The 57671-nt window shown below is 39.2% G+C and carries 53 protein-coding genes, 21 tRNA genes, 1 pseudogene and 1 riboswitch (1 of these 76 running past the window's edge); of the genes and pseudogenes, 14 read left to right on the top strand and 61 right to left on the bottom strand.

The window, feature by feature from the left end; genetic code table 11:
- The 6 genes from ACE38V_RS20545 to ACE38V_RS20520 form a co-directional block, all read right to left on the bottom strand.
- Nucleotides 1-681, bottom strand: partial view of a CDP-glycerol glycerophosphotransferase family protein gene (locus ACE38V_RS20545; RefSeq protein ID WP_375844251.1) — the 5' portion only. Its footprint begins 2655 nt before the window's first position; the window shows 681 of its 3336 coding nt (coding positions 1-681); it begins with the start codon at nt 679-681; its stop codon lies beyond the left edge, outside the window.
- Between the two features lie 568 nt (nt 682-1249).
- Entirely contained in the window at nt 1250-4585 is a 3336-nt protein-coding gene (locus ACE38V_RS20540; RefSeq protein WP_375844249.1) for a CDP-glycerol glycerophosphotransferase family protein, read from the bottom strand.
- 464 nt (nt 4586-5049) lie between these two features.
- The gene (locus ACE38V_RS20535) at nt 5050-6429 is read right to left on the bottom strand and encodes a methyl-accepting chemotaxis protein (RefSeq protein WP_375844247.1); all 1380 of its coding nucleotides are present in this window, start codon (nt 6427-6429) and stop codon (nt 5050-5052) included.
- Nucleotides 6430-6733: 304 nt separating this feature from the next.
- Nucleotides 6734-6991 carry a hypothetical protein gene (locus tag ACE38V_RS20530; RefSeq protein WP_375844245.1) on the bottom strand — a complete coding sequence of 86 codons (258 nt, stop codon included), beginning with the start codon at nt 6989-6991 and terminating at the stop codon, nt 6734-6736.
- Between the two features lie 417 nt (nt 6992-7408).
- Nucleotides 7409-7579: a hypothetical protein gene (locus ACE38V_RS20525; protein WP_375844243.1), complete on the bottom strand. Its 171-nt coding sequence runs from the start codon at nt 7577-7579 to the stop codon at nt 7409-7411.
- Nucleotides 7580-7622: 43 nt separating this feature from the next.
- A complete protein-coding gene (locus tag ACE38V_RS20520; RefSeq protein WP_375844241.1) occupies nt 7623-8510 on the bottom strand; it encodes a hypothetical protein in 888 nt (295 codons plus the stop codon).
- A gap of 405 nt (nt 8511-8915) precedes the next feature.
- Between ACE38V_RS20520 and ACE38V_RS20515 the strand changes: the two genes are divergently transcribed.
- Complete coding sequence (locus ACE38V_RS20515) at nt 8916-9605, top strand: GDSL-type esterase/lipase family protein (RefSeq protein WP_375844239.1); 690 nt, start codon at nt 8916-8918, stop codon at nt 9603-9605.
- A gap of 60 nt (nt 9606-9665) precedes the next feature.
- Here the strand turns inward: ACE38V_RS20515 and ACE38V_RS20510 are convergent, their stop codons facing one another.
- Nucleotides 9666-10040, bottom strand: coding sequence for an SET domain-containing protein (locus ACE38V_RS20510; protein ID WP_375844237.1), 375 nt, complete (start codon nt 10038-10040; stop codon nt 9666-9668).
- A gap of 213 nt (nt 10041-10253) precedes the next feature.
- Here ACE38V_RS20510 and ACE38V_RS20505 point away from each other — a divergent pair, with 213 nt between their 5' ends.
- Nucleotides 10254-10448, top strand: a complete 195-nt coding sequence (locus ACE38V_RS20505; protein WP_375844236.1) for a hypothetical protein — start codon at nt 10254-10256, stop codon at nt 10446-10448.
- Nucleotides 10448-10642: a YwbE family protein gene (locus ACE38V_RS20500; RefSeq protein ID WP_375844234.1), complete on the top strand. Its 195-nt coding sequence runs from the start codon at nt 10448-10450 to the stop codon at nt 10640-10642. The genes ACE38V_RS20505 and ACE38V_RS20500 overlap by 1 nt, the downstream gene beginning before the upstream one ends.
- Before the next feature lie 72 nt (nt 10643-10714).
- On the opposite strand, the gene ACE38V_RS20495 is transcribed toward ACE38V_RS20500, so the two are convergent.
- The 8 genes from ACE38V_RS20495 to ACE38V_RS20460 all read right to left on the bottom strand — a co-directional run bounded on the left by ACE38V_RS20495 (nt 10715) and on the right by ACE38V_RS20460 (nt 17771).
- Nucleotides 10715-11482, bottom strand: a complete 768-nt coding sequence (locus ACE38V_RS20495; protein WP_375844232.1) for a DeoR/GlpR family DNA-binding transcription regulator — start codon at nt 11480-11482, stop codon at nt 10715-10717.
- 36 nt (nt 11483-11518) lie between these two features.
- A complete protein-coding gene (fabG, locus tag ACE38V_RS20490; protein ID WP_375844230.1) occupies nt 11519-12292 on the bottom strand; it encodes a 3-oxoacyl-ACP reductase FabG in 774 nt (257 codons plus the stop codon).
- A 46-nt stretch (nt 12293-12338) separates the two neighbouring features.
- Entirely contained in the window at nt 12339-13043 is a 705-nt protein-coding gene (locus ACE38V_RS20485) for an APC family permease (RefSeq protein WP_375844271.1), read from the bottom strand.
- 29 nt (nt 13044-13072) lie between these two features.
- Complete coding sequence (locus tag ACE38V_RS20480; RefSeq protein ID WP_375844269.1) at nt 13073-13750, bottom strand: APC family permease; 678 nt, start codon at nt 13748-13750, stop codon at nt 13073-13075.
- 76 nt (nt 13751-13826) lie between these two features.
- A complete protein-coding gene (locus tag ACE38V_RS20475; protein WP_375844228.1) occupies nt 13827-14837 on the bottom strand; it encodes a phosphotransferase enzyme family protein in 1011 nt (336 codons plus the stop codon).
- A gap of 34 nt (nt 14838-14871) precedes the next feature.
- On the bottom strand, nt 14872-16134 hold the full coding sequence (locus ACE38V_RS20470; RefSeq protein WP_375844226.1) for a class-III pyridoxal-phosphate-dependent aminotransferase: 1263 nt from the start codon (nt 16132-16134) through the stop codon (nt 14872-14874).
- A 234-nt stretch (nt 16135-16368) separates the two neighbouring features.
- The gene (locus ACE38V_RS20465) at nt 16369-16812 is read right to left on the bottom strand and encodes a cell wall hydrolase (protein WP_375844224.1); all 444 of its coding nucleotides are present in this window, start codon (nt 16810-16812) and stop codon (nt 16369-16371) included.
- A 107-nt stretch (nt 16813-16919) separates the two neighbouring features.
- Nucleotides 16920-17771 carry an SDR family oxidoreductase gene (locus ACE38V_RS20460; protein WP_375844222.1) on the bottom strand — a complete coding sequence of 284 codons (852 nt, stop codon included), beginning with the start codon at nt 17769-17771 and terminating at the stop codon, nt 16920-16922.
- A 179-nt stretch (nt 17772-17950) separates the two neighbouring features.
- Here ACE38V_RS20460 and ACE38V_RS20455 point away from each other — a divergent pair, with 179 nt between their 5' ends.
- Nucleotides 17951-18385, top strand: coding sequence for an Rrf2 family transcriptional regulator (locus ACE38V_RS20455; protein WP_375844221.1), 435 nt, complete (start codon nt 17951-17953; stop codon nt 18383-18385).
- 54 nt (nt 18386-18439) lie between these two features.
- On the opposite strand, the gene ACE38V_RS20450 is transcribed toward ACE38V_RS20455, so the two are convergent.
- Nucleotides 18440-19348 carry an Ig-like domain-containing protein gene (locus ACE38V_RS20450; RefSeq protein ID WP_375844219.1) on the bottom strand — a complete coding sequence of 303 codons (909 nt, stop codon included), beginning with the start codon at nt 19346-19348 and terminating at the stop codon, nt 18440-18442.
- A gap of 102 nt (nt 19349-19450) precedes the next feature.
- Nucleotides 19451-21811 carry an ABC transporter ATP-binding protein/permease gene (locus ACE38V_RS20445; protein ID WP_375844218.1) on the bottom strand — a complete coding sequence of 787 codons (2361 nt, stop codon included), beginning with the start codon at nt 21809-21811 and terminating at the stop codon, nt 19451-19453.
- Between the two features lie 146 nt (nt 21812-21957).
- Here ACE38V_RS20445 and ACE38V_RS20440 point away from each other — a divergent pair, with 146 nt between their 5' ends.
- Together ACE38V_RS20440 and ACE38V_RS20435 are read left to right on the top strand one after the other, a co-directional pair.
- Complete coding sequence (locus ACE38V_RS20440; protein ID WP_375844217.1) at nt 21958-22632, top strand: response regulator transcription factor; 675 nt, start codon at nt 21958-21960, stop codon at nt 22630-22632.
- Nucleotides 22629-23693, top strand: a complete 1065-nt coding sequence (locus ACE38V_RS20435) for a HAMP domain-containing sensor histidine kinase (RefSeq protein ID WP_375844215.1) — start codon at nt 22629-22631, stop codon at nt 23691-23693. The genes ACE38V_RS20440 and ACE38V_RS20435 overlap by 4 nt, the downstream gene beginning before the upstream one ends.
- 60 nt (nt 23694-23753) lie before the next feature.
- On the opposite strand, the gene ACE38V_RS20430 is transcribed toward ACE38V_RS20435, so the two are convergent.
- From ACE38V_RS20430 to ACE38V_RS20410, 5 genes are all read right to left on the bottom strand, one after another.
- A complete protein-coding gene (locus tag ACE38V_RS20430) occupies nt 23754-24293 on the bottom strand; it encodes a thioredoxin domain-containing protein (RefSeq protein ID WP_375844213.1) in 540 nt (179 codons plus the stop codon).
- Nucleotides 24294-24309: 16 nt separating this feature from the next.
- Nucleotides 24310-24849, bottom strand: a complete 540-nt coding sequence (locus tag ACE38V_RS20425; protein WP_375844211.1) for an ABC transporter substrate-binding protein — start codon at nt 24847-24849, stop codon at nt 24310-24312.
- 5 nt (nt 24850-24854) lie between these two features.
- Nucleotides 24855-25559: a DNA alkylation repair protein gene (locus ACE38V_RS20420; RefSeq protein WP_375844267.1), complete on the bottom strand. Its 705-nt coding sequence runs from the start codon at nt 25557-25559 to the stop codon at nt 24855-24857.
- Between the two features lie 76 nt (nt 25560-25635).
- Complete coding sequence (locus tag ACE38V_RS20415) at nt 25636-26127, bottom strand: histidine phosphatase family protein (protein WP_375844210.1); 492 nt, start codon at nt 26125-26127, stop codon at nt 25636-25638.
- Between the two features lie 261 nt (nt 26128-26388).
- A complete protein-coding gene (locus ACE38V_RS20410) occupies nt 26389-26976 on the bottom strand; it encodes a histidine phosphatase family protein (protein WP_375844208.1) in 588 nt (195 codons plus the stop codon).
- A 190-nt stretch (nt 26977-27166) separates the two neighbouring features.
- Here ACE38V_RS20410 and ACE38V_RS20405 point away from each other — a divergent pair.
- Nucleotides 27167-27957: pseudogene (locus ACE38V_RS20405) on the top strand (transposase); the annotation flags it as partial.
- A 263-nt stretch (nt 27958-28220) separates the two neighbouring features.
- Here the strand turns inward: ACE38V_RS20405 and ACE38V_RS20400 are convergent.
- A complete protein-coding gene (locus ACE38V_RS20400; protein WP_375844265.1) occupies nt 28221-28667 on the bottom strand; it encodes a VanZ family protein in 447 nt (148 codons plus the stop codon).
- A gap of 475 nt (nt 28668-29142) precedes the next feature.
- Here ACE38V_RS20400 and ACE38V_RS20395 point away from each other — a divergent pair, with 475 nt between their 5' ends.
- Nucleotides 29143-30069: an LCP family glycopolymer transferase gene (locus ACE38V_RS20395; RefSeq protein ID WP_375844207.1), complete on the top strand. Its 927-nt coding sequence runs from the start codon at nt 29143-29145 to the stop codon at nt 30067-30069.
- Between the two features lie 216 nt (nt 30070-30285).
- On the opposite strand, the gene ACE38V_RS20390 is transcribed toward ACE38V_RS20395, so the two are convergent.
- Together ACE38V_RS20390 and ACE38V_RS20385 are read right to left on the bottom strand one after the other, a co-directional pair.
- Complete coding sequence (locus ACE38V_RS20390; RefSeq protein WP_375844205.1) at nt 30286-30696, bottom strand: hypothetical protein; 411 nt, start codon at nt 30694-30696, stop codon at nt 30286-30288.
- A gap of 40 nt (nt 30697-30736) precedes the next feature.
- Entirely contained in the window at nt 30737-31351 is a 615-nt protein-coding gene (locus ACE38V_RS20385; RefSeq protein WP_375844202.1) for an NUDIX hydrolase, read from the bottom strand.
- Nucleotides 31352-31512: 161 nt separating this feature from the next.
- Here ACE38V_RS20385 and ACE38V_RS20380 point away from each other — a divergent pair, with 161 nt between their 5' ends.
- Nucleotides 31513-31875: a hypothetical protein gene (locus ACE38V_RS20380; protein WP_375844200.1), complete on the top strand. Its 363-nt coding sequence runs from the start codon at nt 31513-31515 to the stop codon at nt 31873-31875.
- Between the two features lie 97 nt (nt 31876-31972).
- On the opposite strand, the gene ACE38V_RS20375 is transcribed toward ACE38V_RS20380, so the two are convergent.
- Nucleotides 31973-33400, bottom strand: coding sequence for a sensor histidine kinase (locus ACE38V_RS20375; protein ID WP_375844198.1), 1428 nt, complete (start codon nt 33398-33400; stop codon nt 31973-31975).
- Between the two features lie 181 nt (nt 33401-33581).
- On the bottom strand, nt 33582-35870 hold the full coding sequence (locus tag ACE38V_RS20370) for a 5'-nucleotidase C-terminal domain-containing protein (RefSeq protein WP_375844197.1): 2289 nt from the start codon (nt 35868-35870) through the stop codon (nt 33582-33584).
- A 418-nt stretch (nt 35871-36288) separates the two neighbouring features.
- Here ACE38V_RS20370 and ACE38V_RS20365 point away from each other — a divergent pair, with 418 nt between their 5' ends.
- Nucleotides 36289-36630 carry a YmaF family protein gene (locus tag ACE38V_RS20365; protein WP_375844195.1) on the top strand — a complete coding sequence of 114 codons (342 nt, stop codon included), beginning with the start codon at nt 36289-36291 and terminating at the stop codon, nt 36628-36630.
- A gap of 178 nt (nt 36631-36808) precedes the next feature.
- Here the strand turns inward: ACE38V_RS20365 and ACE38V_RS20360 are convergent, their stop codons facing one another.
- The gene (locus ACE38V_RS20360; protein WP_375844193.1) at nt 36809-37453 is read right to left on the bottom strand and encodes a FusB/FusC family EF-G-binding protein; all 645 of its coding nucleotides are present in this window, start codon (nt 37451-37453) and stop codon (nt 36809-36811) included.
- Between the two features lie 459 nt (nt 37454-37912).
- Here ACE38V_RS20360 and ACE38V_RS20355 point away from each other — a divergent pair, with 459 nt between their 5' ends.
- The gene (locus ACE38V_RS20355; protein WP_375844191.1) at nt 37913-38104 is read left to right on the top strand and encodes a hypothetical protein; all 192 of its coding nucleotides are present in this window, start codon (nt 37913-37915) and stop codon (nt 38102-38104) included.
- Between the two features lie 256 nt (nt 38105-38360).
- On the opposite strand, the gene ACE38V_RS20350 is transcribed toward ACE38V_RS20355, so the two are convergent.
- The 5 genes from ACE38V_RS20350 to ACE38V_RS20330 form a co-directional block, all read right to left on the bottom strand.
- A complete protein-coding gene (locus tag ACE38V_RS20350) occupies nt 38361-38624 on the bottom strand; it encodes a CD3324 family protein (protein ID WP_375844190.1) in 264 nt (87 codons plus the stop codon).
- Nucleotides 38625-39314: 690 nt separating this feature from the next.
- On the bottom strand, nt 39315-40172 hold the full coding sequence (gene liaG / locus ACE38V_RS20345) for a LiaG family protein (protein WP_375844188.1): 858 nt from the start codon (nt 40170-40172) through the stop codon (nt 39315-39317).
- 199 nt (nt 40173-40371) lie between these two features.
- Nucleotides 40372-41280: an HD domain-containing phosphohydrolase gene (locus tag ACE38V_RS20340; RefSeq protein ID WP_375844186.1), complete on the bottom strand. Its 909-nt coding sequence runs from the start codon at nt 41278-41280 to the stop codon at nt 40372-40374.
- A gap of 40 nt (nt 41281-41320) precedes the next feature.
- Nucleotides 41321-41890, bottom strand: coding sequence for a hypothetical protein (locus tag ACE38V_RS20335; protein WP_375844184.1), 570 nt, complete (start codon nt 41888-41890; stop codon nt 41321-41323).
- A 123-nt stretch (nt 41891-42013) separates the two neighbouring features.
- Nucleotides 42014-43207: a sensor domain-containing diguanylate cyclase gene (locus ACE38V_RS20330; RefSeq protein ID WP_375844182.1), complete on the bottom strand. Its 1194-nt coding sequence runs from the start codon at nt 43205-43207 to the stop codon at nt 42014-42016.
- A gap of 201 nt (nt 43208-43408) precedes the next feature.
- Nucleotides 43409-43491, top strand: a riboswitch (cyclic di-GMP riboswitch).
- A gap of 20 nt (nt 43492-43511) precedes the next feature.
- On the opposite strand from ACE38V_RS20330, the gene ACE38V_RS20325 reads away from it, so the two are divergent.
- Complete coding sequence (locus ACE38V_RS20325; protein ID WP_375844180.1) at nt 43512-44240, top strand: hypothetical protein; 729 nt, start codon at nt 43512-43514, stop codon at nt 44238-44240.
- 181 nt (nt 44241-44421) lie between these two features.
- Here ACE38V_RS20325 and ACE38V_RS20320 read toward each other — a convergent pair whose 3' ends face one another.
- Nucleotides 44422-44598 (bottom strand): hypothetical protein, encoded by a 177-nt coding sequence (locus ACE38V_RS20320; protein WP_375844178.1) that lies wholly within the window; start codon nt 44596-44598, stop codon nt 44422-44424.
- A gap of 116 nt (nt 44599-44714) precedes the next feature.
- Between ACE38V_RS20320 and ACE38V_RS20315 the strand changes: the two genes are divergently transcribed.
- Nucleotides 44715-45653, top strand: a complete 939-nt coding sequence (locus ACE38V_RS20315) for an SDR family oxidoreductase (RefSeq protein WP_375844176.1) — start codon at nt 44715-44717, stop codon at nt 45651-45653.
- Between the two features lie 341 nt (nt 45654-45994).
- Here ACE38V_RS20315 and ACE38V_RS20310 read toward each other — a convergent pair whose 3' ends face one another.
- From ACE38V_RS20310 to ACE38V_RS20285, 6 genes are all read right to left on the bottom strand, one after another.
- The gene (locus tag ACE38V_RS20310) at nt 45995-47308 is read right to left on the bottom strand and encodes an MFS transporter (protein ID WP_375844175.1); all 1314 of its coding nucleotides are present in this window, start codon (nt 47306-47308) and stop codon (nt 45995-45997) included.
- Between the two features lie 133 nt (nt 47309-47441).
- The gene (gene rhaM / locus ACE38V_RS20305; RefSeq protein WP_375844173.1) at nt 47442-47756 is read right to left on the bottom strand and encodes an L-rhamnose mutarotase; all 315 of its coding nucleotides are present in this window, start codon (nt 47754-47756) and stop codon (nt 47442-47444) included.
- A 21-nt stretch (nt 47757-47777) separates the two neighbouring features.
- A complete protein-coding gene (rhaD, locus tag ACE38V_RS20300) occupies nt 47778-48620 on the bottom strand; it encodes a rhamnulose-1-phosphate aldolase (protein ID WP_375844172.1) in 843 nt (280 codons plus the stop codon).
- A 12-nt stretch (nt 48621-48632) separates the two neighbouring features.
- Nucleotides 48633-49895 carry an L-rhamnose isomerase gene (gene rhaA, locus ACE38V_RS20295; RefSeq protein ID WP_375844170.1) on the bottom strand — a complete coding sequence of 421 codons (1263 nt, stop codon included), beginning with the start codon at nt 49893-49895 and terminating at the stop codon, nt 48633-48635.
- Entirely contained in the window at nt 49892-51337 is a 1446-nt protein-coding gene (gene rhaB / locus ACE38V_RS20290) for a rhamnulokinase (RefSeq protein WP_375844167.1), read from the bottom strand. The genes rhaA and rhaB overlap by 4 nt, the downstream gene beginning before the upstream one ends.
- 216 nt (nt 51338-51553) lie before the next feature.
- Nucleotides 51554-52705, bottom strand: coding sequence for an iron-containing alcohol dehydrogenase (locus tag ACE38V_RS20285; RefSeq protein ID WP_375844165.1), 1152 nt, complete (start codon nt 52703-52705; stop codon nt 51554-51556).
- A gap of 292 nt (nt 52706-52997) precedes the next feature.
- Between ACE38V_RS20285 and ACE38V_RS20280 the strand changes: the two genes are divergently transcribed.
- Complete coding sequence (locus tag ACE38V_RS20280) at nt 52998-53753, top strand: DeoR/GlpR family DNA-binding transcription regulator (RefSeq protein WP_375844163.1); 756 nt, start codon at nt 52998-53000, stop codon at nt 53751-53753.
- Nucleotides 53754-54325: 572 nt separating this feature from the next.
- Here ACE38V_RS20280 and ACE38V_RS20275 read toward each other — a convergent pair.
- The 21 genes from ACE38V_RS20275 to ACE38V_RS20175 all read right to left on the bottom strand — a co-directional run bounded on the left by ACE38V_RS20275 (nt 54326) and on the right by ACE38V_RS20175 (nt 57630).
- Nucleotides 54326-54399, bottom strand: a tRNA-Arg gene (locus ACE38V_RS20275).
- Nucleotides 54400-54457: 58 nt separating this feature from the next.
- A tRNA-Asn gene (locus ACE38V_RS20270) sits at nt 54458-54532 on the bottom strand.
- 157 nt (nt 54533-54689) lie between these two features.
- A tRNA-Ile gene (locus tag ACE38V_RS20265) sits at nt 54690-54766 on the bottom strand.
- 5 nt (nt 54767-54771) lie between these two features.
- A tRNA-Gly gene (locus ACE38V_RS20260) sits at nt 54772-54845 on the bottom strand.
- Between the two features lie 13 nt (nt 54846-54858).
- Nucleotides 54859-54932, bottom strand: a tRNA-Cys gene (locus tag ACE38V_RS20255).
- Between the two features lie 12 nt (nt 54933-54944).
- Nucleotides 54945-55019: transfer RNA gene (locus tag ACE38V_RS20250), tRNA-Gln, on the bottom strand.
- Nucleotides 55020-55503: 484 nt separating this feature from the next.
- Nucleotides 55504-55579 (bottom strand) — tRNA-His (locus tag ACE38V_RS20245).
- Nucleotides 55580-55593: 14 nt separating this feature from the next.
- Nucleotides 55594-55667 (bottom strand) — tRNA-Trp (locus tag ACE38V_RS20240).
- A gap of 13 nt (nt 55668-55680) precedes the next feature.
- A tRNA-Tyr gene (locus ACE38V_RS20235) sits at nt 55681-55764 on the bottom strand.
- A 13-nt stretch (nt 55765-55777) separates the two neighbouring features.
- Nucleotides 55778-55850: transfer RNA gene (locus ACE38V_RS20230), tRNA-Phe, on the bottom strand.
- 316 nt (nt 55851-56166) lie between these two features.
- Nucleotides 56167-56243, bottom strand: a tRNA-Asp gene (locus ACE38V_RS20225).
- Between the two features lie 7 nt (nt 56244-56250).
- Nucleotides 56251-56324: transfer RNA gene (locus ACE38V_RS20220), tRNA-Met, on the bottom strand.
- Between the two features lie 178 nt (nt 56325-56502).
- A tRNA-Ser gene (locus ACE38V_RS20215) sits at nt 56503-56595 on the bottom strand.
- Between the two features lie 17 nt (nt 56596-56612).
- Nucleotides 56613-56689, bottom strand: a tRNA-Met gene (locus tag ACE38V_RS20210).
- Between the two features lie 25 nt (nt 56690-56714).
- Nucleotides 56715-56788, bottom strand: a tRNA-Pro gene (locus tag ACE38V_RS20205).
- Between the two features lie 7 nt (nt 56789-56795).
- Nucleotides 56796-56869, bottom strand: a tRNA-Arg gene (locus ACE38V_RS20200).
- A gap of 16 nt (nt 56870-56885) precedes the next feature.
- Nucleotides 56886-56974: transfer RNA gene (locus tag ACE38V_RS20195), tRNA-Leu, on the bottom strand.
- Between the two features lie 6 nt (nt 56975-56980).
- Nucleotides 56981-57055: transfer RNA gene (locus tag ACE38V_RS20190), tRNA-Gly, on the bottom strand.
- Between the two features lie 5 nt (nt 57056-57060).
- Nucleotides 57061-57136, bottom strand: a tRNA-Lys gene (locus ACE38V_RS20185).
- Nucleotides 57137-57305: 169 nt separating this feature from the next.
- A tRNA-Thr gene (locus tag ACE38V_RS20180) sits at nt 57306-57381 on the bottom strand.
- Between the two features lie 173 nt (nt 57382-57554).
- A tRNA-Val gene (locus tag ACE38V_RS20175) sits at nt 57555-57630 on the bottom strand.
- Nucleotides 57631-57671: the final 41 nt, after the last annotated feature.

The raw sequence follows: 57671 nt of genomic DNA, 5'->3' as shown, positions 1-57671 counted from the left end.
ATGGAAAGTGATTGGAGCTCGATATTTCTCCCCTGATTCCCGACCTGTTAATACAATCTCAGCGGAACGGATTCTTGAGCTTTTTGCGAGGATTTCTCCATTCACATAAAATTGATCCTGACTGGACTTAATTCGGTGAATTTTTGCTTTTGGCTTAATATTGATGGGCAAATCCACTACTAAGGAGATAAATCCCTTCGTATTGATATACGCATAGGCCTTATGCTGAGCAAAGATCCATGGCTCATACGCTTCAAATTGAGTATTCTTAAATTTTCCCAAGCGAATAAAATATTCAATCGCAGACCGGCCATCTGCTCGAGTAACTTCTTTGGCAGTAGCGTTCGTTTTTAGCTTTTCATACCGTTCCGGTGCTGTCGTTTCTTGTAAAACCTGAACCTTTAAATAAAAAACATAACGATTTTGCGATATTTTTTCATCAAAGGTCTGCAAATCGACCTCAAATTTGAACCGCGAGGAAGGGTGAATTTCAGAAAGCTTAAATCCGGGCTCCTTCAAGCTCGTAGAAAGCCACAATTCCTTTGCTTTATAGGTACGGTCGAGCTCTCCACTTATGTCGAGGAGATTATTATTTTTCTTCATAAATAATGTTTTTTTATATGTATTGGCTTTGGTTGGTCTAAATAGCTTTATTGTTTTCCTAACCAGCTTATCAATCATCTATTTTCCCACCTTTTTGTGTATATTTCTCCTTTAGCAATTAAATTAGGGTGAATCTGGAAATTCCCTAGGAGATTCGTAGTTTTTCCAAAAAAAAAATTCTTCGATAGCTTTTTGGTTAAACTATGAATCTATTTTTTTCTAATAAACAATTTCAGGGTGATGCCCATGCGTCTCAGTTTTTAACAGTGCCTTAATCCTTCGTGGCTCTAAAAGTTCCAACATAAGTTATTTTAATATTAATTGAAACAATGTCAAATTAGAGGAAATTAGAGTTGCTGATTTCGTTAGGTCTAAATACTCATTAATTAGCGCCTTGTTAAAGAAGAGATAGGAAGAGTGGAACTATTTGCTTATGGTGTTTTGTTAATAGATTCCGGGGTTGGAAGGTTGACTTTATTATGAACGAAATTTCCACCTTAATTTTCCTTATAAATGTTTTTCATCTCTCTTCTGAAAAAAGACCACATGATCCATTACCGAGGCCATAACAACCCGCTCCAATCAAAAAAAAGCCAACTCCAAAGCCGCATTTGCAGCTTTATGAGTCAGCTTTTTAACCATTCACTTAACTAAAGACCTTATCGATTACACGATCCGTCGCATGGCCATCTTCTAATTTACAGAATTTCTGATAGAATTGATGGTATTTTTCATGATAATCCTTCTGCACTTGGTCAATCGTTTGAACAGTATGAATGATATCTTCAGTTGTTTTCAGCATCGGACCTGGTGCTTCATTTTCCAAATCGAAATAGAAGCCTCTTAGTTCATCCCGGTAGAATTCCAAATCATACGTAAAGAACAAGATTGGTTTCTTTGAATTGGCAAAGTCGAACATGACAGAAGAATAATCAGTAATCAGAATATCTGAGATTAAATAGAGTTCCTGAATATCAGGATATTTGGAAACATCCATGACAAAGTCCTGATATTCCTCTGGAATCTTAATCTTATTTTTGATCACGACGTGCATTCTGAGAAGGAGAACGTATTCCTCTCCCAGTTCTTCTTTCATGCGTTCCAAATCCATGTTGATATCAAACGAAAATTTATTCGCTCCACCCTTTGTTTGATTATCTCTAAACGTTGGGGCATAGAGAATTACTTTTTTCGTTGTTAGTATTCTTAACGCCTTCCTTGTCTTATAGGCTACGCGAATATTATCCTTTCGATAGAATAAATCGTTGCGCGGATAACCCATTTCCAAAATATTTCCTTCATAATGGAAGGCACTTTTAAAGGCCTCAGTTGCATATGGGCTTGGAGATACTAAATAATCCCAGCTTTTCGTTGCTCCGTAGACGCGCTCCACATAATCATCCGACCGCCCTTGAACGTTCTCAATATCAAACAGCATTTTCTTAAGAGGCGTTCCATGCCAAGTTTGTAAATAGGTCGTCTGCGGCCTCTTTTTAATATACGTTGGGAAGTTTTGATTATTGACCCAATACTTTGCCTTAGCTAAATAATAATAATACTTGATGCCAAGACGCTTTATGATAATCGTATTTGGATCTTGAAATCTTTGTGCTTTATCGTAAACCCAGACCTTTTTAAAGGGAAGCTTGCGCCTAATAATTTCTTCATATATATAACGTGGACTATCGGAATATTGCTTTCCTACACCACTTTCAAAAAGAATCAGATTCTCATCGACCGGTAAAATTTTACGGGCCACATTATAGAAGGCCTTCATCGTTGGGAAATAGAACCGGCTTCTTCGGAAACGGCGGAATACCTTTTGCGGCAGTTCTTTCTTCATTAATGATTTTACGGACTGCTTTTTAAAGGTTGGCATCTTGACGATTGCTTCGTATATTCTTTGACAAGCATTTAAATCACGATACTTGATAAATTTCGAAGCCCGTTTTTCATATTTCGGTTTCATTTGGAAATCAGCCGCTGCATATTCTCCAACAAAATCCAAAATTTCCTCGACCTGAGTGACAATTTCCCCTGGAAGGTCGTTATCTAAATCCAGATGTGATGGATATTTTCCAATAAAGCGCCCACGGTCAAATTGATAATAGATGACCGGTTTATTTAAAAAGCTCATGTCGAACCCGACGCTTGAATAATCCGTGATCATCAAGGCACTTTCTTTTAATAGATATTGAACATCGATATCGCCCTGATTCACAATTTTGACAGGGGCATCTTTAAAGAAAGCTGTAAAACGCTGCATATTCGGATGCAAGCATAGTACCATTTCAAAATGATATTTCTCGGCATACTCATGTAATTGCGGGTGGAAAACTAATTCACGGTAGCGAGCAAAATATTCACTTTCCTGAAATTGCGTATCATTGACAATCCAGTCCCGCCAGGTTGGAATAATTAAGATTTGTCTTTTCGTCTCCACATTTTTTGTTAAAAGACTATCAAATCTTGATAACCCCGTAACAGCCACAACCCTTGGATCATAGCCAAAGTCTTGCACAATATAGCTTTTCTCATAGTCAGAGCTGACGATAAACAAATCGGTCTCAAAGCTTGAGGAGATAACCCCATAGTTATAGACCATATTCTTTGTTCCCATAACCCCGTGCTGCAAGAAGACTTTTTTCGCTTTAACCGCCTTTTTAAATTTCTCTGTCCGAATCGGATACAAATAGTCAGGATGATGGGAGCCAATGATTCTTGTCGCCATCAACGTATGCCAGATATGCTCCTTTGAACCCATGAACAAGATATTTCCAAGCTCCTTAATATTCTCTAACTCTGGAGAATCCTGATCAATACAATAGAATACATTTCGCTCTGGATGAGCCGTTCTCATATATTTAAAGAAATGATAACCAGTGTCTTGCGCCTTATAGGAACGCTCTCCCACGAGCCATATATCTTTTCTTTTATTCATAATGCGAAGAATCCATGTCCATTTCATCATTTTCGCCAGATATTCATACATGTCCTTCTCATATTTATCAACCTGCATGGAGAGATTACTATATTTAATTGTGAAATAAGGCGATGCTGTATAAATACTCGTTCCTTCCAATATATGAGCCACTTTAGAATATCTTTTCACAAAGAATCGCGGTGCTCCAAGGCGAACGACAATCGGCTCTTCTTGATTGTTCAGCTGATACTCTAGGTAATAATCGTAAATATCCTCTTGAAGAGGCTTACCATCCGCGACTGTCTTTAAATTGATATTTCCTTCAAAATTATAGTAAAAATAGCCATAAGATTTTTCTGATTTTTCATGATGAAACCGGGTCATGACCGGAACCTTGTATTTGAAACCAGATTCCCGTCCATTTATTAAAATTTGTGCATCCAATATTTTTGCGCTTTTAGAGAGAATTTTTCCGCTTACATAGAACTGATCGCCTTTTGAACGGATTTTGCGAATTTTCGCAATCGGATTCCCGTTAATTGGCTGATCCACCAGAAGGGAGATAAAACCCTTTCCATCAACATAAACATGTCCCGTCTTATGCTGAAAAACAAATGAATCAAAGCAATCAAATTTCGTTCGCACAAATTTGCCGAGTCGGATAAAATATTCCAGATCTGCGCTGCCATTTTTACGAGGAATTTCTGTAACATTAGGCTTGCTTCTCAATTGTTCATATCGGTTTGGACTGATTTCATCTTTGGAAACTTGAACTAATAGGTAAAATCCATAACGATTCTGAATGATTTCTTCCTCATATTTTTGTAAATCCACAGTAAATTTAAATGCAGACGAGGGTTTGTTTTCCGCAAGCTTAATCATCGGATCATTCAGGCTTGGTGCCATCCAAAGCTCTTTCACCTTATAATCGCTTTCCAACATCCCGATAATGGATAGAATATTTTCGTGTTTGTGAACGGATAAGCGTTTTTTGAACTTATTCGGCTTTTTCTTAATCCCTATTAAGCTCAATGCTTTTTTTGCAATTCTTCGAAACATATACGATGTTCCCACCTTTTTGGCTTATGATTAACTTTTATAAATAAAAATACATTTTTGTTAGAATATTAAAATAATTTTATTTCCTCGACTCGTTCAATCTATTATTCTTCGAAAACTTTGCACCAATCACTTCCATTAAAATTGGACATACAAAAAGAGAAATCCATTAAGATTTCAATGATAAAAAAGGTTTCTATTCATTTTTTTACTAGCTTGCTTCAACCCAAATAAGGACAGAATAAACTCCACCATTTTACCGTTTTCATGTATGCTAACATATGTATTTTAATCTTTTGTAGAATAAAGTCAATGTTATTTCAATGGATAAAGTGTTGAAATTTTGGTAGAGGCAGATGAGTCTATTTTGGTAGGGCTTGCAAATTAAGTGTAGAGGGATATGCGCGACTCTCGCATTTTAAGTGCCTGCAACTCTAAAATGAGCTTCAGGCACTGATCGGACTTTACCCGGAGACGACATCTACACCGAGCACCCCGACAATTTCTTGGTCCCAGCGGATTGGATATGAAATCGTGATACAGAGGCTCTTGGTTAAGGCAGAGATATAAGGCTCAGACACGAATGGTTGTCCATGAATGGCTTGAATAAACCATGAACGCGCCTTTGCATTCACAAGCCCTGCAGGTGGATTGGAATAAATAAAGGTTCCATCAAGGCGATTCGTCCAGATGGCCTCAAGCTCGGAATTTTCTTCTAAAAACCGATTCAACTCTAGCTCATGGAGATTGGGATCCAGGTTCTCTAAAGTAGAAGCCTCTAAAAATTCCGAGATTTTCCTCTGCACGTCTTCAATGATTTGCTGATCAACCTGTAGATGATTGACAATTAATTGCTTTCGATTGACGATTTTTTGGAGCTCATTCGAAGTATTCGTGAGCGAGCGACTCGTGGAAAGAATTTGCCCAATGCTATCATGCTGTTCGTTCATATCCAAGGTCACACGATACGCTAAATCCTTATTATGGAGCGACATTTCTGATATTTCATCCAGAAGATTGGCAATTTCCACAACTTCTAGCGTTTGAATCCCAACAGCTTCCGTCGAATCAGAAACCATTTCATTGATATTACTGAGGTTTTCTTTAAAGGTTCCCATATGCTTAAGCACGACTCTAAGTTCGCTTGAGCCCTTAAGCACCTGCTCCGTTTCCCTTTTCATCATATCAGTGGATACTTCAATTTCACCTTGAATAATCCCGATATTCTCCCTCGTTTCTTCTACCGCCTGAGATGTTTGATTGGCGAGGATGCCCACCTCATTGGCCACAACAGTAAATCCTTTCCCGTGATCTCCTGCCCGTGCGGCCTCAATCGCAGCATTCAAAGCAAGAATTCGCGTCCTTTGTGAAATCGCTCCAATTGTATGAATGATTTCATTAATTTTATTCGAATGATTGACAAGTTGTTCCATTTGCTTTAAAAGCAAGACATGTCCTTCCGACAATTGACTTATACTATTTTTTAGCTTGTGAAGGGAATCCATCGAAACCATTAACTCTTGAAAGGAAGATTCGCTATTCGCATGAATCTCTTCAGAGAAGCTCGAGATTTCCTGGGCGGAGGATTCAATGCCTCGCATTTTCTCCGCTACTTTTAAGGTATTCTCCACCGTTTTTTCAATATGACGGATCAAATCAAGTGTACTTTCCTTACTGGACGTCGAGGTTTGCTCCAAAGATTCTGCCGCAAGCTTCATTTGCTCAACCATTCCATCCAACTGATCAGCTGCCACTTGAACCTGACCATCGATTGGCTGGTTATCGCTCAATGTTGTTTCTTCTACTGGCAACTCTCTTTCTTTTCTTCTATTTAATAAAAACATAGAGCACCTCCTTTTACGTTAGGTTTTATTACATAATAACATAAAATTTTCAAAAAAATTAAATTTTTTACTTAATTTTTTGAATGATATAACGTATAATGTTAGATATAGTAACATTTCATTCTTTTTGGGAAAAAGCGGAGGACAAAATGTTTTCATTCTGTCACCCTCATTTATTGAAAATGTCCAAATTTTCAAGCCCTTCCTTTCTTCCCATGAAAAAAGGAGAGCAATCACCCCCCAGGATTTGCTCCCCCCTTGTTGGTGGCAGACACCCAATCGCGGTGGCTGTCACCATATTTTTTTATTGTCTCAAAGCCTCTTTCAGTGCAGCAACCTCTTCCTCCGAAAAACGCGAATAGGCAATCTGAATCGCCATCTTCTCCTGTTCAGGAGTCATTCCCCTCTTTTTCGCTTTTTGATAGACGGCAATCTCTTCTGAAGTAAATCGGCTTAACCCAAATTGAATCGCTTCTTCACGTGAAAAAAAATGAAGGCGGGATGTCTCTGTTTTAGTGTTAATTTCTTTCGGATTGTCCCCCTTGCTTTTTGAAGGACGCATCTGCTACTGATATGGAAACCTGCTTTTCTTTTGATACCGTTTGTTGTGTCTGCTGTTCCTGATGATTTTCTTTCCTATTATTTAGAGGCTGCTCAAAGTGATTTTCAGGTTGCTGAGAATTGTTTGGGCCAAGCTTCTCCTTCGCTGGCAAATCAGCACTGCGATGGTCATTGTTTTTTTGTATGTGGAAATAGATTGTCTTGATTATGAAAAAACCTTCCATCCACCATTATTCCGACTAGAACAATCTGAACGAACACACTCGCAATTATGAATTTAATATTTTGCAGTAAAAAACAGGCAATCTGGTGGGATGCCTGTTTTTTATTGGATGATTTTATTATGTGGTTTAAATAGATTCTAATAGTATTTCTTAAATTAGTTAAGATACTTTGATTTGTTTTCTAGCCAAAAATATTAATGTAATGGCGGATATCCTAATGTTGTAAATCCTCCAGCAAGTTCAATCTCCTGAATTTGTGGACTATGAAGCGGAGGATATCCGGCTAAATCATCTAAATTTGTAGCAACAGCAGCAACACCTAAAATTCCCAGAACTAAAATTCCTTTTACTAATAGCTTTTTCATCTAATTACCTCCTATTTTATAAAATTTACTACTAGAATCTATACTAGCAACTTTCTAATAGCCTTTCTGCTTCATGCTCAATAATTTCCATTAATCTAGGTTTATTCTCTAATTTTAATAAAAAGAGACACTTTTCTATATGTTCTTTTCCCTTATCTATCTCACCCAACTTAATATAATTTTCTCCTATTTGATAGTGAAACTCATTTAGTCCATACAAAATACCTTCGTTAATACAAATATTTATACCCTTTTGACAATTTGTGATAGATTCATTATAGTGACCTAACTCAGTAAACACTTGTGATAATCCAAATAAAACTCTAATTTTCACTTTAGAATTTAAAATATGTGGTAGTTTATCTAAATTTGTTAATGCCTCTAAAAAAATTGGAAAAGCACTTTGGTAATCTTTACTTTCTAAATATAAAACAGCAATACTATTTAATATTTCCGTTTCTCTTTCATTTAAGTTATATTTTCTTGGATTTGTGATAACTATTGCATTATTTAATATTTCGATTGCCTTATTTAGATCGTTCTGTATATAAAATGTGCAAATACCTTCATGCCACATTAAATACTGTTTTAAATACCCTTTACAAAATAAAGGATTTTTCGTCTCTTTTTGTATAATATTGTTAATAATATGATAATTTCTTTCTACTTTATATTTTTCAATTAAATGAATAACTGCCGTTGAATAATTAATAGTAGATTTTGAAGCAACATCAAAAAAATAAGAAAGTTCAATATTAAGCTTGTTTCCTAAGTTGTGAAGCTGTTCAATCGTTGGATACGTTTTCTCTTTTTCAAAAGAAATCAATTCTTCAGTCGTACAAATGCCATCAGCTAATTCTTCGATCGTCATGCCTTTATATTCACGGAAGGATTTCAGAATGTCCCCTATCTCGTATTCCAAGGCGTTCACTCCCCATGATTAACTTTATTAAAATATACCATATTTGATAGATTTTAGAATATGAACTTTTAGAATTAACAGAAAATATGACTTAAGTACCACTTCTATTTTTCTGAATTATTTCCTTATTTTATCATTATATTCAAAATATATCAGAAATTCCATAAAATAATCAAGTACTTGTTTATAATCATAAGTATTTTTGTATAAACATGAGCAGATTTTACTATTTTTTGAGGTAGTAAACCATTAACTATTCAGCCCATTTTTAGAAGCAGAAACCTGCTCTTCAATTAAAATACTTTTATAAAAAAACACTAAAAAAGCTATTATACATGTTAAGTTGTACCCAACCTGTTACTTCACCATTTTTTCAGGTATAATTTACCCAGTAACAAAGTTGAGGTGCCCGATATGAAAAAAAATATTTGGTTTAGATTATCACTGATATTGAATGCCATCCTGATTATGGCGTTAATCGTTGTTTTTTATAAAGTAGATGCTGGAAATGCGGAGTTGCCTAAAAAGAAAATTCATCTGAAGTATGAACAAAGAGTTTCCATATTTAATGATGTACCTACCAAGCATGCAGATGTTGTCTTTTTGGGCGATAGTATTACGGAAAGAAGCTTGTGGAATGAATTTTTCCCCCATACTTTTGTCGTAAACCGGGGGATTGAAAGTGATACTACTAAAGGGGTTTTAAAGAGGCTGAACAATGTTGTAAAACTTCAGCCAAAGAAGCTTTTTCTCTTAATTGGCGTGAATGACCTGAATTCTGGGACAAAGGTTAATCATGTGTTTAAACGTTATCGTAACATAGTATCTACAATTCAAACTGATTCTCCTCATACGCAGATCTATCTTCAAAGTGTGCTTCCTGTTGTTGAAGGGGAAAGGCCTGTACAAAATAAGGACATTGATGCACTGAACAGAGAAATTCAATCACTTGCTGATTCGAAAAGCGTTTTCTATATCGACATTAATAGCAAACTGAAGCTAAATCATACTGGTCTCGACCCTAAATATACCAATGATGGAATCCATTTGTTGGGGAATGCTTATGTGGTGTGGGCTGATACGCTACGGGAGTATGTGGAATAAAGCATAGGGACGGTTCCTTGCTTCATTTTGGAAAAATGAAGCAGAGAAACGTCCCCATGCTTACTGATCAAACCATAGTCGGGCTTTGTCATCAACGTCGCCATTATAATTGATTAGAATTTCGTCTCCTGCTTTTATATCCGTGTATGCGTAGAAGTCAAATGTGTGATTTTCAAAATTAATCTCATAGGTAGCATTAGGTTCATAAGAATGGTTAAACAACATTCCATAGCCTAGAAGGATCGCAGAATGATTGATCCCATATTCAAATGCATAATCCCCCAATAAGGTTTGCTCAATGTATTGATGCTGGTCGTTTGGATAAGAAATTACCGGGGCTTCATGTATAAGCTCACCTTTTTTGATATCTTGTGTAGCAAATACCCCTCTATTAAATTCTCCATCACTTAGTGGAGATGCTTTTACCTCGATCATGTTGTTCACCTACTCACTTTTAAAATAGTCTTTCCCATTGTAACATGAGTTTGAACAATGAGCTCTATTTAAAGAGAGGAAAATTTAGGGAATGATTTGATTTAACTTAGAAAAACATAATCTTTTTCCATGTTTCCCTTCACCTTTCTTTCACAAATATGTGAATTAGATTATACTGGACTAACAATCACATTCAAAAAGGAGGTTTTTCCTTTGACTGAGAAAAATCAGATTGAGGCACCTAAAAAGAAAATCAGCCTGCAAGAAGCAATTAAGCAGCAGCTTGAAAACAAAAAGAACCAGACCTCCACTGGTAAAGGAAAAACGAATAACGACCTTTCTACAAAAAAGATGAAGAGCCAGCAAACGAAGAAGCCAAGCAATACTCGCAGAAAAATGGGTGTTTAATGAACGGGCAAAATCGGAAAGACGTATTACCGGGGATGGTTGTTGATATCGTCTTGAAAAAGGATCAAAAAAGCGGAAAGCTTACTAGGGGCATCGTAAAAGATATTCTCACCAATTCGGGCACTCACCCTCACGGTATTAAAGTCAGGCTGACAGATGGACAGATAGGAAGAGTACAGAAAATTCATCCTTAATAAAGTCATGGAAAAAGCATGGGGGCGGTTCCTTGTTTCCTTTAAAAGGAAGCAGAGAACCGCCCCCATGCTTCACCCGACCAACACTTTCACGTTTTTTTCTCGCAAATGTTCAAGCCAGATTTCTGGGCAATTCCAGTCGGTGACGATGGTGGAGACGTCTTCGATGGGACAGATGTTGGCGAAGGTGGCTTCGCCCATTTTGGTGTGATCAGCGAGGACGATTAATTCATCTGACCGATTGGCGAGCAGATGGGACATGTGGGCTTCTTGTAAGTCATAATCGGTGATGCCCTCGGTTAATGAGACCCCGCCAGCTGAGATGAAAGCTTTATTCGCTTTTATCTTCTTTAAAGTCAGTTCTGCTAAAGGACCAACAGATGATTTTTGCTGGGTATCTATTTCTCCGCCAATGAAAATAATGCGTCCACGAAAGATTTCCATTGCCAGCAGCAAGGCGGGAGCAGAGTGGGTAATGAGCGTCAAATCCCTCTTTTCAGATAAATGATGAATAATTTCAAGCGCCGTCGTGCCGTTACCAATCATGATAATATCCCCGTCTTCAATGGTAGAAGCAGCCATTCGGCCAATCGCCTGCTTTTCCGAAGAATTAATAAAAGATTTTTGATCAAAAGGGGGTTCTAATGGATTATTACTCGCCAGCACCGCTCCCCCATATACCTTTTTCAACTTCCCTTCCTTCTCTAATCGATCCAAATCCCGACGTATCGTTTCGGTTGAAACATTTAAGGTTTCAGCGAGATCTGGAACATAGAGCTTTTCTTCCTCTAATAATCGTTCAAGGATTTCTTTTTTCCTTTTTTCATAAGCCAGTGACATAATTTCAACACCTACTTGTTTTAAAAAATAGCGATCTTACACCATTGCATCTAAGCTCTCAGGAACAATTTGGCCACCGTCTACGATAATCGTTTGGGCCGTGATAAATCCAGCCTCCTTCGATGCCAAAAATAGGGCACTATAACCAATATCTTCAGGGGTTCCCAACCGTTTTAACGGAATGGAGTTCGTCATTTTCTTTAAATAGTCATCCCTCAAACCCTCTAGTCCTTCCGTTTGGATATTGCCAGGCAAAACAGCATTCACAGTGATATTGCTGCCCGCTAATTCTAGAGCCGCACTTTTCATAAATCCCAACTGTGCCGCTTTGCTTGCAGCATAGTGGGACCAGCCTTGATAGCCTGTAACAGGACCAGTAATCGAGGAGGTGAGAATGATCCTTCCGTACTCAGCTTCCTTTAAATATGGCAAACAGGCTTGGATGGAGAACAAACTCCCTTTTGCATTCGTGTTCATAACAAGATCCCAATCCTCTGCTGTCATTAATTCTATCGTTGAGCTTGGAAAAATCCCAGCATTGGCACAAAGAATATCAATTCCCCCAAAGGTATCCACCACACTCTTCGCCATTGCCTGCATGGACTCTAGATTCGTGACCTCCCCAACAAAAGCCTCGGCACTGCCCCCAGCCCCCTGTAATTCTTTAGCCGTATTTTCTGATGCCTCAAAATTTCGCGAAACAACCGCGACATTTGCTCCTGCCTTCGCAAACACTCGAGCAATTCCTTTGCCAATGCCTTTGCTGGCTCCGGTAACAACGACTGTTTTTCCCATTATTGAATTCCACATTCTTCTTTTCACCTCTATTTTTAAATAATCCTTTGAAAAAATTCAATTACAAATGCAATTGTGGAGGCAATTTCCGAAATCCTCTCGTTTTTATTACCAAGTATAAAAATCCTAACACAAGCCAGGCTGTCCCAATGATTTGTGCTAATTTATCCATGCTAACCCACACATAAATAATGACGAAGAAGGCTAACAAAGGAAGTAGAAAATATCTGATGTGCTGAGCCCCCTTTGGAGACCAATTCGCTTGACTCCCGAGCTTAATAGAGGATTCTCCTTTTTTCTTCACATAATAGAGCCAAATTACAGATAAATTCAGAGCAGCAAATCCAAAAAGTGCCCCATAGTTTACTAGATTTGAGAGTGTCGTCATGTTGGCACTGATTCCTAAAATAAATTCGATCGTCACGATAATCAAAATGCTCCAATGGGGAGTTTTCCATTTTTTATTAATTTTCGCAAAAATCGATTTTGGAAGAAGGTTATCTCTACCCATCCCATATAGCAATCTAGCACCCGCAGCCGTAGCCACTAGATTAAAGACAGCAAGTTCCGTTAAATATCCAGCCGTGAAGAAAATTCCAAAGCCTTCGCCACCTGTCATTTTTGAAACTTGAAAAAGAACCGTATTCATCCAATTCTCGTTCCCAATATAGTCTTTCCAATCTGGCACGACTAGCATTCCAACATATCCACAGACAAACATCGTAAGCGTGCCGATGCCAACGCACCAAAAGATTGCCTTTGGAATGTCGCGTTTTGGCCTTTTAGTTTCCTCCGCTAATGTGGTAATCGCATCAAACTAAAAATGGCTAATGAGGTAGCAGCTGCAAGACTAGACATACTATCAAAATGAAATGGCTGCGTAGAAAGGAGAGTTCCTGTTCCCATCCCTTTGGAGACCGCATTCCCCCAAACCAAGATGGACACCCAAACAACAAATTCTCCTAAGACTAGGAGCCAAAGCCCCATTTTGGAAACTAGCTCCACGCCAAATAGATTCAATAATCCAGTCCCTACTGAAAAGATAGCTAACAAAATCCAATACGGAACATCTGGAAAATATTGTTGGGCAAAATAGGCGGAACTCGATGCTGTTACCGTTGGAATTAAAATATAATCAAGGGTGAGAACCCAGCCGGCCACAAATCCTAAATAAGGATTCCAGCCCCTGCCAACGTAACTGTACACAGAACCTGCTAATGGAAAATTGCGAACCATGACCGAATAACTAAAAGCCGTAAGAAGCATGGCCACTCCTGCTAAAAGGTAAGGCAGAGCAACGGTTCCACCCGAAATTTGCAGCAAAATCCCAAAAATAATCGCTGGTGCAATCGGCACCATATAATTAAGTCCAAATGCCGTTAACTGCCAGACATTCATCGTCCGATCCAATTCTTGCTTATATCCATACTTCGCAATGTCAGTTGAATTGTCCATTACTATGTGATCTTGCATAGCCACGCTTACCGCCTCCGTTATTTGAATATTCAGAATTAACACCTTACATTTTTTAAAATAGCAAACAGATACCTTATCCAAATTGGTGCAAATATTTTTCTGCAAGTGAAACGGTTTTATAGGTAAAATCACTTCCCATCGTCTGCGCCGTTTCGTTATCCGAATGACTCCCCACCCAGGCAACCAAAATTAATCGGCGAAGCATAATAAAAGTCGGAATTTCTGTCTCCTCTTCTGGTGTAAGGGGACGAATTTTTTTATAGCCAGCAAGCCAGGATAGAATTAATTCGGGGACAATCTCCCTTTCTTCAATGAAGTTAAGCGCCGTTGCTAGGTCATATAAATACCAGCCATACCCACAATCATCAAAATCAATCACTTTAATTTTTTCTTTTTCCACAATAACATTAGCTAGACGTAAATCGGCATGAATTAATCCGAAGCGCTTAGGAGATTTTCCGAATTGTGTTAAACGCTTGAGAATGGTTTTAGATACCTTACTAAATAGTTGAAGATGATAGGGGGTAATGCCCAACCCATCCTGCCATCTTCCCCATTTTGGATTTTTTCCTAACATCGTTTCAAAATCCCAAACAGGGCGATGGAATTCATCTCCTCCTTGCCATCCTTGCGTATGCAGATGGAGCTTGGCAGTAATTACCCCTAATTGTTCAAAATAACGAATCATCTCCTCCTCATTCTGTTCATCTGGCGTTTCTCCAGTTAGAAAGCTAAACATCACACAATGATAGGTGCTATGATTGATTTTCACTTCCTGAAGATATTGTCCATTTTTTCCATAGATGGGATATGGAACAATTACATCCGAGGTTTCTTGAATCGCCTTCATCCAATTCAACTCTGATTCCAGCGCTTTTTTCGTTTGATACCCGGGCCTACTAACACGTAATATATAAGATTCATGATTCTCCGGATCATCCATGCGATAGGTCGTATTTTCGGAATAATTGATCATGGAAACGCTTGAGCCTGGAGAACACGGATAATAAGATAGTGATATTTTCGCCACTTCATCATACATTTTGATAGAGCAAAAACTATCAGCATTATTCAAAACGCTCATATACCTCTCCCCTTTAAAAATGGTATTTCCCCAATTATTTCATCACTTTTTCGGCGGCTTGCTTAATACTCACCTCTATTCTGGAAAGGAGTTCATCACAATATTCTTTATCACAAAGAAGACCTGGTTTAAATTGCAGCACTCTTGGATCCAACATGGAATAAATGGCCCAAACGCCATTTTCATATAAAGAGCTTGTCACATATCGGGCTCCTTCAGGATGGTTAAATACCAAACCCATAACGACCCCTAATTGGCGAATATCGATAAAGAAATCGGGATATTGGCTTTTAATTGCCTCAAGTCCGGCGCGAAGATAGCCGGCAATGGCATTGACGTTTTCTTGAACTTCCTTCCGCTCGGTGATTTCCAATACCTTCATCGCGACAAGACAGCCTAACTCCGCTCCTCCAAAGGTTGAAATATGCGCAAAGCCATCCTCAAACATCCATTGCCCCGCTTCCTCACTGACAATCGTTGCGGCAATCGGATAAATGCCTCCACTAAAGCCCTTCGATGTGACTAAAATATCCGGTTTGACACCAAAATGTTCAATGCCCCACATTTTCCCGGTCCGCATTAATCCGGTCTGAACCTCATCTGCAATATAAAGCGCTCCATATTGCTCACACAATTTTTTGACTGAGGACAAATAGCCTTCATTTGGTAGTGGGAAGCCATAGGTTGCCGGTATGGTTTCGACAATCACACAGGCTGTATCATTTTGACGTAGTTCCTCTTCCATCGCATCTAAATCATTAAAAGGAACATGGACAAATTCTTTTGGATCCCCTTCGCTCAAAAAGCGTTGGGAATAGCGTTCGTTCCCTAGTGCCAAAGCAAGACCTGTATGACCATGGTAGCCAAATTGAATGGAAATAATTTTCTTCCGTTTCGTGGCATATCTTGCGCATTTTAATGCCACATCAATTGCCTCACCCCCGCCACTGGAGAAAATTGAATATTTAAGATTACTAGGAGTGACTTCTGCAAGCTTTTCTGCTAGCAACGCACGTGTAACGGATGGAAAATGATGATTTCCAATATCATAGGTTTGCAACCCCTCGATTAATGCTGCAATCACCTCCGGATTACGATGTCCAAGATTATAAGTTCCTCCATTTAAGTGAACATCCATTAATTGCTTTCCATCTAAATCATAAAAGTAATAACCTTCCCGTTTCCCCATGACCAAATCCAGGCCGTCCTCTTTCCATTTCAAGGTTTTCCCCGGATTCCACCAATTAATGGACTTCTCTATAATTGCTTCCTTCTTAATTCCTGTCTCCACGACCATGACCATTCCTCCAATTCACGTTTTTCACAACACCTCTATGTAATGATTCTTGACATCATTTTGTTGAGTCTATGTGTTATATTGTGGTTTGTTGTGGTTTTAAAGATATATTAACAACAAACATCCATATCGTCCTGCTTCTTGTAAGAAGTTCTTACATAGAAAATAATAGGAAAATAATAGGGGACGGTTCTCTGCTTCCTTTAAAGAAAGCAGAGAACCGTCCCCACCATTTTAACTTCCAGAATAAACACTATCACATGTTCCAGCTTTTGGTTCGTAGTAGCAATGATTTTTAAATTGACCAGTTAAAGGTTGATCGTACCAGGTTGGAGGGCATGGAGCATATGGGTTAAAATACCAAAGCGCATATTTCCCCGGGTGCTCTCTCCAATATTCCAAATTCTGTTTTGCTAATCTTTTTTCAACATTTCTCGCTTTTTGATAAAAGACATTCCCCTTTTGAACGGCCTCAAAAGAATAATTTCCTCCTTGTACTTGATAAATGACTTGCGGAATGGATCGCAACCCTCTAAAATCTCCACAATTTGCTTTCAGGCGATTCACAATAACATTTCCAACATATAACATTCCCTGTCTTCCTTCACCCTCAGCTTCTGCCCTCATCATCCTTGCCATTAAATCAATATCGGAATTTCGATAACTTACCCGCGCCATTTTTTCACCTCCAAAATATTGTATGAAAAAATGCATGCATTCATGTCAAGGGACGTTTCTCTGCTTCTTTTCAATGGAAAAGGAAGCAGAGAAACGTCCCCACTCGCTTAAATAAGTTGGCGTAGCGCTTCTTTGATTGGCGTTACAGGACGACCAAGAACCTTTTCAAAATCATTACTTTCGACTTCTAGTGAACCGTTTCGGATGCTTTCTTGAATTCCCACAACAATTGGAATTACAAAATCAGGTAACCCTAAGCCTTTCATCATTTCTGCATATTTTTCATCACTAACTTGCTGTAGAGGGATTTCTTTTTCTAATACTTCCCCAAGAGCCGTTACTAATTCTTCTTGAGTTAAAAGCGGACCGGAAAGTTCATACACGGTATTTTCGTGTCCCTTTCCTACAAGAACCTCTGCTGCAGCATCTGCATAATCTTGTTGTAGTGCCCAGCCTACTTTACCCGTTCCCGCGGAAGTTATCCATGGTGCTCCCGCTATAGCACCTTGAATGCTTCCTATTTCATTTTCCAAATACCAATTATTACGCAAGAAAGAATACGGGATACCCGTCTTGATGATGGCTGCCTCTGTCGCAACATGAGGTGGGGCCATTAAATTCTTGCTATGTGTTGCATTTGCGATACTTGTATAGGCAATAAACTTTACTCCTGCGCGCGCGGCTCCTTGGACCGCATTTGTATGTTGATGTATTCTTGTTTCATTTTCGCCATCCGCAGAAATAATTAATAAACGATCAACTCCTGAAAAAGCAGTATCTAATGTTTCGGGGTGATCAAAATCTCCTTGTCGAACTTCTACTCCACGTGCACGAAGCCCTTCAGCTTTCTCTGGATTACGTACACTCACTGCCAGCTCACTTGCTGGCATCGTTTTCAGCAGCGCCTCTACAACCTTTGAACCTAATTTTCCTGTAGCTCCAGTCACCAAGATTTTCATTACGATTCCTCCCGTTTGATTTTCTTGTAACTATTCTGATTACATGTATTAATTTTAGTTACATGTAATCAAATTGTCAACGAGTAGAATGCCATTTATTTTTTTATTTGATATAATAAACTTGTAATCAATTTAATTACACCGTAAAAAATAGATATTTTATAGGAGTGATAACGATCATGTCCATCAGCAGCCGATTCGCTGTCGGAATTCACATATTAGCTCTAATTGAATTAAATAAAGATGGAATAAGCTCTTCTGAATTTTTAGCTTCAAGTGTCAACACAAACCCAGCCGTTATCAGAAAACTTATGAGTATGCTCAAAAAAGCTGGCTTAATACAAGTACATCCAGGTATTGCAGGAGCAAAACTTGCAAAGAATTTTTCCGAAATTACCCTGTTTGACGTTTATAAGGCAGTGGATGTTGTACAGGAAAAAGAATTATTTAGTGTACATGACCATCCAAACCCAGAATGTCCTGTAGGCAGGAACATCCAGAATACGATAGAACCATTATTTTCAGCGGCCCAGCTTGCTATGGAGAAGGTTTTGAAAAGCGCAACCCTGGAGGACATCGTAAAGGATATTTCCACAAAGGAGCATCTGAGCTGAAAGCATGGGGACGGTTCTCTGCTTCTTTTTTCAAATGAAGCAGAGAACCGTCCCTTAATTAACCCGCACCTTCACTGTATTCCCTACATATTTCAAATTTCGATCTAGCGCATTTACATTAAGCGAACTCCCTGCTTTGCGCTTCGTCTTCAATTTAATTTTAAAATTGCCTTTCTTGTCTGCCTTGAAATAGCCTAGTCGACTGTCACCAACATTTGCTGTGACGATAGCATAAGGAAGAGTTTTCCCTGTAATATATGTACTTTCATGAGTCACTTTCTTTACAGAAAGCGGAGTTTTCTTGTAATTTTTGACTGTGACGGTATAAGATTTATTATTCCCCGCAAAATCTTCTGCAACAAAGGTATATTTCCCATTCTTCTTAACCTGAACCGTTTCAAGCAGCTCACCCGTTCCCCAGTCCATCTTATAATTGGAATACGTTCCGTCCGGCAACTTGATGCGGCGAATCGATAAATCGTCCTTCGCATTAATCGAAAGGAACATATAACCACTGAAACTATCCACCTTGGTTTTCGGATGCATAAAAACTGGAGCTCTATTATCAATATTCATAACCTCCACCGAACACCAAAAATCTGCTTGATGAAGATAATCACTTGTTTCCGCAGAAATTGGAAAAGAATAAAATCCATTTTCCTTCACTTTATAAGTGAAAACAGAGCCAAAAACCAACTCATTATCAATATTCGACACGTTGTGGCCATTGTTATAACGGGTTGTATCAATCTTAATCGTTATAGGGCCTTTCGTTAAGCCGGTCTGGCTCACCGTTACCTTAATCCTCGGATCATCCGTTTTAATAATTGGTTTACTCCATAAAGTCTGTGCATATGCCTTGTTTGATAACCCATTAAACATGGAGCACGAAATCAATATCACGATCGATACAAAAAACATCATGCTCTTACTTAGTCCATTCTTAGTTGAAAAATAAAACAAAATTATTCCTCCATTTCCATATTTTAATAGAGTTATCATAACATAAAACAAGGGGACGGTTCCTTGCTTCCTTTAAAAGGAAGCAGAGAACCGTCCCCTGCTTCATTCACTCCGAAGGGCAATGACTGGGTCTTTTTTGGCTGCCATTCTGGATGGAATGAAGCCGGCAATTAGGGTGAGGAGCATGCTTCCAGCAACTAGCGCTGCGGCATGAAGCGGGTTGAGATTGGCAATTCCAGATATGCCTACTAATTTTGAAATAATGGTGTTAATCGGAATTTCTAGTAGATAGGAGAGACCTACTCCGAGCATTCCTGCTGTGAATCCGATAATGAGCGTTTCTGCGTTAAATACCCTGGAAATGTCTTTCTTCCTTGCACCCACACTGCGAAGGATGCCGATTTCCTTCGTCCGCTCAATGACTGATACATACGTGATGATACCGATCATAATGGTGGAAACTAAGAGCGATATACCCGCAAAGCCGGTCAACACATAGGTTACGGTATCAAGAAGTGTTCCTGTAATGTTGGAAATCGTTTCTGCCATATCAGAGTAAACCAATTGATCTTTGTCTGATTTCCCATCATTGTATTGATCAAGATACTCTTTTATCTTGTCCTTGCTCTCATAATCCTTTGGATAAATATCGATTCCCGTCGGAGTCGTATCTGCCCCAAGCATAATCAATGCAGCTTCCTTCGCCTTTTTGTCTAAAGGAGTTCCGAGTAAAGCATCCTTATTCGAATCTTTTTGCGCCTCAGCAATTTTACTCTTTTGCGCATCCTCCACAACGGCCTTAGTCAAAGCGGGGGTATAAGCAATCCCCGGTGACAAGTAGCTGCTTGAAGCATCTTCTTTTATCCGAAGAATACCGGTAATCGTGAGTTTTGTTCCTGCATTACTGTTATATAGCTTGTCATAATCCGTAGGTGCAGCAGCAGTGAATAAATCTCCATTTTTCATATAGTAATCATTATTGGGAATCACCTTTAAGATGCTTTTGCCAATAAAATCGGTTAGCTGATAATTTTCAGTTTTGTCCGTAATACCTAGTTTTTCAAAAAACGCTTTATCCAAGCGATTATATTTATCAACTACTAAAACCACTTCATTCTTATTTTTAGGCATCCGGCTTCCTTTCCCTATTAAATCATATAGAGATAAAATAAAATCATTATTTTCAGGAAGCTCTTGCCAATAGGGATTATTGCCGCCCATCATCTGCATATCACTTGGATCTGAAGTCGTTGCAAATTTTACAGCGGTATCCTTTCCCTTTGCCAAAAGATTGATATTGACTCCATGTGTATAGGAAATATTATTAACGGCATCAGGTAATTTGGTTTCAAGTTTTCCGATATAATCAAGATAGTCTTGCGTAACAATATTGCTATGCTTCTTCCTATTTTTCTCACTGTCATACGAATACATAATATCTTTTTTCGGAAATTCGGCATAGGAGCCTGAATCTTTATTTCTTTCAGGACCGTGTTCGGACAAATCGATGGTTTGCTCACCTGTGCTGATCGTAATCGGAAAGCTGCTGAGTGCATCGGATTGCATATTATTCATATAGTTTGACAGCCCGTTCGAAAGAGCTAATACAAGTGCTACACCGATAATCCCAATACTTCCGGCAAATGCGGTGATAATGGTTCTACCTCGTTTGGTCAGAAGATTTTTAAAAGAAAGCCACGCCGCCGATAATAGGGACATAGAGGTTTTCTTGAACTTCTGCTTTTCGGCTACTGGTTGCGATGTTTCATCTGTTTCAGTTTCCACAACAGGATTTCTATCTGACTGAACCTCACCATCTAAAAACCGGATAATTCTATCGGAATACTCCTCTGCCAGTTCACCATTATGGGTAACCATGATGACAAGGCGTGTTTTGGATACATCCTTTAAAATGTCCATCACTTGAATGCTCGTATGACTATCAAGCGCTCCAGTCGGTTCGTCTGCTAAGATGATATCAGGGTCGTTTACAAGCGCCCTTGCGATGGCAACGCGCTGCATCTGACCACCGGATAATTGATTAGGTTTCTTATTCAATTGATCCGCAAGTCCGACTTCTGTTAAGGCCTGCTTTGCCCTGCGTTTTCTTTCAGAACTCGAAACGCCGGATAAAGTCATGGCGATTTCAACATTTTGCAAGACCGTTTGATGTCCAATTAGATTATAGCTTTGAAAAACAAACCCAATTGAGCGGTTACGATAAGCATCCCAATCACTATTCTTGAATTCTTTTGTAGATAGTCCGTTGATCATTAAATCGCCGCTATCATAACGGTCTAAACCGCCAATAATATTTAGAAGTGTGGTTTTCCCACAGCCTGACGGACCAAGAATGGAAACAAGCTCGTTTTTACGAAATCCAATGGATATCCCTTTTAAAGCGGTCACGACTTCCCCGCTCTTATATGTTTTTGTAATATTGTCCAGTTTGAGCTTCAGCATAAACATTCCTCCATTTTTTTGTACGCTCATAGTGTAACAATGTTAAGTAAACTGAAAATCAACTGGAGGAAAAAACAATTGATTTTCAGTTTACCTTTTAAAGGTATAATTTTATTACAATCACATCATTCATGGAGGTGCCATGTATGCTTAAAATATTAGTGGTAGAAGATGATACAAATACGAGAAAGCTGCTATGTGCCGTATTAAAGCAGAACGGTTTTGAAACATACGGAGCCGAGGACGGCATCGCAGCACTTCATTTTATGGATGAGCAACACGTTGATTTAGTGGTGCTTGATTTAATGATGCCAAATATGGACGGCTATGAATTGACACAGCAGCTCCGGCTTTCGTGGGAAAATCTCCCTATCTTAATGGTGACAGCTAAACAAGAACCAAAGGATAAAAGGCAGGGATTTCTTGTCGGTACGGATGATTATATGACAAAACCTGTAGATGAGCAGGAAATGGTCCTTCGGATTAAGGCCCTTCTCCGCAGAGCTCAGATTGCCAACGACCACAAGCTTACCATTGGCAAAGTGGTACTCGATTATAATGCTCTCACTGTATCCCGCGACAATCAAGTGATTACCCTGCCGCAAAAAGAGTTTTATCTATTATTTAAACTGCTATCTTATCCAAACAAGATTTTTACCCGTCTCCAACTTATGGATGAAATTTGGGGAATGGAAACAGAAACGGATGATCACACACTCAATGTCCACATAAACCGCCTCCGCGATCGATTCCGCGATTGGACGGAGTTTGAAATTGTGACAGTTCGGGGACTCGGCTATAAGGCGGTTAAAAAAGGATGAGAGATTTTTTTAAAAAGCGGTTAAGTCTTGCGATAACATTGGTCATGTTTGTATTCGGTGTAATGGTAGCAACATTTTTTCTCATTGTAGGGAGTATTGCCATTTTACAGCATTGGGACATTATTTCCCTTACTGATCATTCACTGAACTCTGACGAAGGTCGGCATCCTTTGCACTCCTTATTGATTCTTTTTGGACTTTGCGTTTTACTTGGAACAGCTCTTACGGCCTTTCTTAGCAAAAAAACGCTAAATCCGATCCGCAAGGTCATTGCTGCTACACATAAAGTAGCGGGAGGCGATTTTAGCGTTAAGGTGGATTTAAAAGGAATCGAGGAATTGGAGGAGCTGTCACAGAGCTTTAATAAAATGACCCAAGAGCTTTCAAGCATTGAAACGCTGAGAAATGATTTCGTCAATAATTTTTCCCATGAATTTAAAACGCCCATCTCATCGATTCGCGGCTTTGCTAAGCTTCTCAAGGAAAATCATCTTACCGAGGGAGAACGGCGGGAGTACCTGGACATTATCATAACCGAATCAGAGCGTCTAGCTGCCCTTTCCACCAATGTGCTCATCTTATCAAAATACGAAAACCTTGAAATTATTCCGGATAAAGCGCCATTCAGGCTGGATGAACAAATCAGAAAGGTCATTGTTTTGATGGAGCCCAAATGGTCCTCTAAAGAGATAAACGTAAATGTGGAACTAGACAAAGTGGTTTATTGCGGAAACGAGGACTTAACAGAGCAGATTTGGCTGAACCTTTTAGATAATGCCATTAAGTTTTCTGATCAAAGCGGCTTCATAAACATAACCCTTAAAAACATAAATAACGAGATTCAATTTGCAATTCAGGATAACGGCCCTGGCATGGACGACCAGACTAAAGCCCATATTTTCGACAAATTTTATCAAGGCGATACCTCCCACTCCCAAAAAGGATACGGACTCGGTCTCCCACTTGTCAAACGCATAGCCGAACTTTGCGGTGGTAACGTCGGCGTCCAAAGCAGGCCCGGCCAAGGCAGCCTGTTTACTGTTGTATTGTCAAAAGCGTAGGGACGATTCTTTGCTTCCTTTTAGATTTTTGGGAAGCAGAGATTCGTCCCCTTTGCTTCATTAAATTTTTGGAAGTAGAGATCCGTCCCCTTTGCTTCTCTCAATTTCTTCCATCAACTGCTGTGCATCAATTTCTACTGGATATTGGAATTCTTTTTCGTTGATGAAGACGGTTGGAACCATTTTGACTTGGCGTTTGATGGCTTCAGCTGTAATTTTAAGGCTAATATCTATATTATTGGGTTCTTCTTTTAAGCCGTATTGTTCGGTTAGCATCTTTTTGATGAAGTGGCTGTCCTCTTCACTCCATTGATTTTGTTTAGCAAAGAGATCTTTCATGATTTCATAAATGCGCTCTGGGTGGTCATAATCCAAGAATAGATTGACCAAAGTTCCATATAAAAGCATTTCGCGTGGCTTGTCATAATGTTTAATAATGTATTGCACACTTCCGTTTTGAATATATGGAGTTAAAGCTTCATCGGCCTCCTGAAAAAACTTAGCGCAATATGGGCATGCTAGATTGAGGAATACCTCTACTTTTACAGGAGCCTCTTCATTTCCATAACTTAAAAATGCATTTTCAACAGATTTTGTCATGTTATCCCCTCCAATATTATTGAATGTTACTTGGAATCATCGCATCGTCGATTTTGACAGCTTCTTTAATATTAATCTTAGAATCTAGCAGCTTCGCTTCATAGTAAGTATTCGCTAATTCCTGTTGGCTTGAAATGATTTTTTTATCTATTTTTTTGACGCCAAAGGTACGGCGGTCATTTGCTTTTTGAAGAGGAGCTACTTCTAGATCCAATTCAGTTGATAATATTTTTGCGACTTCCTTTTTGTTTTCATTTGCCCATTGGTCAGCCTTTTCCAGTTCTCCTAAAATCGTCGTAACAACTTCTGGTTTTTCCTTTATGAACTTCTCTGTTGCAAAATAAAAGGTGCGGTTCTCAGTTAAATCGGTTCCATTAATAATCGTCCGTGTTTTCACTTTATTTTCGACAATCTCTAAATACGGATCCCATGTACCATATACATCAAACTCCCCTTTTGTAAAAGCAGCTAAACCTTCCGCCGCATCTTTATAAAATTTGATTTGTACGTCATCTAAAGAAATTCCTGTCTTTTTCAGCGCCTTGGAACCGTCCACTTGCTTCAACACCTTACATTTTTCCGTTTGAAACCAAGCATCCCTCTATCTATTTCTTTTTGTATGTTTTCGGAAGCATGGAGAATGCTGCTCTTTTTGCCCCGTTTGATTTCGACCGGGCCTACAGCCTTTGCGATTTCAACTGCTTTATCATGTAGCGGTACATAGGAAATTCCGACTGTATAAATAAAATTGTTCATAGCGGCTTTTGCCCGATCGGGAGCATCATGAATCGTATTTTTCACTTCTTCAAGCATACCGGCAATCTTGTTGGTGTTAAATTCATCGTCCGGACGATTCCCCAAAAGCCAGCAGTAACAGCTCCAACCTGCTGACATTCTAAGCTCCTCACCGCTTGCAATCCATTTATCGGCTACAACCTGTGCAATATCGGTTTCAGCCAAGGTTACTGCGACCACAAAATCAGATAGCATATAAAAATATGCCGCATCCATCCAGCGCTCAAAATCCTCTTCAGTCATGATCTTGGGGTCTGCAATAATACCAGCAAAATACATAGCATCGTAGTTTCCAGTCGCGTAAAGCTGCTCGGCCAGAGGCTGATTTTTCTTGATTTTCTTTGCGAGCGGCTTCATTGCGCCTGTAGCCACTCCAAACAGTGGCTCGTGCGCTCCATTTCTTAGGTAAGCCTTTTTCGTCCGTTCCTTACCGAGCGATTCCAGTTCCTGCATAACCTTTTCGAAATCCATCATTTTGCACGTCCTTCCTTTGAAGCATAGGGACAGTTCTTTGCTTCTTTTTTGAAGCAGAGAACTGCCCCCTGCTTCACCAGAATCGATTTACTTCTTTTAGCGTCGTTCCATCAAATGTTAGTTTATAGATATCAGGCATATCAAGTTCTTTCCAAAATCCGAAACCATACCTTTTATCAAAATAATTCATTATTAGAACCATTATATTACCATGAGTTCCTATAACAATATTCTTACCTTCATACCTCTTTAAAACTTTTAGAGTTGCTTCAACTCCCCGTTTTTGCGCAATAATATTGGATTCTCCACCTTTCCAAGAAAAAGAAAGCTCATTCCAAACCTTAGTGACTGCTAAATCGAAATTTTCAACAGGATCTTCTGACAATATACGTTCCTTAAAGTCATTCTCAATTATAAGTTCTTTTCCAAAATAGACCGCTATTCCTTCTACTGTTTGCACTGCCCTTTTATATGGACTTGAAATCACATAGTCTATTTTTTCTTTTTCTAAATTTTGAGTGACTTTATATAATTCCTTGTTTCTAAATAAGAATAAATTCAACATCCACCTTTTTGATTTCTACTATCGAGGCCCCCCCTAATATCACCAATTTTATAAAAGATTAATTTCGCTATTGTCAAAAGACTAAAAACTTTTTATGGCAGGTGTAGAATAAGGAAACTACGGATTTAAACTATATAGAAATTAGGCTTTATTTACCTTCGTAAAAGCACCCTTTACTTAAATATAAACCTTCCTCAATAAGATACTTCAACACAAGAAGCAAGGAAGAAACAAGGGAAGGTTCCTTGCTTCTTTTTAGATTTATGGAAGCAGAGAATCGTCCCTTTCCAACAATCTAGTAACCTCTACTAATTCTTGTCCATTGAATTCCATTCTGTATATGTCAGGCTTTAATGTGTGTAGTAAAAAATTCAAATTGTATTTATCGTCATAATACTTCAACATCAATGTCATTACTAATCCATGAGTGCCTATAACTACTTTGCAGCCTTGGTAGAGAGTTAGCAATTCCTTTAAGAGTTTAATAGCACGTTTCTGACAATCGGCATTAGACTCTCCACCTTGTAACGCATATTCAACGTCAAAAAAGGACTGTTCTAACAACGGAATTAATTCTTTATCAGATATTCTATTATTTTCAGCAGAAAAGATTCTCTCTTTCAAATCCTCGTACACCACGACTTCTTGTCCAATTTCTTTTGCTAACTTCTCTACCGTTAAAATGGAACGAGTATACGGACTAGATAGAACAGCATTAATTGACTCATTTTTTAATAGGTTTGTTACTCGGTGTGATCCTAATTCACCTTTATTAGTTAATCCCCTTGTTCTTTCATCACCTATTTTCGGTGAATCACCATGTCTCACCAAATATATAAATGTATTCATAATACCCCTCCTAAATTTTTTATACCATATTTTACATTATTTAGGAAAGCATGGGGACGGTTCGAAATCACTGAAAAACAAACCCTAAAATCTAGGAAACAGTAGATTTAACTCAATAAATAAAAAGAAAACCCTCACTATTTGGTATAATAGAATTGACTAGAAACTAAAACCAAAGTAAGGGTTTTCTATGCTTAAAGATAAAAATATGCAGTTAAGCATCTATTCATTATTATACGATAAAATTCCCAAGAATCATATAATTATACTTATTAAAGATGCTGTTAATTTTAGTTTTATTAATAAACTTCTAGAGGATTCTTATTGTAAGTATTATAGGAAGGAGACCTGCAAAAGAACCCGAATTCACGGTGAAATTGTTGCCATTCAATATATATAATTTATCTGATGAGCGTGTTATTGAAGATGCCTCTTTGAATCTTGCTTATATGTATTTTCTAGATATTAATCCAGACGAAGATTTGCCTCATCCCAGTTTACTTGCAAAATTTAGATACATAAACTACAAGAGAACGAAATAACGTTGGATGAAGTGATTAAAGAAATCATAAAGCAATGCGTAGATAAGGAAATTATAAACGGCAAGGGAATCAGCATCGATACAACCCACACCGAGGCAACACCTTTAAGGCGACTCCGGAGAAGGTTATGAAGAGACTGGCTAAAAAAATCTTTAAAACGATAGAAAAAGAGCATAGGAATGTGCCCGACAGTATCAATCAAGAAATTCCGGATTACATAGAAATTGAAAATCATAAAGAAGCAAAAGCAACGATGAAATCCTATCTGGAAGAAACAATCACAAAGGTTGAAGAAAGCGTTAATTTAGAAGTTAGCCCTCAAACAAAAGAAGAAATAGAAAATGCGAAGGAAATTCTTCTTGACCCAAAGTTTATCGAACAAAAAGGAGTTCGTTCTATTGTAGATCAGGACACCAGAGTGGGGCATAAAAGCAAGACCATACAAGCAAAATTAACCGCCTTAGCCGTAAATTTAAAGAGGATAGCAAGCATACTATCCTCAAAAAGGCTTCTCGACTACAAATAACTGCCACTTGTTTCAAAAAATCGAGAAAAAATTCTCCATATTCTATTGAATTCTTCAAAATGGAAATTTCTTATTCAAAAATAGGCACTTTTTCAGCGGTTTCAGCCGTCCCCTTGCTTCCTTTTAATCGGAACCCTCAATCAGTAACAAAAGCGAATATTTGAATCTTCCATTTTTTATTTCCTCTTTCTTTTAAATATCAGAGTAAGAACAATAGCCATCATCCCACCAATGAAGTCTATGACAACGTCCCTCACCATCGGAGTTCGGTCTCCAGTGAAAGCTTGATGAATCTCATCGCTAGAGGCATAGAGAACAATGAAAAACGCCGTCCAAAGAATCGCTGATCTTCTTTTTTTTAATAGATATGACAAAGCTGAAAAAACAAGGAAGCTTAAGATGAAATAAATAGAGAAATGGGCAAATTTCCGAATGAAAAATTCAATGAAGTAATAATAACCCTTTGCTGCAATGCTGACTTCTGATCCTCCGTATGAAAAGGAGATATGGCTTAATGGACCCTTGAGCGGTTCTCCTAGAATCCACTTTTCAAGGCTTGGCACCAAGGTTTGTTCATGATACGTTTGCGAGGAAAAGTCAAATATAATGAGCGATACTAGGATTGCCCCGACTAGATAAAGAATTATCTTAAATGATTTAATGATAGATCACCTTTTCTATTTATTTACATGTTTTCTATATCATTGGTATATTATTTTTAGAGCGTGAGTCTATTTTATCATAATCTTCCATTTTGTAGCGAGAGAGAGTGGAAGATATATGTATAATGAGATTGTTTTGAGACGTAATGATAGAGCTATAAGAAGTGCCTCCAACAGATATAGATGAAAATTTTGATTAATATTTGAAACCTTGTAAAATAGCCCACTAATATTATTGCACAAAGGAACACCACAAAAGGAACTGTACCTTCAATGAATTATTAATATTATCCTATTTCTACGCTTCTCCTAAATGGAAATAATACTTTCATTATATTCTTATCATCCAAGACGTATATACTTTTAATCATCTTGAATTTCTGCTATGATTTGTAATTAATACATAATTTTCAGATTATTAGAGAGGGGTTCTGTTGTGGGCGGGAAAAAGAAAAACAAGAAGCGGATCGCGCTTCAGGTGGCGGGTTTATTTTTTCTCATCGTACTTGTAGGAATAGGTGTTTATGGATTTACTATTTATAAATCTCTTACGGATACCGTTGAGACGATGCATCAGCCGATTGATCGGGAGATTTCGCAAAAGCGCCTCGAGAAAATCACGTTGGAAAAGAAGGATCCGTTTACCGTTTTGATGCTTGGAGTCGATGAGCGTGTTGGGGATCGTGGCCGGTCGGATACGATCATCGTGCTCGCCGTCAATCCTAACAACCAATCCGTCAAAATGCTGAGCATCCCCCGTGATGTGCGAACGAAAATTGTCGGCCATGACACTGTCGACAAAATCAACCACGCCTATGCCTTTGGTGATGTCAAAATGGCGATGGAGACCGTTGAAAACTTTCTCGATATCCCAATCGACTATTATTTGAAAATTAATATGGAAGGATTTAAGGATATAGTGGATGCAGTCGGTGGGGTCACCTTGAATAACGACTTGGATTTCACCTCGAACGGGATTCATTTTAAGAAAGGAACGATCAACCTGAATGGAGACAAGGCGCTGGCTTTTTCGCGAATGCGCTATGAGGATCCGAATGGGGACTTCGGCCGCCAGCACCGCCAGCGTCAAATTATTGAAGCAATTATTCATGAGGGAGCAAGCCTTTCTACCTTAACGAATTTTGGCGATATCTTTAATGCTCTCGGGAAAAATGTGAAGACGAACCTAAACTTTAATGAAATGGTGGATATTCAGCGAAATTATAAGGATGCCAGTCATCAGATTGACCAAATATCTTTAAGTGGTCAAGGGACGATGATAGATGGAATTTATTATATTTTAGTTCCGGAAAAGGAACGAATGCGGGTACGGGGGATTTTGAAGAAGCAGTTGGAAATTTGATGCAGATGGTTTGGACGGTTGCTCTTATTATGGGGAGCAGCCTTTTTTATGGTGAAAAATACAAATTTTGAGATAGCATTTTTGCATTTGTTTTAGGTAGAGTTGAGGATTCCATGAAGGATAGGGCCACTTTTCCGCCTCAATGTCCCACCTCCAATTAAATTCCCTCTCCCCGCAAACAAAAAAGGGAACCAACCATAGTTAGATTGATTTCCCCTACTTTAATGCATCCTCAAATGGTGCATAAAATTTTCCCTTTGGTGCGATGATGTCGGATTCAGACTCTCGGAGTTCCCCGTTAACCTCGTATTCGCCTTCTAGAAAGACATCAAAGAAGCCGCTTGTTTTGTGCAATTCGATGAAGACGGCGTCTAGCTCGTACATAAGTCGGCGATAGTTTTCAATGTCAATGATGTCGCCGAATTGATCGAGTTCGAAGTTTTCCTTGATTGCCTCTTCAAACTCGAAGTCATTGGATGTGGCGATTTCAAGGTCGACATCGCAGCATTCAATGCAGAGCAATACCTCTTCATCCTTTATTTCCTCGTAGGATTCTGTGACAATTTTTTTTAAAATGGCCATGATTTGTTCTTCGTTTTTAAGCGGCATCGTTGTGTGTAACTTCATTTCTTCTCCGTCCTTTTTAGGATTCATATCGCGACAACAATCACTCGATTAACTGAAGGAAGTGAGTCAGAATTCGTGCCGTTAATCCCCAAATCGTTTTATCCTTGTAAAAATAAAAATACTCATCCATCGAACGATCCTGCCAATTATAATTTACGCCACCTGGAATCTTATCAAATGGGAACCCCTCTCCAGGAACAACTTTCAAATTCACATGATGGACAGATGGCTCCATTTCTTTTAAAAGTGCAAGCGGCACAGTGAAAATCTCGCCTACCTCCATGGGATTCGGGTTTATTTTTTCTGGATTTGTGATGGTCCCGACAAAAGGATAGATAATCGAGCGAAAGCCATTGACCATAAAGTCCAACGGAACTACATTGGTAACATTTAAATCCTCACTGCCCAGTTCCTCGATTGTTTCCCTTATTGCCGTTTCCCTTTCATTCTTGTCAGTCGGATCGATTCTCCCCCCAGGAAAACAAATTTCCCCCGGCTGTCTTCGAAGATCCATGGAACGAACCTCAAAGAGGATTTTAACCTGATCATCTTCCATGATGAGTGGTATAAGCACCGCATACCTTGAATAACTATCACTCCCCAATAAATTCGGAGTGCGGTCACTTAATTTCTTCATTATTTTCTCTATTTCCATTCAATCCCCTCAACTTTATTTGATTTATTATATTATAGCAATGTTAAGCACACGATTCCTATTATTTGAACTCTAATGGAAAATAATTGGTTATTTCCATTACCATTTGTTTTTTTTCGAATCGATTCTTGTATAATTTTGTAAAAAGGGAGATAAAAAATATGGGGGTCCCTTTGGAACTTATTGCGGGGTTGATCCAGAACCTTGAGGAGAAATTCACCAAGCGGTTTGCGCAAATGGACAAGGGGCTCGAGCAAAGTGTAAGTCGGATGGAGCGAATAGAATCCAAACTTGAGCGTCATGATCAGCTGCTTCAGCAACTCATTGAAATGACAGCTGAAACCAATATTCGATTAAGTGAGTTAACCGATAAGTTAGATAAACTAGACATCAAGTTTGAGATGCTCGCGAAAGATTTCAAGGAAATAAAAGAAAACATGGCTACCAAAAAAGATCTTGCATATTTTGATCAAATGGTATCGGAGCACTCCCGCGAAATCTACAAATTAAAAATGGGGAAATAAATTTCCTTTCCTCAAAAGACTTCAAACTATATAATCCAACATTTTTAGCCTCTACCATAATAGTAGAGGCTTTTCTATTTCGCTACTTGCCCGTCGATTACGCATTCGCCTCATAGCGCGGAAGCTCAATTTGAAAATGTGTCCCATTTGGGGTGCTGTTGACAATGTTGATGTCCCCTCTATGTTCAAGGAGGATTTTCTTCGCAAATGGGAGTCCCATTCCCATACCTGAGCTTTTCGATGAGTGGAAAGGATCAAAGACTTGTTCCCATTGGGCCTCAGGAATCCCCTTGCCCGTGTCCTTAATATGAATCAGAATGACCTCATTTACGATTTCCGTTTCAATCCGAATGAGTCGATTAGGACATTTTTCTGCAAAAGCTTCAGAGCTATTCTTAATTAAATTAATTAATACCTGTTGAAGATACGGTTTATTGACATAGGCTTTCAGGCTGTCAAACTTTCGGTTGAACTCAATGGTAAGATTTCCATCCTTGGTCATCTCATGGGCGAATTCAATCGTTTCTGTGATAATTTCGTTCAAATCCTCCAATTTAAAATCAATTTTCGAGGATTCGATAAACTTTTTATAGTTTTCGGAAAGATCCTCCATTTGGACCGTCGCTTTCTTGATTACCTCGAGCATCCCTTTTTCTTTTATCCCAAGCGAAGGCGATTCTCCTAAAAGCTGACTGAAGCCTTTGATGATCTGACCAATATTTTGCACCTCATGAACAAGGCTTGCCGCTAAATTTCCTGTATAATCCATCTTTTTCTGCCGACCGGTTAGTTGATTGACTTTAAGCGTCATTTGGACATTCATTTTTAAGAAGGAGAACATCGTCAGCACGGAAAAAAACACAACCCCTATACTGCTGGCGATCGATCCGGAACTCGGAATAAAATTTAAAAGTCCAAATAGAAGAAGAAAGAGCGAATAAAGGGAAAAGCTCTTAATAAATTTCATCATGTAGCGATTTTGAATCCTGCTCGCCATCATATAGAGGATAAGCGTGAAAAAGAGATAAGTACAAATATGAAGGACATATAACCAGTTTAATGGACCATAGACGGGAAAGTAATATTGCAAATTGGTTTTAAAAATTTGCACTTCCATCAATCCTTTTGACCCAAAGGATGTCCAATTAATAAGATAGATAAAAGTAATCCAGATATAAATGCCAATCATTATTTTTCTTGAAAATAGCTTTGAAATTTTTTCTAAAAAACTATTTTTTTGAAAGTTGATGGCGTATTTATTGATGATGATATAGGTTGCATAAATGACCGCCGTAATGATATAGGTTGGTGCCAGTCTGAATAATCGGTAGAGAAATAAGATCCATTCATCTGGGATAATTCCATTAAAATATAAAATGCCCACATCTACCTGCCAAAGGCTGGTTAATGTCATATGAAGTAAGATTGGCTTAGACAATTCAGAATTTTCAAATATTCTCCTTGCCCCAAATGCCAAGGAAATTGGAATAATGCCAATAATCATAATTAACAATCCAACAATCATGCTCTTTTACACTCTCCACCAAAATCCCAGTGTTCCTAAAATAAATTTCTTTCAAAATCAGGTATATGGAACCATTTTTCTAGTTGCTTATTAGTATACCAAACTTGTCTGAATTTGTCGAAAGCGCCTAAACGCAAAAAAGCGCCAGGCCTTCCGAAGAAAAAGCCTGGCGCGTTGGATTTTATTTTGCAGCAAGGTCAGTGATTCGGCCTTCCACTTGTTGAGTTACGGTTTTGTTTGGTAAGGATTCTAGTTGCTCCTTAAATACTTCCCAGTCGACGAAGCCTGCTTCAGATAAGCGACCATCTTGGAATACCTTGTTAAAGATATCATAGCCATCGCCGCCTTTAGCGGTGAAGATGTTGGTTGCGACATAATAGGATTGATCATCTTTTAATGGAGTATAGCTGCCATCTGTGCCTTTTACGTCAACGGATTTCACTCTTTGACCAGCTGGGAGGCTGCTGTCATAGGTGAATTTCATACCAGAAACTTGTAGGAATCCTCCGAATGGCTCCGGTGCGGTTGCTACACTGTGTTCAAGCCCTTCTCTAAGTTCAGCACCCGTAATTTTCATGATACCCAGTGTGTTTCCGAATGGAAGAACCGTAAAGACATCCGCTAATGTGATGTTTCCTGGATTTAAGGTTGTGCGGACACCTCCTCCATTTTGGACAGCCATCACAGTTTCTGGATTGATAGATTTCGCTTTAGCCAACATACCATCTGCAATCAAATCACCTAGGTTGGTTTCGTTTGTCCGCGCTGCTGGGTTGCCTCCGAGTAATTCCACGTCTGTTTTTGCGACAACCTGCTGCTTCATTTCATCTACTGCTGGTTTGTATTTCGTATTAAGAATTTCTGCTGCCTCCGGATCATCCTTGAGGACATAATTGCCGTCCGCGTCCTTCGCATCGATTTCGATTAATTTTCCAGCATCGGAGATGATTTTTCCATTTGCATCAAACTCGACGTCAACAGTTCCTAGATATTTGCTGTATTCATTTGCTGACACGATGACCGTTGGTTCTTCACCCGTTTTGTCGACCACAGGAGTATCAAGCTTCGTATGAGAGTGGCCGCCAACGATGATGTCAATCCCTTCGACTTCTTTTGCGAGCGTGAGATCGTTATCGCCACCGCCGTCATCATAGCCGATATGTGTGAGGGCGACGATTTTGTTCACCCCTTGCTTTTCAAAGGATTCAACCATTTTTTTCGATTGAGCGATATAGTCCTCGAAGGTCACATCCTTGCCAGGGCTTGAGATGGAAGCTGTTTCTGCTGTCGTTAAGCCGAAAATCCCCACCTTCTCGCCATCAATCTCTTTCACAATGCCATTGTAGATTTCTCCACCCTTTGGACTTGAAGTGATATTATCGTTGAAGTAGTCTTTTAGATTAGCATCTTTAGAAAAATCCACATTGGCACTGACAAACGGAAATTTACTTTGCTTCACAAAATTAGATAAAGTGGACGTTGTTTCATCAAATTCATGGTTTCCGAAGGTCATAGCATCATAGCCTGCGAGTTCCATAAACTCTAAATCTGCTAAACCATGAAATTGATTGAAATACAATGTTCCGCTGAAGACGTCACCTGCATCGAGTAAAAGAGAATTTTCGCTTGCTTGGCGGACTTGTTTGATGGCAGTAATGCGTCTTGCAATATTATCTAGATTTGCGTGTGTATCATTGGTATGCATGATGGTTAAATCAAAGTTTTGTGCGGATTGATATTCTGCTTTTACCTTGTCCACATATGCATGGACGATTTTACCAAGAGTGGATGTTTGGCTGACTTTTGGAAGCTGGGCATCCACCACCTTTAGACGATTGGCGGCAGTTTTTAAGTCGCCTTTTTGAATCCAATAATGGGCGTAGGAAGCGTAGTTATAAACTTTTATGGCGAATTCAATTGTTTTTGCAGGATTGGTATATGTATTGATCACAACTTTTTCGACCGTTGCACCATAAATGCCGGCCTTGATTTTTTGATCAGATTTAGCCAGTTCTGAAACAAATTTAGGATGATTCAGTTTTTCTGTTTTGATATCGTTTTGTATGATGAGATTTTGTAAGGATTTTGCTTGTGTGTTGAGGCTCTGTGCGTATTTAACGGTCTTGACGTAGCCTTCTGCATTTTTCACATACTTATAAGCCTTTGTGAGTTTTGCCAGATAGGCTGCTTTGTTTTTTCCGCCAGACTTCGTGACCTGTTTCTTCGCGTCACTGTAGACCTTCTTGGCTTTGTCGATTTCCTTTTGGACGGTTGATGTCGCCACAACTTTCTTCGTAGTTCCAGTTTTCCAATAGGTATCCTGAGCCTTTTGCATTTGCTTCACAGCTGCGTCAACAGTTTTGCTGACGTTTGTTGATGCCGCATCTGCATTGTTTGGTGCAACAGCCGCAAAGGATGAAGCTGCAATTGCCGAAGCCGCCACCACTTGAAAGATTTTCTTCTTCTTCATATAATCCACTTGCCCCTTTCAAATTTTGATCAGAAAACTTGTTTAGTGCTGCTATTATGTATAGTAAATCTGGGATGAACAGTGGTTTGAAAAAGCAATGAAAACTTAGACGTGACAATTCATCACGCACATGGATGAATGCTAGAAATGAGAAGTGCAAACCTTCTAGACATTATTCAATTGTATCAAGGATAATATGGATATATTTCCATAATATTTCTACGGTCTTATCATAATATATTAATTTGTAGATTACTAGTTAATTTTATGTAAAGATGTGTAAGTGTCACCGCCTGATAAATGTCGATCTTTGGCGGGTATATTCCTATATGAGGAGTAACGCGAAATATAGAAACAATGGAAAAAAACAAGTCCTCCGCTCATATATATTACGGATACTGTTCAAGGAGGAATGTTAATGGGGAAAAGGCTGGGAAAGGACGATTTTGTTTCAGGTTTTGTACCACATCATAATCACGGGTCGGTTGATTACACTTCCGTTGCCGACGGGCATGTTCATCAATGCTTGGACGTAACCTCTCCTCCAATTCCAACCGAGGATGGCGACCATATCCACTATGCCGAAGGATACGTGTTATTTGAGGACGGTCACACACATCATTACCGCGCTTACTCAGGACCCGCCATTCCAGTGGGAAATGGGATGCACGTCCATTATTATGACTTTGAAACCTCGTTTGACGATGGACATGTACACAAGGTGAAGGGCGTCGATCAGCCAGCACCAGGGACTCGGTAGAATGGGGGACGGGCCTTTTTTTGGTGGAAGGCCCCGTCCGAGTTTTGTTGAGGTAATTTTCGACTAGTGACAAGGCACTGTCCGAGTTTTGTTGAGGCAATTTTCGATGAGCGACAGGCACTGCCCAAGACTTGTCGTAAAATTCGTCGAGTGACATGCTCCTTTCGAATTTTTTTGATTAGGCGCGGCCTTTTGCTCTATCAATAAAGTCTGTGAGCTTGTCTAGTGAGGATATATTTTGATTACATTTTTGGCTGTCTTGGCAGATATAGTTGCCTCGTTTGGTGTAGGTTCCTTGTGCGACCCCTTTTGTTTCAGATAGAAACATGCCAACTTCCTCGAACTTATTGCATAACGCACAAATGCCTTTTTTATTAATCGGTTTAAAGGTTCCCTGCAAACCGACCATCTTATCCTTGAGCCGTGCGACAATAAACTTTTTCTGCGAGCCTTTATCATCCCAGCCAAGATACGTAATTTCCTTTAATTCTTCGTCATTCAACAGCGGAGCTTTCAGCTTCTTCGCTTTCGGGAATAATTTTTTGACTGTTTGCTGAGTCACCTTGGCAAAGGGAATAACAAACGGTTTGAGTTCAGCTAAAAATGCCTCTGCCAAATCCTTATCTTTCACATCCACAAGCGGGGCGAGCAATTGATTTTGCTCCTCACTTGGTTCATCAAACAAATTCATGACCTTCTCAAGTACCAAAGATTTCAAAGCTCTTAAAACAGCCTGATCATTCACCGATGTATATCCATTAATTAAAATTTGTGTTTGGTTTTTGATAAAATTATATTGATCATTTCGGATAAAGGGTTCCATTTTCTTCACTCCATTCATGGGAATCCCGAAAGCTGTTATTTATTTTACACGGGTTTTGAAGAATGGGAAATGCTGAGTTTGATTATAAAAATTTTTGCCATATAAAAAGCACTGACTAAGTAGTTCCGTTTACTTGGATAAACTTTCAAAGGACATGCTAATTAACATATATTTTTTATTTTTGTATGCTATTTTTCATTGATATAAACAATGTTTTTGTTGAGATTAGGGGTAATTTATCAAAGGAAATGACATATCAAATAGCAGAGTGACAATCAATATTGTCATTCTTTGTATATGATGATACTAATCGTAAAGGTTGATTTTTACCTTTCCTAAAAAGATACAAGGACCCAATTGTAAATTTATGATAGAATTTAAAAATATTGTTAATAACTCATTTAAATTAAGAATAGGTTAGTAGGTCCTATTAGCGAAGAGTGTTTAGGGGGATTAAATATGGTTTTCGGTTCATTAGTTTTTTCTATTATTCTTTGGATTATTGGTCTATTTATACTGTATTTAGTAATTTCAACAGCAGTTAAGGATGGAATTAACAAGTCTATAGTCGGTCAATTTATCGAAAAGAAATATGGAGTTGAGGAGAAAAAAACTTCATTTCTTGATAAGGATTTAGATAATGACAAATAGCGCTTTTTTTGCTACGGGTATGTTGATTTAGGAATGACTCAATAAGCGTATGTTAAATTTCCACTGACTTTGCTATCATTTACCCACCAGTTTTGAATTTAAAAAAATTATTGACCATTCTGGTGATTTAAATGGTGTAAAGAACCGATAGTTTCTTTTTCAGCTAACGTGGCAGGGTGGTTGGACATAACAATATCTAGAAGTACTAAAAGACCGACTAAAATGAGTCGGTCTTTTTCCTAATGATACATTTATATTATTTTGAGTATACAATTTTTTTAATCGTTTCAACGGAGAGATAATATTCTTCAGCTAATTGGTCAATTGTCCTTCCGTTCTTGAAGGCTCTCTTCATTACCGAATTCCGCTCATCAATTTGCTTTCTTATACCAGATCGTGTCCCCCACTTTTTCCGTGCAGGCTCCGGCTTCGGAATATAAATCATTTCTCCTTGAACATATTTTTGAATTTCTGATATTAGCTTTTCAGGTAAAATAGCGGTCGCTTTCACATAGGCCATCTTTGCCAGCTCCTTATCTTTTTTGGATTGAAAAAATAAGGGCAAAGCCAATGTATCAGAAAAGCTTACTTGGGCGATTTATCTCAAAGTCCACCCCATGCAAAGTATCGCCTTCCCAACACTAGGCTTTGCATGAGACGCTGCAGTATGTGACAGGCTCCATGATGTGCTTGTCATTTCGTCACCTCCTTAGATTGAAACAGCTCATTTGCATGCTTTTAATTATAGTATAGATTGGCGGGGATTTCATCTTGGTGGGATAAATTGGGTGGTTTATTAAGTTTTTTCTCGAGTATTTTAATGGGGCCGTGTTGTGCTTTTTGCGTATATCAGGGTTTGAGCATTTATCGAAGGGAACGTGATGATTTCTTTTCGCAAATATTTTAATATTTTCGCGAGCAAATTCTTCTTTTCGCGAACAACCTGAATTTTTCGCGAGTATTTCATCTTTTTCGCGAGTATTTTTCCGAGGTCGCGAATAAAAAAGGCGTTCGCGAATAAATTGGCTATTTTCGCGAATAAATTTTGAAAATCGCGAATAAACCTTGGATTTTCGCGAATAAATTTCTTTTTTCGCGAGAAAACATGGCACATGCCCCTCATCTGATACCTAAGCACCCATCATTAAGAGAGAAAATGCACAAAAATACCTAGCCCCCATGTAAAATCGGGAACTAGGTATAAGGAAAATTAATAAACTTTCACGTTTCCGCTTGAGACGGTGATGTTAACAGCATGCTTTCCAGATCCGTACTCTCCATGGAAGCGGTGATTTTCGATTTTTTCATTCTTTAATGGAAAATCACATGAGATATTGCCAGAGCTTGCTTTGCCGTCGATGGTAAAGTCGGCTTTGTCAGGTAAATCTAGTTTGATGGAGCCTGAGCTCGCATGAATATTAACAGAATCAGTTAATTTGTCCATTTGTACATTCATTTGCCCAGAGGATAAATCGCCTTTTAATTCTCCTGTGAAATGATTTAGGCGAACGCTTCCTGAGCTCACGTCGATATCACTTTTTTCAGAATCAAGATGGTTCACGACAAGACTACCGGATGAACCGTTATGTGAAAATTCAGCTACATTTAGGTTATTGAGGGTGACGCTACCTGAACCCATATCTAATTTAAAGTCATCGAATGTCATTGGATGATTCTTTGATTGACCTGAGAATGTCAATTGACCGGAGCCTAATTGGACATGCATATCTTTCTGGAAATCTTTAGGGATATAAACCGTTAACTTCGTGCTGCCAAAGAAGGAAAACCATTGGAACCATGGACGTTTGTAAGTTACTTGGATTTTGTCGCCCATTTTTTTCACGACCACTTTCCCTTTTCCATCTAAATCGGCTTTCACACTGTCTCGGTTATCAGGAATAATGCTTGTTTTCGCCCCGAATGCTTGCACATCAATAAGATCAATGTGGTTGCTTACTGTCGCTTCGGCTTTTCCTCCCCAGAAGGGATTTAGGGTGTGATTACTGACAAATTGAAACACAATATATGTGCCAATTAATATGAAAAAAATCACTAATATCTTCTTCAAAGGAATGACCCACTTTCTTCTTAAATTTCTGTCTTACCTTATAATGCTATTGTAATAAATAAACAGACAGAAATCATTGTTCCTCAGAATGAATTCCTTCTACGACCTGAGGCCGAGAGAGTTTTGGGTACAATAATAGCCCTGCAGAATAGCAACTCTACAAGGCTTAAAAAATATATGAATTATTCACTCATCTATCCTAGTTTATAATACCTTCTTCTTTTAATACTTCTTCAAAAGTTTGGACGACTTTTGGTTCATATTGAATTCCAGACAGACGATTAAGTTCATCTATTGCGAATTGAGGGGAAAGTGCTTTTCGATAGGCACGATCATCAGTCATAGCGTCATAAGTATCGCAGACGGCAATAATCTTTGCTTCTAAAGTAATCTCATTGCCTTTTAGTCCAAATGGGTAACCTGAGCCATCGATTCGTTCATGATGCTGCTCGATTATCTCTGCTAAATAGCTATAACTTGTCTTTCTCACCATGTCTGCTCCATCGCCAGGATGTTTTTTGATTAAATCAAATTCGTCTTTTGTCAACTTGCCTGGTTTATTTAAAATTTCTACAGGTACATTGATCTTTCCGATATCGTGAAGTTCAGCAGCCCTGTTTAATTTATTAGCAGTCGCCGTATCCAATTTTAATTTTTTTGCCACCTTCATGGAATATACCGCCACTCGTTCACTATGATTGAAAGTATATCGATCCCTCGATTCTACTTTTTTAATCAAATCATTTAAATTTCTGTGATCTTCACTTAGTTGATGAAAGGTCGGTTCAGTGATAATCCATAAATATGTGACATCTGTTTTGGCTTTAAAAAACTCAGGACTTTTTAAACCTTTTACTGTAAAATAATCGTGAGCCTTAAGGATTTGCTTTTCCCCGTTTCCTTCATACTCAATTTCACCGCTTAAAATATAAACAAACTCATATGTTTCAGGATCCTCACTAGGATATACGTAAAACATTTTGTCTTTAAAAACAGTTTGATACATAATATCCACACCATTTTCCCGACCAAGAAGACTGAGTTCGTTGGAAAATTGACGTACTATATCTATATTCGTGCCTCTTTTGAATAAATTTAACCCACTCACGGATTTATTCTCCTTATGTTGTCTCAAAAGCAGCTAGCATTTAACTTCCGACTATAGCGATCGGATCAATCCAAATCCACTTATGCGCAATCTTCACAAGCTTCCAATCGCAAGCGGCTGTTACTCCGAGTTCAGCTGCTTTTTGGATGGTTTCAGCTGTCATTTGTTTGGTTTTTGCATCTAGGTCCGCAATGAGTTGGTTTAGATCTTGATTGAATTGAGCTGTTACTTTGGCGAAGTAGGATGATTGTTCGCTTAGCTTGCTTTCCACTTCTGCGACTTTTTTATCGATGGACTCTATGCTTGCTCTGAGTTCAGCTGCTTTTTGTTCATCTGTTGTGTTTAAAAGTTGATTTTCTAATTTCGTTTGTTCTAATCTCAATGAATAAATTTGATCAGAACCTTTAACTAATAAAATCTGATGGAAATAGAGGTTTTGTAGCTTGTTTGCTTTTTCCACGGTTTTGTCGATTTCCTTATCAATATTTGCGTTTGTTTTTTCTATTAATTTGAGTGCTTGTTCAGTATCCTTGTTTTCTGCTGCAAAGGCATGAGATGAAATGCCAAATAGAAACAAGAAAGAAAATAATAGAACGATCCCTTTTTTCATCTTTTCTCCTCCAATTATAGTACTTTTCTCTCCTATAATCTTTGATGTTATAAATATACGTTTTTTCTCATTATATACTATTGTTTCTCTATTTTTCTACAAATATCACTTTTTCCAATCCGTCTATTCATTTTCGGCATAAAGAACTAGCTGAACATTTCTTCCTAGGCTTTTTGATCTATACAGAGCCTTATCTGCCTTTCTTTTCAACACTTCTTCGGTTCTTCCGTCCTTAGGATAATTTGACGCCCCAGCGCTAAAGGATACTTTAATCTCTTTTCCAGAAACAGAAACTCCATGATTGCATAAATATTCTTCCAATTGCTTAATAAGGTGATTAATTTTTTCTAGAGAAGAATTGGCCACGATTAGCATAAATTCATCTCCAGCATAACGATAGCCTTTAATATCCTCATCACATAAACTTTTCATTCCTTGAGCTAACTCGATTAAATAGTTGTCTCCTGCTTCATGCCCAAAATGATCATTGATCTCTTTTAAATTATCTGAATCGATCATGATTAAGGCAAGCGGTGTGTCTTGTTGCAAAGCCATGGAAAAATCTTTATGAAATGCACGGAAATTTCCTAGTCCCGTCATTTCATCCATTAACGACATTTCATATATTTTTTTATATAATCTTGCCGTTTCAATGGAGCTTAAGACTTGATTGCCAATAATGAGAAGCAGTTCTTCATGCTCTTTCCGATAGGCGAACTCCTCATGACATTGAGCAGAGATGACTCCCTTTACCTGGTCATCAATAATTAATGGGACAAAAATACAGGTATTACTGACATCTCGACCTACCACTGCATAATCGGGACCTAAATCTTTTTGAGTTGTTGTATGAAGGGTTTTTCTGCTTTTGATTACTCTTGAGGTCATGTTGCTATTATCAACTTGTAAAGGGTTCGGTCTGTATTCAGTCCCTTCATCGACTAAGAAAGGAATATGGATGAGTTGTTCTTGTTCATTATATAGCGCGAAGTAAAAAGCATCAGTGGGCATAACGAGCGATACAAGCTCATAGGCCTTCCTTAGCAGAACATCTTCATTTAAGGTCTTTGCACAGGCTTGAGCGAAGTCTGCTAAAATTCGCAGGTGATTATTCATCCAATTGAGAGATTCTATTTTCTGATTAATCGAAACGACACGCTCTCCCAGCTCATGTATGCCATCAATTCCTGCCGCTTCTGTTTTCTCTTTCAAATGGATCAGTTCAGGATGGTTGGCAGAGAAGTTCACTCTTTCAATATCAGTTAAAATACGATTAAAGCTTGTAATCATTACTTGATTCAATTTCTTACCTTTCATATAATCCACATCCGAAATATTGAATATTCTGACGATAAGATCGTTACTATATTTAGATAATTTTATCATAAAAGGGAATACTCGTGGGGAGTTTTTTTATGGTAGGTTTAGGCAATAGAAAAAGTGAGTTAATAGTCATTTTTCCTTAAAATTTATGGGTCTTTTATCCCTTTTCTCGACAAAAAAGATAGAGTATGATGAGTGTCTAAAAGGTACAATCAGGGAAATCTGGTGTCACAAAGCTATGGGGCTAAGGGAACTTCCTATGCCAGCCAGCTGCCGTTACCAAAAAGGAGGAAAGGTAATGAAATCGACAAAAGGTTACAAAATTTTATCAAGTGCTTTTGCCCTATCTTTAATCTTGGGGACAACCTCTATTGCAAGTGCCAAATCGGTTGACCATGGCAAACAGCCGGTGAAAGTAACGCAATCTCACAAAACTACGGGTGACCAAAAGAAGAACGAAGCAAGCAGCAAGCAAGTAGAAAAGAAAAAGGTTAAGATTCAATCAAAGGTTGGTAAATCAGTAGAAAAACGATTAATTACTTCTGAAACAAGTATTCAGAAAATTACCAAATCAATCAATACCTATTTTCAAGTGAACGATGAAGGAACAGCTGAAAAGGATTTATCCAAATCACTTGCTAATTCCAAATACAATAGCTACAAAGGTAAGCTGAAAGCAGAAATCAACAAGCTAAAAGCTATTGATAAACAGCTTTCCAGCTATAAGAAAAAATATAAATCTTCTACTGCAGAGTTTGATGCCCTAGCAGCAAAATCAAAAGAGCTTCAAACATTGGCGGCAGATGAAATCGAAAGAGTGAAGCTTCTTGCAAAACAAGCTTCTACTCCGGAAACAACAACTCCTGAGACAGGAACAACACCAGATACAGGGACTACGACTCCGGAATCTGGAACAACTACTCCTGAAACAGGGACAACCACACCTGAAACGGGGATAACCACTCCGGATGATGGAACGTCAATCGATAATGGAACAGATAATTCCACTGAAGCAGTGAACTCATAAGAAAAAAGCGGCAAGCGGAATCCAATAGAATGGATGATGCTTGTCGCTTTTTTCTCTTAGATCCTGCGAGCATACCCTCTCCGCATGAAATGCACATTTCTATAAATGCTAGGTCTTCCTTTTTATTTTTTGAGTTAAATTTCATAAAAAAACACCACCCAAGCGAGTGGTGACCCCATACTTAAATAACCGGATAATATTGTTCATATTTCGGGTGACAATAAAACGGCGGCCTTTTTCCAATCGTGGGGAGCAAAAACGGCTGAGGATTGGAGTTGTATAAAACCGCCACCTTTTCATTCGAGTAATTCATTAATAATGCATGAACTTCAGGGCTATAATATTCGTAATTCTGCATTCTTCTTACCTCCTTATCACCTTACTTTATTCATACTTAGTATTTAAGGTGCCAGGCACCCTATTCGAATATTCACATACTGTAACCAAGAGGAAATTTACGAGGAGGATGATCGTATGTCCGAAGTGAATGAAAATAATCAGCAGGATCGAGATTATCAAGAGTACCCGATGCATCCGAATTACGGAAAAATTACGATATATGAAGATGTTGCCATCACTGTTCCTGAGCAGAGACAGCTGCGTCAGCCTGGTGTCGAAGGGGTGATGGTTCCAAGACCAATTATAGAAAATCCTCATTATCAGGGAACAGAGAAGCTTCGCGGAAAGGTTGCACTCATAACTGGTGGGGATAGTGGCATGGGAGCAGCCGCTGCGATTGCTTTTGCCAAGGAGGGCGCTGATGTCGCAATTGCCTATTTAGATGAACATGAGGACGCCAACCGAACGAAAAATCGGATTGAAGAGTTCGGGCAAAGATGCTTATTATTGCCTGGTGACTTACGGGAAAAAGAACAATGTATTCATATCGTTGAAAAAACCGGGCAAACCTTTGGTCATCTTGAGATTCTCTGTAATCATGTAGGTATCCAGTTCCACCAGCTAAGCCTGCTTGACATAAGTGATGAGCAGTTTGATGATACCTTCAAGGTGAATATCTACTCTCATTTTTACACCACACGTGCCGCACTCCCTTATCTCAAAGCCGGCAGCTCAATTATTAATACAGCCTCGGTCGTCGCGTTCTACGGAAATGATCAGTTGATTGATTACACTGCAACTAAAGCCGCCATTGTTGGCTTCACGCGAGCTCTCGCCAATAATCTTGTAAAGGATGGAATTCGTGTCAATGCGATTGCCCCTGGACGATTTTGGACCCCGCTTATTCCATCAAGCTTTTCTCCAGACCAAGTCACCCTTGCTGGAAATCCCATGGATCGCCAAGGCCAGCCATTTGAAATAGCCCCCACTTTCGTTTACCTCGCCTCAGATGATTCCCGATTCGTCACCGGGCAAACACTGCATGTAAATGGCGGGCAAGTGATGTCATCATGAAAAAGGACATTGGCTTCGGTCTTTGTCTTTTTTTGTTTTGGGGGATTCGATAGCGTGTGCAACTTTTGATGTGCAATTCTTTATGAAACGCTGTTTTAGCAAAGCTTGTTGTTTTTTCGAACTGAATTCATTTTAATTTTTTACGGAGGGCTTTTGAATTGGACTTAATTGTTTTGAAATTTGGTCAAAAAAGGGAATGAACCTGATTATCGTGGATTTTGTTCGCGAAAACAGCCAATTTATTTACAATCGCCCTTTTTACTCGTAAAAACGACCAATCAAAAAGAAAGCAAGGGCACGATCTCCCTTACTTTCCCATCCTTATTTCAAAGGACATATCCTTACTCCCCGGCTACCATTTTCTCGGGCTCACCATTTGATCCAAAGCGCTCTTCTTCAATTTCTTTTAATGTCTTGCCTTTTGTATTTGGCGCTAAGAGAATTCCGATGATACTATGAATGACAAGGAAGGTGATCATCACAATACCAGCAACTTTAAATCCTAGTGAGTCCATGACTGTTGGTAATAGGAATGACCAAATGGCGATACCGAAACGGACTAAGAAGTACATAAGACCTTGTGCGCCTGCGCGATATCTGGTTGGGAACAATTCGCTTGCCCATAGCCCATAGAATGCTTGAGCGCCAAAGCCGGCTGCGCTTCCCCAAAGGATGACGAATGCGAATAGGGAGAACCAATTCATTCCGGCGAAGGTTAAGATTAACCAAGCGGCAACACCCATGACCGCTCCTAATCCGAATAGGAAACGACGGCTATATTTGTCTGCAAGTTTCATAAAGACTACGTAGGTGGTTAAAACGGTTAAGCCCCATAAAAATGCTTGTAAGAGATTTGCTTGTGTATTCGTTAAACCACCGACATTTTCATAAATATAAGGCATAAAATATCCCATGGCTCCAGCTGTTAAATTCCAGAAAAGATAGATTCCGATTAAAAGGAAAAGTGCTTCACGATTCGGTTTGAGGCTGAATAATTGTTTGATCGTACCTTGGGATGCTTTTCCTGCTTTTCTTGCTCTTTCTTCCTTTTCTTTTCCTTCTTTCCAAATAGCAGATTCTGATAAACCTTGACGAATATACCAGGTAATGAATGCAATTACTAATAAATGAAGAAAAATAATTCGGCTTCCTAATAAACCTAGTGGTGCTAATAAAACAGCGAGAATAAATGTAATCATTGGACCAATGGACCAAGCTAATTGTGCGGTGCCGACGTGGGCTGCCCGCTTATCTGAAGGAGCCTCTTCCGCTATATAGGTCCATGAAGCCGGTACACCTGCTCCTACTGAAATTCCAGTGATAATCGTACCGATTAAGAGCATCGGGAAATTGACAGATAGGGCGATTAAAAGGACACCAGCCATATAGGCAAGCAAATCATAAGCATAAATAAATTTCCGCCCATATTTATCACACAAATGACCACCAAATAAAGCTCCAATCGCAGCTCCAAAGGCATTTGCACTTAAAGCACTTAACAATCCAATAGCGGTACTATCTAAATGAAGATAGGTTTGCCAAAGCGTTAAGCTACTTGCAGCTGCAATGATCGACCCTGCTTCGATATAGTTTGCCATCGCGACAGAAATTGTAGCTTTCCACCCAGTAGTTTTTTTACTTCCAAACTTAGCCATTTCTTATCCTCCTAATAATGATAATGGTGATCCTGAATAAAACTATCAGAAAGCGGTTTCAATCTTTTGTCTAATAACTGTTGTATTTAACCTTTTCTGCCCGCCCTACTATATAGGGCGGATAGATAGGAAATTAAGCTAGATAAAACACATCTTTTAAATCAATCGAAACAGGGCTATTGTCCGGGTTGGTTTCCATAATGGGCTCCATATAAGCCCACCACTTTTTGCAAATATCAGTATCAGCCATTTGGGCGTATTTTTCTTCATCTTCTACCTCTAAGTAGGCAAATAGGCGGCCTGTTTCTTCATCAAGGAAAATGGAATAATTGTGCGCGCCGTGGGTCTTTAACTCTGTGACCATTTCCGGCCAAATTTCATTATGACGCTTTTTGTATTCCTCATAGCAATCTTTGTAGACAAACATAATGCTCGCTTTTCGAATCACTTTTGCTCCCCCCAAGGAATGTTAGTTTGTTACTTTGCTAATTGCGAGAATTCCTTCTCTTGGAACGACTCCAAATGCATCTGCCAAGTCCTGTAATTGTTGATCGGTAATCGTTTGCTTCACCTCTCCTTGAGCACAGACAATCGTATAAATTTGGGCCGCTTTTTCTGCGGTTTCAATTAAGCCAAAGGTTTCATCCATGCTGGTTCCCGCTCCGAAGATTCCGTGATGTGGCCAGATTACTAGGCGAACATCCCGCATTTTTTTCGCCGTTATCTCTCCAATCGCATCAGTGCCTGGCACCATCCAAGGAACCACACCAACGCCTTCCGGGAAAACGACGATGCATTCTGTTGACATTTGCCATAGGGTTTTGGAAAAGATACGCTCATCTAATGAATGTGTATAGGTCATGCCAATAATATTGCTAGCGTGACAATGGATAATGATTCGATGGTTCGGATCCACCTTTAAACGTTCAATATGTCCCATCAAATGAGAAGGTAGCTCGCTCGTTGGCGTGCCCCCATCTTCAAAGCCCCACAAAACATCAACTGACTGACCATCATCTGTTACGCGAATTAAACCTAGATTAATAGATGGCGCATCGATCACATTTTTAAAATACTTTCCGGAACCGGTGACAATAAAGTATTTTCCTGCTAATGCAGATCCATCAAATTTGGTTGGCAAGGTTCTTTTTACTTCATGAATATCAAGATAAGGTGTTACCTCTTCCTCTTTTAATAGATAGCTAATATTTCCTCCGTTGCGCTCATCCCAGCCCAAGCGGTAAAGATTTGCGGTTGTTTTAGCCATTTCTTGAATGAATGGCGCTGTTAGAATATCTCGTTTTTCGCTCATTTTCATTACCCCTTAGTTTCTGTTTCGCAAAACTTCTTCTTCATATTTTCTTACCTGAGCTAACCAATCTTCCCGAACCGGAACTCCGAGGGAAGCGCAGTAGTAATCCCAAATGGCTCCAAATGGATAGCTTTTGAATTCCTCTCTAAGGGCAAGTCGTGTTGTGAAATCCCCTTTTAATTCAATCTCCTTCAGCTGCTCAATTGGCTCCAAGTATGCCTTGAGCAATGCTTTAATCATATTGCGTGCCCCGATTACCCATGCAGCGACACGATTGATGCTCGCGTCGAAGAAATCAAGACCAATATGAGTTTTATCTAAAAGATTATTAACAACAAGTTCTTTTGCAATTTCCTGAAGCTCATCATCTAGAATCACGACATGGTCACTATCCCAGCGAACCGGGCGACTGACATGTAGAAGCATACCTTTACTAAATAAGGAAATAGCAGATAATTTATTGGATACCACTTCGGTTGGATGGAAGTGCCCGGCATCTAAGCAGATGAGCTTATCTCGAGTAAGCCCATATCCCATGTAAAATTCATGAGAACCAACCACATAAGCTTCAGAACCAATGCCAAATACCTTACTTTCGATGGCATCAAGGTTGTACTCCGAATCGATTTCCTCTTTAAAAATTTCATCTAAAGATTCTTCTAATCTCTTTCTAGGAGCAAGTCGATCAACGGGATTATCCTTGTAGCCATCTGGAATCCAGACATTTGTCACACAGGTTTGGCCAGTTTCTCTTCCAAAGTATTCGCCGATTTTGCGTGAACGTTTGCAATGCTCAATCCAGAAATCCCGGATTTCCTTATTCGGATGACTGAGGGTAAAACCGTCTTCTGATTTTGGATGGGAGAAAAGAGTGGGGTTGAAGTCAAGACCAAGTCCCTGTTCTTTTGCCCAAGTGACCCATTTTTCGAAATGACGTGGTTCAATTTCGTTGTAATCAATTTTTTCATCGGTATCGACATAGATTGCATGTAAATTCAACTTATGTTTTCCTGGTATAAGGGAGTAAGCTTTTTCAAGATCCTGACGAAGCTCCTCTGGTGTCCTTGCTACTCCTGGATAATTTCCTGTTACAGAAATCCCGCCAGTCAGTTCTTGATCCTTATTAATAAAACCTCGAACATCATCCCCTTGCCAGCAATGCATGGAAATCTTAATATCCTTTAATTGATTGATCACATCATCCGTATTAATTCCATGCTTGGCATATAGTTTTTTTGCTGCTTCATAAGCCTCTTGAATTTCAGGTGTCATCATTTCGTCGTTACCTCCTTGAATTGTTCCATGATGGTTTGTTGATGAAGATGGTTTGGTGTGTATTTTTTTATTTCAAATGAATCTCTTATAAGCTGGCGGGCGGCCTGCAAATCTTCTATTTCTTTCATTGCGATCATCTGCATAACAAGATTTCCAATCGCAGTTGCCTCTGTTGGTCCGGCATAAACGGTTTTACCGCTGAAATCTGCCGTCAGCTGATTAAGGTATTCATTGTAGGCACCTCCGCCAACGATATGAAGCTGATCGATTCTTTTGCCTGTAATCTGCTGTAATTCCTCCATCGCAATCGCATAAATAATTGCTAGATTATTATAAATGCAGTAAGCCAATTCGCCGGCTGTTTCAGGCACCTGTTGATTTGTTTCGCAACAATAGCTTTGAATTTCTTCGATCATATTAGCTGGATTCAAAAACCTCTTATCGTTAAAATTAATGTAAGGAAAAGCTCCATTTTCTTTTTTTGCCTCTTCCACAAATTGACCGAAATTATAATCTTTCTTTAAAAAGCGCCTTACTTCTTGGATAATCCACATTCCGATAATGTTTTTAAGGAAGCGGATCGTGTGAAAAGCGCCCCACTCGTTGGTGTAATTGTTTTTCAAAGCAAGATTGCTGACAACAGGAACCTCGCTTTCTATTCCTAACAAAGACCATGTTCCGCTGCTTAAGTAAGCCCAATTGTCTCCAAAACCAGGAGTTCCGATAACAGCAGATGCGGTATCATGAGTCGCTACCGTAATGACTGTACATTTTGGAAGATCAAAAGTAGGAAACCATTCTCTTCTTACCTCTCCCAATTCTGTTCCTGGCTCCGTCAGTTCTGGAAACTGCTCTTTCTTGACGGAAAGGAGTTGGAGCAGCTCCTCATCAAATGATTTTGTTTCTAGATTTAACAGCTGTGTGGTTGATGCATTTGTTTTTTCCGCGACAGGCCGGCCCGTTAAACAAAAGGCTAAGAAATCTGGCACCATCAAGATATATTGCGCATCTTTCAGCTTTTCCTTCTCTTCTTCATACAATTGATAAAGGGTGTTAAATGGCTGAAATTGGATTCCTGTTTTTTGATATATTTTTTCTTTTGGCATCTGTTTGATGATTTTTTCAATTGTATCTTTTGTTCGACTATCACGATAGGATACGACTTCACGTAACCGCTTTCTTTCATGCCCAACTAAAACATAATCAACTGCCCATGTATCGATTCCAACTGTGCATGTCTCAATTCCTAGGGACTTCACCTTTTCAAGTCCTTTTAATATTTCATTCAGTAAATGATCAATATCCCAGTAACAAGTTCCACTGATATCCATAAAACCGTTTGCAAATCGATGAATTTCTTTTATTTCTAATTGAGCATTCTTCATTTCCCCTAAAACTAAGCGTCCACTGGATGCTCCAATATCGACGGCAATATATGTCACTAGATCACCACTTCCTCTGAGAACTAACATTTCTTTGTTTTCAACAACATAATACAACATAAACAAAGATAAAACAACATTATTTTTTGTTTTTTCTTTGAACATTTTGTTTCTAATGAATGAATTCCACAAAAGTCGGATAATTTTATCAAAAAACAGCTCATCTGTTGAAAATCACAACAGATGAGCAGAATGTTCAACATTCAAGTTGTTTTCTTAGATAATTTCTTTAAACATTTCAATGACTTCTTCTTTTGTAGGTTGGAATGGATTTCCCGGTGCACAGGCATCTAGCAATGCATTTTCAGCGAGCTTGTCCAAATTCACTTCGTTTACGCCTAATTCAGAAAGGACAGATGGAATTCCTACTTCTTTAGACAGTCCTTTGATCGCTTCAATAACAGCATCCGCACATTGTTCATCGGTCTTGTCCGCAACCTCTATTCCAATCGCTTTGGCAATCGCTCTAAATTTCACGGGATTCCGTTTCGCATTTTCCTGTTCCACAATTGGCAAAAGCATTGCGTTGCAAACCCCATGAGGTAAGTCGTACATTCCGCCTAATTGATGGGCCATCGCATGAACAAACCCTAAACCAGCATTATTAAACGCCACTCCACCTAGAAACATCACATAGGCCATTTGTTCACGAGCCTCAATATCATGCCCATCCTTCACCGCTCTTGGAAGATAATTAAAAATGATTTCAACCGCTGATAACGCCATCGCGTCTGTAACCGTATAAGCACCTGGTGTCACAATCGCTTCAATTGCATGGGTCAACGCGTCCATTCCTGTTGCGGCTGTTAAATCAGCTGGTTTGCCTATCATTAATTCCGGATCATTTACAGAAATTGTTACTAAGCTGTTTTTATCAACCATCACCATTTTGACACTGCGCTCTTCATCCGTAATAACATAATTGATGGTAAATTCGCTGGATGTTCCTGCTGTTGTATTGATTGCTACAATCGGTACAGATTTATTCTTGGTTTTATTGACCCCTTCATAATCTCGAATATCTCCACCGTTTGTAATGTAAAGACCAATGGCTTTGGCTGTGTCCTGTGGGGAGCCTCCACCAATCGATACTAATAATTCACATTGATTTTCCTTATAGATATCAACACCAGTATAGACTGTGCTTGTTGATGGATTTGGTTTCACATCATCATACACCACATAGTCAATCTCGGCTTCCTTTAAAACCGAAATAACTCTATCCGCAATTCCACTTTTCATCAAAAATTTATCTGTTACCACTAATGCCTTTTTCTTGCCAATATCTTTGATAAACGGTCCAACTTCAGCTAAACATCCTCTTCCCATAAGGTTTGTGCTTGGTACAAATAGAACATGTCCACTCATTAAGATCAGCCTCCAAATCATATTGTTTTGATTATTTATTGCTCAATGATTCACAAATAATGATAAAAAAAAGGAAAAAACATCTTTTTTATTGCCTAACTAAATAATAAATTTTGATTATTTGAAAGTCAACAAAAACATACATGATTTTCTTTGTTCATGTTGTATTTTCACCATATCTTCTCATTTTCTTGTTGTTTTTATTTGTTTTTCCAAGTACACTAGTACAAAAACCACATTTTTTGCTATAATAATGATATAGTACTCAACTCATCTGAGGGGGAATTCTACCGTGTTACCTATTGAAAGACGGCAAAGAGTCATAGAGATTATTCAAATAGATAAAAGAGTGTTGGTTTCCGATTTAAGCAAGCGCTTTAATGTAACAGAGGAAACCATTAGAAGAGATTTAGAAAAACTTGAAAAAGAAGGACTCGTTACTCGAACTTATGGAGGAGCGATCATTAATCAACACACCAATGAGGACCTTCCCTTTGTTGCAAGAAGTGACCAAAATTTACAAACAAAGCAGGAAATTGCCCAAAAAGCACTCAATTATATTAGCGATCATGACTCCCTATTTGTTGATTCGAGTTCCACTTGCTACGAATTAGTCAAATTGCTAACCGAAAAACAAAACATCACAATCATAACGAATTCAGTCAAGATATTAAATGAAATAAACAGCGATAAGCTGCGCATCATTTCAACTGGTGGAATACTGCGGCCACATTCCTTTTCCCTTGTCGGCTCCATTCCCCAAGAAACCGTACATAAATACAATACCGACTTAGCTATCATCAGCTGCAAAGGTATTGATAAAGAAAAAGACATAACTGACTCAAACGAACCTGACTCAGAGCTAAAAAAAGCCATGATCTATCAAGCCGGAAAAACCATGCTGCTATTAGACCACACCAAATTTGACAACATCGCCTTTGTCAGCTTTATGTCATTTAAGGAAATCGATTACCTCGTCACGGATCAAAAACCTACTGATGAGTGGATTAAGTATTTACATGATCAAAATGTAACGGTGATTTATTGAGTTAACTGATTTTTGCGGCGAGTGTTGAATGTAGAGGAGATCGATTTTTGAGAATAGTGGAGGGTGCTCACGAATATTTTTTCAAAATCGCGAATATAAAAGACAGTCGCGAATAAATTGGTCATTTTCGCGAATAAATTTAAAAAGTCGCGAATAAACCTTGGATTTTCGCGAATAAATTTGGGAAGTCGCGAATAATCAAGATCACGCCTCCTTTTGAATGATAATAATGCCACTTTTCCGCGGGCATTTCTAATTTTTTGTGCATATTTTAGTAGTTTCGCGAGCATTTTATAGAAAACGAGGGTACTTTTTTCAAAATCTCATATAAAAAGATGACCGCGAATAAACGGAGTACCAAACCTAACTTTATATTTTCTAAATCATAAAGTTTACTTGTTTATTCTTTTTAAAGATCTCCCGACCAAATAAAAAAAGAGAAGTTGGACAGCCAGTTTAGGCCATTCCACTTCTCCTTTTAGTATCACACTTTAGTTGTATAATTTAAAATCGGATCATCCAAATAAAAAGAGAATACCAAAAAGCTTTTTGCCTTGGGTACCCTCTTGTTACGCGCCTTAGAGGATTCGAACCTCTGACCGTACGCTTAGAAGGCGTATGCTCTATCCAGCTGAGCTAAAGGCGCATTAGATATGTATGGAGAATAACGGAATTTTTCCAAAACCATTACCCTAATATATAAATGGCTCCGCAGGTAGGATTCGAACCTACGACCGTTCGGTTAACAGCCGAATGCTCTACCACTGAGCTACTGCGGAATAATAAGTTTTCATTCCTAAATCTCAGAAAGCTTTGCCGAATGTCCTCATCTCAGAAAGCTTATCCAAGTAGTGGCTCGATGAGTACAACTCGAAGCATATTCATCGGAGAGATGCTCGTTGCTCTACCACTGAGCTACTGCGAAATAAAATAATATGGTGGGCCTAAATGGACTCGAACCATCGACCTCACGCTTATCAGGCGTGCGCTCTAACCAGCTGAGCTATAGGCCCCTAAATGGAGCGGGTGATGAGAATCGAACTCACGACAACAGCTTGGAAGGCTGTAGTTTTACCACTAAACTACACCCGCATTATGATAAAAATGGAGGCAGCAACCGGATTTGAACCGGTGGTGAAGGTTTTGCAGACCTCTGCCTTACCACTTGGCTATGCTGCCTTATTATAAAATTGGCTGGGCTAGCAGGATTCGAACCTACGCATGACGGAGTCAAAGTCCGTTGCCTTACCGCTTGGCTATAGCCCACTGAAGAATCTCCATGAAATTACTCCCTCGAGTAAGCATCATGAATATGCACCGCAGAAACATTTAATTGCAAATGAATATGCTGCATCGAATTACTTCTGTAGTTAAATGTTTCGACATTCCCTTAATACAACCACAAAATCCATTCAAGAATATTTCTTAAACAAAATCATATGCGTAAACAATACTTGCAACTGAATATACTACCTTGAACTACTCCTGTAGTTAAATATGTCGACACACCCTTATTTAAACCACAAAAAACATTCAAGAGTATTTCTTAAAAACAAAACTACCTGCGTAAAGAATCATTGCAAATGAAAAAGTTTCTTTGAATTACTTCTGTAATTAATGTTTCGACATTCCCCTAAACTGCATAAATAAACCAGAGGGACAAAACAACTTCTACAGAAAATTCCTCAACATTCCACATTCTATCACAAAAACACAATCATAAACAACCCAATGTCGTAATTTCTAAAAATGGGGCGATTGATGGGAATCGAACCCACGAGTGTCGGAACCACAATCCGATGCGTTAACCACTTCGCCACAACCGCCATCATTATTTAATTGGCAGGGGCAGTAGGAATCGAACCCACACTGGAGGTTTTGGAGACCTCTGTTCTACCGTTAAACTATGCCCCTATATGGACATTAATGGTGGAGGGGGACGGATTCGAACCGCCGAACCCATGGGAGCGGATTTACAGTCCGCCGCGTTTAGCCACTTCGCTACCCCTCCAAATGAAAAAAGATGGCTCAGGACGGAATCGAACCGCCGACACAAGGATTTTCAGTCCTTTGCTCTACCGACTGAGCTACTGAGCCATATAAATATATTCACCTACAGAGAATCTCACTTCGTCCTTCACACAAAACTCAGGAAGTCAATTCAAGTAGCCGTTCGTTTTGTGCGCTGAAGCTTTTGCTTCGCAGCTTATTCGGTCGTGCTCTACCGACTGAGCTACTGAGCCATATATATATTCACCTACAGAGAATTCTTCTTCGTCCTTCGCCCAAAACTCAGAAAGCCTATTCAAGATGTCTTTCGTTTTGTGCGCTGTTGTTTTTGCTTCGTAGCTTATTCGATCGTGCTCTACCGACTGAGCTACTAAGCCATATTCTTACCTATAGAAGATAAAAATGGCGGTCCGGACGGGACTCGAACCCGCGACCTCCTGCGTGACAGGCAGGCATTCTAACCAACTGAACTACCGGACCATTGCGATTGCGGAGGCAGGATTTGAACCTGCGACCTTCGGGTTATGAGCCCGACGAGCTACCAGACTGCTCCACCCCGCGATAATAATAATAATAATAATAATAATAATAATAATATATAAAGTTTAGTTAATGCATTTTGTTTGTGCATGACTGTCCCAATCTCAGAAAGCTTACTCAAGTTGTGGATCAATCGGTACAACTCGCAGATTGTTCATTGGAGTAACGCTCGTTGCTCCATCCGCGATGACATATAAAATGGAGGAGGAAGAGGGATTCGAACCCCCGCGCGGTTTAACCCGCCTGTCGGTTTTCAAGACCGATCCCTTCAGCCAGACTTGGGTATTCCTCCAAAAAACATATGAAAAATGGTAGCGGCAGAGGGGATCGAACCCCCGACCTCACGGGTATGAACCGTACGCTCTAGCCAGCTGAGCTACGCCGCCAAAACTTATAGTATGTCTCTACAAATCGGGAAGACAGGATTCGAACCTGCGACCCCTTGGTCCCAAACCAAGTGCTCTACCAAGCTGAGCTACTTCCCGAAATAAACGCGCCCAGTAGGAGTCGAACCCGCAACCTTCTGATCCGTAGTCAGACGCTCTATCCAATTGAGCTATGGGCGCATTATTAATTTAAAAGTGGTGCCGAGGACCGGAATCGAACCGGTACGGTAGTCACCTACCGCAGGATTTTAAGTCCTGTGCGTCTGCCAGTTCCGCCACCCCGGCATTACTTGGAGCGGAAGACGGGGTTCGAACCCGCGACCCTCACCTTGGCAAGGTGATGTTCTACCACTGAACTACTTCCGCAAATATGGTGAGCCATGAAGGACTCGAACCTTCGACCCTCTGATTAAAAGTCAGATGCTCTACCTACTGAGCTAATGGCTCTCAATTTTATTTTGCTTATTAATTTAGTTCTATTCTTAATCTATGGCATCTACGACGTCCGCATTTCAGATAGCTTATTCATGAAGCAGTTCATTGCGTACTCTGAGGCCTATACAAGAAGCTTATTCGGTCGTGCTCTACCGACTGAGCTAATGGCTCTCTATTTTAGTGGTGCCGGCCAGAGGACTTGAACCCCCAACCTACTGATTACAAGTCAGTTGCTCTACCAATTGAGCTAGGCCGGCATATATTTTCGTAAAAATAATTATTTTCAGCAACGCAATTTGTTATCGTCATCCTGATCTCAGTAAGCCTATTCAAGTAGCAGCTCGATCAGTATGCTGATGTTCCTCAAAGAAGCTTTTCGGTCGTGCTCTACCAATTGTGCTAGGCCGGCTTGCTTGTCTGATTAGATAAATGGTGGAGGATGACGGGCTCGAACCGCCGACCCTCTGCTTGTAAGGCAGATGCTCTCCCAGCTGAGCTAATCCTCCAAAGCACAAGACGCGCTAGTATAGCGTCGCGACAGGCCGTC

It is taken from the genome of Cytobacillus sp. Hz8, from assembly GCF_042263505.1.
Taxonomy (GTDB): domain Bacteria; phylum Bacillota; class Bacilli; order Bacillales; family Cytobacillaceae; genus Bacillus_BE.
Note: the sequence above shows the minus strand (reverse complement) of the source record. Positions and strands in the feature narration are given on the sequence as shown.

Coding starts and splice junctions, on each gene's coding strand:
- ACE38V_RS20540 (WP_375844249.1), bottom strand. CDS start 4,585: ATGTTTCGAAGAATTGCAAAAAAAGCATTGAGCTTAATAGGGATTAAG.
- ACE38V_RS20535 (WP_375844247.1), bottom strand. CDS start 6,429: ATGTTTTTATTAAATAGAAGAAAAGAAAGAGAGTTGCCAGTAGAAGAA.
- ACE38V_RS20530 (WP_375844245.1), bottom strand. CDS start 6,991: ATGCGTCCTTCAAAAAGCAAGGGGGACAATCCGAAAGAAATTAACACT.
- ACE38V_RS20525 (WP_375844243.1), bottom strand. CDS start 7,579: ATGAAAAAGCTATTAGTAAAAGGAATTTTAGTTCTGGGAATTTTAGGT.
- ACE38V_RS20515 (WP_375844239.1), top strand. CDS start 8,916: ATGAAAAAAAATATTTGGTTTAGATTATCACTGATATTGAATGCCATC.
- ACE38V_RS20510 (WP_375844237.1), bottom strand. CDS start 10,040: ATGATCGAGGTAAAAGCATCTCCACTAAGTGATGGAGAATTTAATAGA.
- ACE38V_RS20500 (WP_375844234.1), top strand. CDS start 10,448: ATGAACGGGCAAAATCGGAAAGACGTATTACCGGGGATGGTTGTTGAT.
- ACE38V_RS20495 (WP_375844232.1), bottom strand. CDS start 11,482: ATGTCACTGGCTTATGAAAAAAGGAAAAAAGAAATCCTTGAACGATTA.
- fabG (WP_375844230.1), bottom strand. CDS start 12,292: ATGTGGAATTCAATAATGGGAAAAACAGTCGTTGTTACCGGAGCCAGC.
- ACE38V_RS20480 (WP_375844269.1), bottom strand. CDS start 13,750: ATGCAAGATCACATAGTAATGGACAATTCAACTGACATTGCGAAGTAT.
- ACE38V_RS20475 (WP_375844228.1), bottom strand. CDS start 14,837: ATGAGCGTTTTGAATAATGCTGATAGTTTTTGCTCTATCAAAATGTAT.
- ACE38V_RS20470 (WP_375844226.1), bottom strand. CDS start 16,134: ATGGTCGTGGAGACAGGAATTAAGAAGGAAGCAATTATAGAGAAGTCC.
- ACE38V_RS20465 (WP_375844224.1), bottom strand. CDS start 16,812: ATGGCGCGGGTAAGTTATCGAAATTCCGATATTGATTTAATGGCAAGG.
- ACE38V_RS20460 (WP_375844222.1), bottom strand. CDS start 17,771: ATGAAAATCTTGGTGACTGGAGCTACAGGAAAATTAGGTTCAAAGGTT.
- ACE38V_RS20455 (WP_375844221.1), top strand. CDS start 17,951: ATGTCCATCAGCAGCCGATTCGCTGTCGGAATTCACATATTAGCTCTA.
- ACE38V_RS20445 (WP_375844218.1), bottom strand. CDS start 21,811: ATGCTGAAGCTCAAACTGGACAATATTACAAAAACATATAAGAGCGGG.
- ACE38V_RS20440 (WP_375844217.1), top strand. CDS start 21,958: ATGCTTAAAATATTAGTGGTAGAAGATGATACAAATACGAGAAAGCTG.
- ACE38V_RS20435 (WP_375844215.1), top strand. CDS start 22,629: ATGAGAGATTTTTTTAAAAAGCGGTTAAGTCTTGCGATAACATTGGTC.
- ACE38V_RS20430 (WP_375844213.1), bottom strand. CDS start 24,293: ATGACAAAATCTGTTGAAAATGCATTTTTAAGTTATGGAAATGAAGAG.
- ACE38V_RS20420 (WP_375844267.1), bottom strand. CDS start 25,559: ATGGATTTCGAAAAGGTTATGCAGGAACTGGAATCGCTCGGTAAGGAA.
- ACE38V_RS20415 (WP_375844210.1), bottom strand. CDS start 26,127: ATGTTGAATTTATTCTTATTTAGAAACAAGGAATTATATAAAGTCACT.
- ACE38V_RS20410 (WP_375844208.1), bottom strand. CDS start 26,976: ATGAATACATTTATATATTTGGTGAGACATGGTGATTCACCGAAAATA.
- ACE38V_RS20390 (WP_375844205.1), bottom strand. CDS start 30,696: ATGAAGTTACACACAACGATGCCGCTTAAAAACGAAGAACAAATCATG.
- ACE38V_RS20385 (WP_375844202.1), bottom strand. CDS start 31,351: ATGGAAATAGAGAAAATAATGAAGAAATTAAGTGACCGCACTCCGAAT.
- ACE38V_RS20380 (WP_375844200.1), top strand. CDS start 31,513: ATGGGGGTCCCTTTGGAACTTATTGCGGGGTTGATCCAGAACCTTGAG.
- ACE38V_RS20375 (WP_375844198.1), bottom strand. CDS start 33,400: ATGATTGTTGGATTGTTAATTATGATTATTGGCATTATTCCAATTTCC.
- ACE38V_RS20370 (WP_375844197.1), bottom strand. CDS start 35,870: ATGAAGAAGAAGAAAATCTTTCAAGTGGTGGCGGCTTCGGCAATTGCA.
- ACE38V_RS20365 (WP_375844195.1), top strand. CDS start 36,289: ATGGGGAAAAGGCTGGGAAAGGACGATTTTGTTTCAGGTTTTGTACCA.
- ACE38V_RS20360 (WP_375844193.1), bottom strand. CDS start 37,453: ATGGAACCCTTTATCCGAAATGATCAATATAATTTTATCAAAAACCAA.
- ACE38V_RS20355 (WP_375844191.1), top strand. CDS start 37,913: ATGGTTTTCGGTTCATTAGTTTTTTCTATTATTCTTTGGATTATTGGT.
- ACE38V_RS20350 (WP_375844190.1), bottom strand. CDS start 38,624: ATGGCCTATGTGAAAGCGACCGCTATTTTACCTGAAAAGCTAATATCA.
- ACE38V_RS20335 (WP_375844184.1), bottom strand. CDS start 41,890: ATGAAAAAAGGGATCGTTCTATTATTTTCTTTCTTGTTTCTATTTGGC.
- ACE38V_RS20330 (WP_375844182.1), bottom strand. CDS start 43,207: ATGAAAGGTAAGAAATTGAATCAAGTAATGATTACAAGCTTTAATCGT.
- ACE38V_RS20325 (WP_375844180.1), top strand. CDS start 43,512: ATGAAATCGACAAAAGGTTACAAAATTTTATCAAGTGCTTTTGCCCTA.
- ACE38V_RS20320 (WP_375844178.1), bottom strand. CDS start 44,598: ATGCAGAATTACGAATATTATAGCCCTGAAGTTCATGCATTATTAATG.
- ACE38V_RS20315 (WP_375844176.1), top strand. CDS start 44,715: ATGTCCGAAGTGAATGAAAATAATCAGCAGGATCGAGATTATCAAGAG.
- ACE38V_RS20310 (WP_375844175.1), bottom strand. CDS start 47,308: ATGGCTAAGTTTGGAAGTAAAAAAACTACTGGGTGGAAAGCTACAATT.
- rhaD (WP_375844172.1), bottom strand. CDS start 48,620: ATGAGCGAAAAACGAGATATTCTAACAGCGCCATTCATTCAAGAAATG.
- rhaA (WP_375844170.1), bottom strand. CDS start 49,895: ATGATGACACCTGAAATTCAAGAGGCTTATGAAGCAGCAAAAAAACTA.
- ACE38V_RS20285 (WP_375844165.1), bottom strand. CDS start 52,705: ATGAGTGGACATGTTCTATTTGTACCAAGCACAAACCTTATGGGAAGA.